The following is a 57,671-nucleotide window of genomic DNA, read 5'->3' on the forward strand; positions in this document are numbered from 1 at the left end:
GATAAAAGTCAAACTATGATGTAAAACCCTTTGCTTACCATCCAGCCGACAAAATTCCCCCATACAGTAAGTGCCATAAGTATTGGCCACATTCTGCATAGGAATTAATTCTGAATTGCCCTCCATAAAGCTTAATCGAGAGAAGCAATTATAGATAAATATCGATTCTGGAGAGCGCTGAATAAGCTTCTGAGAATAAATTTGTATTTTATCCAAGGAAAGGGATGGATGATTATAACAAAACCGTACTTTCGCCCCCTCTGGGATTTCTTTATCAAATAATATCCCTTCACTCCCCATATTTTTTATTGGGGCGTAAACATCTTGATTTTGTTCTTCACCGATAATAAATGGAAAATTTTTGATAAGCTCAAATGGAAATTCATCATTATCACCAAGATATCGATCATAAAGCTCTCTCACAGGTAAATTATCAATCTTTTCGACAACACAACCATCCGTCTTCGTCACAACAAACGATTCACCTAATGGATACCATTCAGTAAATCCACCTACATCGACATATAATTCGCTACCATGAAACGCAACTGCTACAAATGCGCTTTGATAAAGCTTTTCACCCAACAGTACCCACTGACCGTGTTCGGTATTACAGGATGCCCCACCGGCTATCGGGAAATCGATAGGGAGGTCAAACATAGATTGAATATCGTGAGGTTCAGCATGTTCAAAGCGATCGGCAAAACAAACTGCTGCTTTGGTATCTGGAGTGATGTTTAATGATTCAAGCTGTGTGACGTTTGCCTGGATAGGACTTGCAGTATAAGGAACGACAACGCTACTTAACTGTGTTTGTGAAAAAGCAGTAATCACTATCAGAGAATGATGCTCAACGATGTCACCATGTTCAATCAATTGCTCGCTGCTCATACCAATTAATGTGGCATGGGGAAACGATCGCAAAAGGATCTTTGCAAGTGCGCCAACGAGATCCTGTTCGCTATCCGAGAACAATTGGATCAATACACTTGCCCCCTCAAACTTATCTAGAGATTGAAGCTTAAGTTCCAACGACTCGCAATTTTCAACGATAAATGATTGAGTTTCCATAATTTCCAGTTTGATACTTCAACTAACGTATCAAGTGCCTAACACTGACGAGAAAAAAACATATGAGATTATTATTCTACAACTCTAGACTAAAGTTATGAGATCCGCCAACTGATCAATTTCTAAATCAGGTAAGGTTTTGAATTTTATAGAATGGCGTATGGTTAGGGATTTATCATTAAACCAACAGGAAGAAAAACCATTATCCCAAGCCCCATATACATCGGTTATCGGATGATCACCAATATGCAAAATAGAGCTGGCTGGTATGTTTAGTTTCGCTTGTGCGGCTTGAAACATATCTGAGTTAGGCTTTGCACGTCCATCGGGACCTGCTTTTAAGACCATTTGAAAATAGTCCGATAATCCAATTCGGCTTGGATCCACATTGCCATTCGTAATCGCAATTAATGGAATATGTTGAGATAAAATAGAGAGCACTCGGTAAGTTTCATGTGGAACATCGATACAATTACGCAAGCGCAAGACCTCGATAATAGTGTGGTCGGCAGCATGTTTAGCTTTAGGATCATCGTAACCCAAAAGCACTAAGCCTAGTCGAATCTGCTCACGCCGCCATTCTGTTACATCGTGTTTCAAGTTGGGATTCTGAGCGATAACTCTCTGCTTTATCTCAAACCACCATTGACGAGAACACTCCTGTGTTATTGGATAATTTTGCCTCATCCACTGCAAGACCTTCTCCTCTAAGTTCGCGATGACTGGATGATTATCATACAAGGTATCATCGAGATCGAAGGTCATAGCTTTGATAGTCGGCAACGAACGATAACAGCGCATTACTTTTCCTTACGACGTTTTTTCGCTCGTGGATGCGATTGGTCGTACACTTGAGCTAAGTGTTGAAAATCAAGATGCGTATATATCTGTGTGGTCGATATATTTTCATGCCCCAACAACTCTTGCACAGCTCTTAGGTTATTACTTGATTCGAGAATATGAGTAGCGAAAGAATGACGCAGTTTATGTGGGCTGACATGACTTGCGATCGCTTGCTTCTGCCCCCATTGCTCCATCCGTTTTTGAACATTTCGATGTGAGATTCGAGTACCACGTTGTGAAACAAAAAGAGCGACTTCATCGGTATTCGCCAACTCACCGCGCACATGTAACCATTTACTCACCCAATCTTTCGCCTGACCCGAAAATGGCACTTTACGCTCTTTCGAGCCTTTACCGATAACACGTAACTCTCCTGAGCGTAAGTCGATATCTTTAACATTAATATCCACTAACTCTGCCAGGCGCAATCCAGCACCGTATAGCATCTCCATTATAGCTCGATCCCGAATAGATAAAGGGTCTGAGTCATTCATTTCGAGCAACTGATTCAATTCATCGACTTCGATATTTTTCGGTAGAGGTCGCTGTTTTTTCGGTGCTGATACGCCTTTAGCAGGATTTGCGCTCAATATTCCACGCAAGATAAGGAAATCAAAGAAACTTCGTAGTGAAGACAAGCGAGTCGCTAAACTACTTGCTTTCATACCCTCTCTCATGCCTTTACTTACGAGTTGGCGAACCCAAGCTGCATCAACTTTTTGCCATGAATCTACGCCCATCGAGTCTAAATGTATGGCCATCGTAGTTAATTGCTGACAGTAGTTTTTTTGAGTATGAGCACTTAACCCTTTCTCATGGCAAAGATAATCGAGAAAGGATTGAAGTGGTTGAGTTAATGAGTCAGGTAAGTCAAAGAGAGTGGATTCCTCCATAACTACTCATCCCAGGGTAAGGTTTCTATCAAGTAAGAAAAAATACTGACAAGGTGACGCAGAAACAAGATATCCATGCAAGGCTGAAAATGACCACCATCCTCACTTGAATAGGCTAAAAACCCTTCGACTAAACCGCTTTTAATCGGCAATACAACATAGGAACCCATTTCAGGCATCAGAGAATTTTCTCCAAATAGGCCATGACGGTCAGCTTGACGCATTCTGCCTAAATACGCTTGTTTTCCGTTTAAGTGGTTAGTCTTAAAACGTTGCCAATACTCTTTATCAAGTAAGTACTTACTTTCTTTAGATTCCATGAAGCGTATATGAGCTTTCAAGTTTAAACTTAATGCTTTCTCTTCAATGGCTTTAATAACTTGATAAAGCGAACGACACTTGAACATCTGTTGCTGCAGTTCCACAAATTCATGGAAAGTACGATCGTTATTCGCACCAAGAGACATTAGTGCAGTGATCTCTTCTTCAAGTTCTTCTATTTTTTGGCGCTGACGAGTTAACTGGATTTGTACCAAAGATACGGTTCCAGCTTGGTGGTGAGGTAATTGAATTCTCTCTACCAATTCAGGATGAGTTAAAAAGAAATTCGGATTATCCCTCAGATAATCGGCAACCAATTCAGCGGTTAATTCATTTACTTCGGTACTTTGCACGAGATCCCTTTTTAACAAGATATTTGTCCATCAAAAACATGCGTTGCTGGCCCTGTCATATACAGTGGTTTACCCGGTCCTTTCCATTGTATTTTCAATGAACCGCCATGTAGGTCAACATTTACACTTTCATCGAGTAAACCTTGAATAATACCCACTGCAACAGCCGCACATGCACCACTGCCACAAGCTTGAGTTTCGCCAGCCCCACGTTCGTAAACACGAAGTTTAACGTGCTTGCGACTCTTCACTTGCATAAAGCCGGCATTGACTCGCTCAGGAAAGCGCTCATGAGATTCAAGTAATGGGCCTAATGTTTCCACATCGGCAGTTTCTGTATTATCCACCACCGTCACAACATGCGGATTTCCCATGCTAACTGCGCCACAAAATAACGTACTATCCCCCACTCGCAAAATATACGTTTTCTCGGTTTGCTTCGCTTTGAAAGGAATTTTGTTTGGCTCAAGTTCAGGTACGCCCATATTGACGGTAATTTGATCATCATTTTCAATTTTCAGCACCATTTTGCCTTTCTTGGTACTGACGCCAATACTGTATTTATTGGTCAAGCCTTTCATTCGAACAAAACGAGCAAAACAGCGTGCGCCATTGCCACACTGCTCGACTTCGCTGCCATCTGAATTAAATATACGATAATGGAAATCACTATCGGGATCATAAGGCGCTTCAACCACAAGAAGCTGATCAAAACCCACTCCGGTATGACGATTCGCCAAGCGACGAATTAACTCGGGAGAAAAAAATATATTTTGGGTAATGCAATCAACAACCATAAAGTCATTACCCAACCCGTGCATTTTAGAAAAATGGAAATGCATAAACGTCATTTACTCCGGTAATACGTTTTCAAGAGCCCATAGGCTAGAGAGTTCTTCGCGCTTGCGTACAAGATGAACGGTATCACCATCAACCATAATCTCTGCTGCACGAGCTCGAGTATTATAGTTTGACGACATAGCAAACCCATATGCGCCAGCAGATCGAACCGCGAGTAAATCACCTTCTTCCAATACGAGAGAACGATCTTTACCGATGAAGTCTCCAGTTTCACAAATTGGACCGACTAAATCGTATACCATAGCCTCACCTTCACGAGGTACTACCGGTATAATATTCTGCCATGCTTGATAAAGTGAGGGACGCATCAGATCATTCATTGCGGCATCAATAATGGCAAAGTTCTTATGCTCAGTAGGTTTAAGAAACTCAACTTTTGTCAGTAAGATCCCAGCATTAGCTGCAATGGCTCGCCCTGGCTCAAACACCAATTCTAAATGCTTATGGTTATCTAAACGAGAGAGTAGTGCTTTGGCATATTCTGCAGGCTCTGGAGGCTGTTCATTATCGTAAACCACGCCTAAGCCACCACCAACATCAAGGTGTTTAATTTGAATGCCCTGCTCGCCTAAATCATCAATCAACTTTAGAAGGCGGTCTGTTGCATCAATAAACGGTTCAATGTTGGTCAATTGAGAACCGATATGACAATCAATACCGTGAACCTCTAAGTGCTCTAAAGAATTGGCAAATTGATATACCTCTGGAGCACGATCAAACGCAATGCCAAATTTATTATCTCGCAACCCAGTCGAAATATAAGGGTGCGTTTGTGCATCAACATCAGGGTTAATTCGTAGAGATATTGGTGCTTTCACGCCCATCTCTTGCGCAACTTTATTTAGACGCAACAATTCCGGCTCAGATTCTACATTGAAGCATTTAATCTTCAAACTTAGTGCTCGTTGCATTTCTTGCTCGGTTTTACCGACACCAGAAAATACGATTTTTGACGGATTACCACCCGCCGCAATAACACGTTCAAGTTCACCTGCAGATACAATATCAAACCCTGAACCTAAACGAGCTAGGGCGCTTAACACGCCTAAATTGGAGTTCGCTTTAACGGCATAACACACTAAATGAGGATGCTCACCAACGGCATTATCAAACGCTTTCCAGTGACGTTCTATTGTCGCTCGAGAATACACGTAAAGTGGTGTACCAAATTGACTCGCCAATTGCGTTAGGTTGACATCTTCAGCCCAAAGTTGGCCATCATCTTGATAATTGAAGTAATCCAAAACCTTTTCCTTAAAAATCTTTAATATTTATTGTTGTTCTTCATGTTGCGGTGCGGACTCTTGAGGTATAGTCAATGGACCGCTTTGACCACACCCAGTTAGCCCTAATAGGCTCAATAAAAAACATGCTGCGATGGCTTTTTTCATTTTCCAATTCGTGATTATTGATTCAATGCCCCCTATAATCGCACCACAAGCCAGAAAAGCAATAGGACAATGAAATGAACGATACTGAATTTCATCAACTCGTAGATGTTGAATTAGAAAAAATTGAAGAATTAATCGATGATTCAGGTGCTGATATCGATTATGAAAGCCTTGGGAATGTAATGAATCTCGAGTTTGAAGATCGAAGCCAAATCGTTATTAATCGCCAAGAGCCTATGCACGAAATTTGGCTAGCTTCTCGATCGGGTGGCTTTCACTTTAAGCGCATTGATGAGCAGTGGATTTGCTCTAAAACCGGCGCTGAATTAATTGAATTTGTTAAAGGTGAATGTGAAAAACATGCAGGTGAATCAATAGACTGGTGTTAACTCTAGGAAATAAACATGAAAAAGGAGCGTAGAGCATCGCTCCTTTTTTCTATGGTATGTTCTGCACTCAAAAATTAAGAGCCATTTACCACCGAACTAAGGCGAGATGTGGGAAGCATATTGCTGCGGTAAGGTAGAATATAGCTTGGTTCACTTTCAGGATGAATGATTTGGTAATACTGAGGTAAATTAAAATTAATAAATTTTGAGGATACTTTATTATCATCTTTTAAAGACGTATAAAATCCATTCACACTATGGATCATTTCATCTTTCGTCCCACTATATTGGTGGTATACCTCTACTCGGTTACTCTCATCCAAAACATAAATATTAAAGCCAGTATCGGTATCTTCAAAGAAGAACTGAACCAACCCTTCACTCGCAAACCCATCAATGACGTCAGGTAACGGATATTCTTGATCACTGTCTAGCATCAGCAATGGAGAGCCTTTAAGCTTACTCGTAGAAATACTGCTGTAAAAGTCGATCGAATTTTCTAATTTCTTAACAGACACACCACGGCGCTCAAAAAAGAGACCATGCATCTGGTCACCAATTCTCACAGCTTTAAATCGACGTCGCTTTTCTGGCTCCATTGGTCGCAAGCGCAAATCAATACACTCAGCCAATAACTGATATACCGCATTTCGCATCACACCACGTAGATTTTTACTGTAGCAAAACACATCAACCGAATCGGGTGGTAATGCATCTTGGTGCATCTTACTCAACACTGTTTTCAATGCCTCAAGCATTGCAGTTTCACCTTTAAAGTGAAGTGAGCGTACTTCTTGCCAAGAGTTACGATAAACGAGATCAATGCTTGTCACTAAGCACTGTTTTTCTTCGCCATAACTTAGGATATCAATATTTTTCAAATCAACTTTTAGTGACCGACCTGACAGCTCAATCGTAGGGTCGGTTTCAAAATTGATAAACATCGCAAGCTGATTAATCTCACATGGACTGGCCAATGCTTGCATCGTTGGGCGGTGTTTATGTAATGAAAAGGTATTACGTAAATCCCCTACCATTTGGTAAAACTTATCGATATCTAATTGTGCATCCCGAACAACAGAATGCAAACGGGTCGATTCTGTGATCAACCCATTAAAAAAGGCCCAAGCAACGAGCTTACTCAAATATTCGTTATGTTCTAAATAGCGCTGACCAAACATCCGTTCGGCTGAAATGGGCTGCTTATAAAGATACCACCCATGAGGGTTAGTTCGCCCAGGACGTACTTCGATAAAGGTTAGATCAGGTTCATGTAAATCGGGGGAGATTTGAGGATTGAGCAATGTGACTTTACTCGGGAGAACTTCAAATGCGGCATATAACTTTCTGGCCAATACTGAAATATCTTCTGGACTGATCGATGACGTAATCTGGTTCCGGCGCGCAAAGTGAATCAGATTACGATAACTCAGCATTAATGCATCAAGTAAACCACTATGCATAACCTTCACTTGGCCAACCTTCCAATTACGGCGGTTATCCAATTCTTCGACAATGTCGCTTTTCCATTGCCATTGACCAACTAAACTCTCAAGCACTCTACGACGCCATGCTACAGAGCCCAATCCAGGTTGACGAGACAACTTTTCATGTGTTTTAAGATAAAAGCAACGACGTACTAATTCGAGACGAGAATGATCGCCAATAGATTCGAGATAATTCGTCACTTTTTCTAACATTAGAGAATACGCATCCATCCCCGTAAGGTCGGAGTCATGCATAAAGAAACGACGCTTTGTTTCAATGCTTAGAAGCTGAGTATTGGGGTACTCCCAAGTATAAGCTTCAAGTAAGATTGCCTTTAGCACTGATTTATAAGGCGCATCGATACTCTTATATAGCTGCCATAAATTGGCACCAAAATACTCTTCTGCAGGAATATGATTTAAACGACCAAAATCAATCCAATCATCACAATTAATAAATGACTCTTGGCATAGACGAGAGACATATTCGTCATAACAATCCTCCATCTCTGGAGGAACGATTTGCCATAATAATCGCTTACCAGCAAGTAAAACTGCTGAACGATAGAACTCGTCTAATAAGAGTAGGTGCAATGATGAACCACAGTTATCACCCGACAGTTCATCTGAACAATTTGAACGAAAGCGCTTCTCATCCATCACAAAAAAGTTAGCTTCAACGCCGAGACTTTTTGCCCAATCTGTAACCTTTTGGCATTTATAACCTAATTGTTCACGTTCTTTTTCACTCATTAAGGATGAAACACAGACCCAAACATCGATATCACTCGACGTGCTTTGACCAATCGAAGAGGTACTTCCCATGGTATAAAGTGCGAGTATCTGAGGTTCTGTGATTTTCGGGAGCTTCTTCCCTAACGTGATCTCAGTATTATGAATAAACTTAAGTTGTGACCCATTTGGTTCGAAACCCCATACACCTGAAGGCGTACTGTCGTTGTGGTAACCAGGAATCAATGGGTGATTAAATTGAAAAAGGACGGGGATAAGATGAAAGACATGTTGGCTTTGTAAATCCATTAGAGCTAGCGCACGTTGAGTGCGTTGCTCATTGAGATTATCCAGTCTCTGAATTAATAGATTCGTGTAAGCCAGCAAGCGATATTTCCCAGAATTAACTTAACTCAACATCAATGATCTAGAGCATGGCCAACTCGGCCTAAAAACGTGATCAATGTAACACTTTTAGCTCGATTGGTAAAGTTCATACCTAACCAACATTCCTACATATTAGGATTTAATTAACAATAAATAATGACGCCAGTATAGTGTCATAAATCCCTTAGCTTAATAATCATAAGCCTAGTATATAAATACGATCTATTTCACATAATTTTAAATAGACCCGTTACATTTATCTCATTAAGCGAGAGGTTGCACGTCAAACTTCTGCTTTGTTGTTCAAGAATGTTAGGATGACACATATCATTTATTCAGCTGTAGGCCCTTATGACAATTAATAAACCAATTCGCATCGCTACTCGTAAAAGTCCACTCGCATTATGGCAAGCTCATTTTGTAAAAGATGCGCTTGAAGAAGCTCACCCAGGGCTTGAAGTCGAACTGGTTACATTTGTCACGAAAGGTGACATTATTCTCGATACTCCACTCGCGAAAGTAGGTGGTAAAGGGTTATTCGTAAAAGAACTCGAAACTGCAATGCTTGAAGATAAAGCAGACCTAGCCGTTCATTCAATGAAAGACGTACCAGTAGAATTTCCAGAAGGGTTAGGTTTAACGACAATCTGTGAGCGCGAAGACCCTCGAGATGCTTTTGTTTCGAATAAGTACATATCGTTAGAGCAACTTCCTCAAGGAGCGATAGTAGGAACGTGTAGTCTACGTCGTCAATGTCAAATAAAAGCCGATCGCCCAGATATCATTATAAAAGATTTGCGAGGCAATGTTGGGACACGCTTAGGTAAACTCGACGCAGGCAACTACGATGCCATTATCCTTGCAGCAGCGGGCCTTAAACGCCTTGAACTAGAGCATCGTATTGCAAGCTTTATCGAACCAGAGCAATCACTTCCAGCAGTTGGCCAAGGTGCCGTCGGAATAGAATGTCGTTTGGATGATGATCGTTTACATAAACTTTTAGCACCTTTACACCATCAAGATACTGCCGATAGAGTCTTTTGTGAAAGAGCAATGAATAATACCCTTCAAGGTGGTTGCCAGGTTCCAATTGGGAGTTATTCAGTGCTTCAAGGCGATCAAATATGGTTACGAGCACTCGTTGGTGAACCCGACGGTACAAAAATTGTGAGTAACGATATTATAGGACCACGCCAAGAAGCCGAAGCATTAGGTATTGAACTAGCGAATAAACTGCTTGATCAAGGAGCAAAAGAAATACTCGATCGCCTTTATAGTGATGAAGAAAAACACTAATTCAATGAATGTCTTAGTTATTCGTCCCGAAGAACAAGGTAAAGCACTATGTCAAAGCTTAAGCAAACATGGGATAAATTGTATTTTGCATCCCATGCTCGACTTAGTGGCGACAGAAATCAATCAGCCTTTGTTTCATCTTGAGCCAAATAACGATAAAGTCGATATTGTAATTGCTGTTAGTCAATATGCGGTTCAGTTTTGTGACCAATTGTTGAGAAAGAACAATCAAAGTTGGCCAATCGATACGCGATATTTCGCCATTGGTCAAAAAACAGCTCAACTGTTGAGCAAATTAAGTCAACAACAAGTAAACTATCCTCAAGTGAGTGATAGTGAACATTTACTTGAAGAAATCAGTCTTGCAGCAGTATCAGGGTTAAATATTGCAATCCTTCGCGGGAATGGAGGCAGAGAGTTACTCGCAGAAACACTACGTGATCGCGGTGCCAATGTCATTTATCGCGAAGTATATCAAAGAGTACCTCGTGCTTTTTATGCAAAATCCAATGTTACATTGTGGCAAGATAGACAAATAGACAGTATTATCGTTACCAGTTATGAACAACTTGAGTTATTAGTATCTCAACTTCCAGTTTGTTATCACCACTGGTTGTTCTCTCTCTCAATTTATGTGCCTAGCGGACGTATCGCTCGTTTAGCTCAAAGCACGGGATTTAGGAATACGATTGCTGTCGGAAGCGCCAGTAATTCAGATTTAGTGGCTGCACTCCAGCCAAGAAATGACAGGAAGACCCAATGACCAGTAAAAATAATAAACCTGAAGTTGAAACGGAAGATAACCAGAAAAAGGTCGACGTGAGCTCCAAGCCAACTGAGTCTAAATCAGCCCAGCCGTCATCCAAAAAAACCGCAGAACCAGTAAAGCCTGCTAACGATAAAGCGCAAGATTTTGCCGCTCTTGAAAAGCAAGCTAAACGTGGTGCTAAGTACGGCACTGTTGCTATCATTATTGCTATCATACTTAGTGGTGGTGCGGCAGGTTACGCCTATAAAATGACCCAAGATTATCAGGCAACAATGGGATCGGTGAATAATACCGTTAAATCTCTAGAAGCCAAACTCAGCCAATCCAACTCTCAATTAAGCTCATCGCAAGATAAAGCTGAAGAGGCTGAAAAGAAAGCGCTAGCCGCTGAAAAGAAAGCCGCTGATGTCGAACGCCGCTCAGAAGTCGAGCTTGCACAACATCAAAAGAGCTTAGAAAGTTTACAGCGCGCTTTTGCTGAATTAAAAGGTCGTCGTACTAACGATTGGCTCCTTGCCGAAGCCGACTATTTAGTTAAGCTGACCGGACGTAAACTATTCTTAGAGCGTGATGTCGTAACCGCAACACACTTAATGGAAAGTGCCGATCAACGCATCGCTGCACTGAATGACCCAAGTCTAGTCCCTTTGCGTAAAGCTATGGCAAACGACATTACCACATTAAAAGCGGTTCCTCTTGTCGATACAGCGGGATTAGTACTTCGCTTGACCACTCTTCAAGATAAAGTCGACAGTCTTCCATTGGCAAATGCAATTTTACCAAATGCACCCGATGCAGAAAAAGCCGAAGTATCTAACGATATAAACAATTGGAAAGACAACCTACTCACTTCACTGAAAAGTTTCTCTGATAACTTCATCACATTCCGTTCTCGAGATGGCAATGTCACTCCTCTTCTCACTCCAGAGCAACATTTCTATTTACGTGAAAATGTGAAATCACAGCTATCTTCAGCGATTAAAGCGGTATACGACGAGCAACAAGAGCTTTACGTAACTGCGCTAAAAACAACGCTAACTTGGTCCAAAGACTATTTCAGCGTCGAAAGCAAAGATGTTACTGACTTTGATCAAATGATTACTGAACTATCAGAGCAAACAATCCAAGTTGATTACCCAGTTAAGCTTGAAACTCAATCCCTCCTTTCAGACGTAATTAATGAGCGATTACGCCGTGAAGTCACAAGCTTAATCAAGGAGGACAACTGATGCTAAAACTGATGATACTTTTTGTTCTTCTTGGATTGGGGCTGTATGTCGGTACCCAATTCACAGGGCAACAAGGTTATGTCCTCATTTCTATCGCAAATAAAACGTTAGAGATGAGCGTCACCACAATGGTGGTCTTTATCGCTGCATTTTTTGCTGCATTTTTTGTTATCGAGATAATTCTCAAGAAAATTTTCAGTATCACGTCCAATACTTGGAATTGGTTTACCGTTCGTAAACTTAGACGCTCTCGTCGCTTTACTAATGAAGGGATAATCAAGTTAGTAGAAGGTGATTGGAAATTAGCTGAGAAAAAAGTTACTCGTTGGGCGAATCATCACGATATGCCTCTACTTTGCTACCTTGTTGCTTCTGAAGCTGCTGAAGAAATGGGTGATAGAGAAAAACGAGATCACTACCTGAAACTTGCATCTGAGCAAAGTAACTCTATGTTGGCAGTTGAGCTGACTAAGGCTAAGCAACAGATCCATGAAGGGGCATTTGACAATGCTGTAGCCATTTTAACCAAGCTCTCTCAGCCATACCCAAATAACCCTCGCTTGCTTAATATGCTCAAGCAATGTTATCTACAGTTAGGGCAATGGGCTCCTCTGATGGAGTTATTACCACGCTTAAAGCGCAACAAACTGCTCTCTCTTAGCCAATTTGAAAAGCTAATGGAACAAGCTCAAATCGGCTTTATGCAGCAGGCTGCTGAAACCAAAGAACGCGACGTAATACTTGATCGCTGGAGTCAATTACCGAAAGCTGCGAAAAACAACAGCAAAATTATTGTCGTGTTTATACAGGCATTAATTGGGGCAAATGCAGATACTGATGCCTTCACGTTCTTGAAAGAAAAACTCAAGAAGAACCCATCAGCCGATCTTTATAGTTTAGTGACTGAGCTAGATTTACCGGACATGCACCCTGCTGTTGTCTTACTCGAAACTGCAGTAAATAAAAATAGTAACAACGCAGAAGCCCATAGTGCTCTTGCAAGACTCTATATGAAAAAGGATATGCTTCCTGAAGCTCAGAAGCATTTTGAGGCTGCGTTAGCTATGCGTAGTAATGTTGCTGATTATAGTTATCTTGCAGAAGTATTGGAAAAACAAGATATGGCATTAGCTGCAAGTGATGTTAGCCGCAAAGCGTTGGCGTTAATAAGCCCATCAGAGTAGTCTACTTCCATTAGCCTTAACCAAAAAACCAGCGTAATCGCTGGTTTTTTATTATCTACTCAATTAGATATCGCTCTCTTAACTCCAACAGAAACCCTATATCACACGAGAAAACTGTTGATGCTTTGCCCTAGAACGTAAATAGCTATCAAAACACATAGCAATATTTCGAATCAACAAACGGCCTCTTGCCGTTACTTCAATTGACGAGCTATCGACTCGAACAAGATCATCGGCAACAAAACTCGTTAATAACTCCATATCTTGATTAAAATACTGGTTAAAATCGAGATTATATTTCGCTTCAATTTTCTGCTTATCTAACGAAAAGTTGCACATTAATTCTTTAATAACGTCTCGACGCACCAAGTCATCTTTATCTAGAGAAACCCCTTTCCAAAGAGCATGACGTTGCTCATTCACTTTAGCGTAATACGTTTTGAGATCTTTCTGGTTTTGCGCATATACATTTCCAACCATAGAAATGGCTGAAACACCAAACCCGATCAAATCACACTCTCCCTGAGTTGTATAACCTTGAAAGTTTCGATGCAACACGCCTTTTCGCTGAGCAACTGCTAATTCATCATTTGGCAACGCAAAATGATCCATACCAATAAACTGATATTTCGCCAACGTTAACATCTTGATGGTTGCCTGTAGGATCTCCATCTTCTCTTCTGCCTTTGGTAAATCAGCATCTTTAATCTTTCGCTGTGCAGAAAACAATTGTGGCATGTGGGCATAGTTAAATACCGAGAGACGCTCAGGTTGCATCTCGATGACTTTCTCTAAGGTATATTTAAATGAAGACAAGGTTTGTTTAGGCAAACCATAGATTAAATCTAAGTTGGTTGAGCGGTAACCGAGCTGTTTTGCGCGTTCCACCAAAGCAACAATAAAATCTTCGTCTTGCTCACGATTGACCAGTTGTTGTACTTCTTTATCAAAATCCTGAACACCAATACTTACACGATTAAATCCTTCACCTTTTAGGTGGTCAAGAATATCGAGCTCAATTTCTCGTGGGTCTATCTCTATACTAATTTCTGCTTCCGACTCAAATGTAAACTCGTCACGAAGCAAGGTCATTAAACGACTAAGTTGAGATTTAGAAAGGAAAGTTGGCGTCCCTCCTCCAAAATGCAACTGACTCACACGTCTTCCTTGCATTAAAGAAGCTCGTTGTTGGATCTCTACCTCTAGAATATCGAGATATTCATCGGCTTTATGCAAATGCCGAGTGATAACTTTATTACAGCCACAGTAGTAACAAAGCTTATGGCAGAATGGAATATGAATATACAACGATAAAGGACGGTCCGGATACTTGGCACATGCCATATCAAATTCAGCAATAGTGAAGGCTTCATGAAATTCTATCGCAGTTGGATAAGAAGTATAACGGGGGCCCGAATAGTTATACTTATCCAACATCTGCTGATCCCAAACAATTTGCTGACGATTGGCCTCAGATCCATTCATTATAGTTTTATCCCTGTATACGGAGCACGAAGGTTATTTTGCCACAATCACGTGAGAATTCGATGAATGACAAAACACAAATGAGTAATAAATATAGTAAATTGCCACCAAGATCACTGATTGAAGTGCGACTTTATCCCCACACTGAATCAGTACTAATTTAGTTATTAGAAGATTGTACTTGCTGGTGAAGATCTTTTAGTTCTTCTATAATAGCAGCAGATAAGCGAGTTTCTGCTTTCATACGAACTAAATTTTGTTCCATGCGAGTCTTCTTTGGAAGCTTGCTACGCTCCTCACCTCGAGGCATGTCTTTTACAACATTATATAACTCGACAATGGAAGGATAAGCGTTCTCTAGCTTGATTCTCTGCGGGCCCTGTAGATACTCCATAATGCAGTATACCCGAATACAAATCTCCGACAAATCACACTGACCTTGAATACCAACCAAGGACAAAGTAGAAACATGTTCAAAAATATTCGCATTCCGTTTTTCTATCGCTTGTTCGTGCAGTTTCTGCTGTTCTTCTTTTTGCTTTTTGAGCTGTAAAAGAAGGTAACCTGCATAGCACGCAAGGCAAATTACAATACAGCCTCCAACAATAACCAACAGAGAAAGACTCATATCCAATTACCCTTTCCATTCATCCAAGTTGGTGTCTTCAAAATCAGATAACAGATCATCATCATCACGTTTCAAAGATTTACTCCGCTCTTTAGCAACAATTGGAGCTTCCATTTGTTCATCTTCATCTTCAAGCTGAACCTCTTCATCCATATCAATACCCAATATTTTCATTAAGGCTTCAATACGGTCTAGGCGCTGGTCGACATAAGTTTGCAAACCTACACCTAACTTCTCGCCATTATCTAGACGAGCAAGTAACACATTAAATTGAGCATCACTCTCAATTTGAGCCAACTCCTGTTCTGCTAAAACTAAACGCTCGGCTTTAGTGGGCTTTTTCTTTGGCTCAACAATCAAAGGAATTTTCTTTTTACTGCCTAGCCTAGGATCGCGATTCCCGCTCTTCGATGCTTTTCCCAAGTTATCATCCGTTAAGGAATGTCTGGCACCAGACTTTAATCCCTTACGTTTTTTAGATTTTTTTCGCAAGCGTCCTTCAACATCACTTTCTGAACGCTGACGAATCACAATAACATCATCAATTCCGGTGGATCTTACTTTTTTATTTCGACTCATTACTGGAGTTTCCTCAGTAAAACTACATCATTTCCCACAAATTCAATGGCTAAATTATCTCGCTTAGCTAAGTAGTTGAACGTACTTCGACTAAAAAAACTAACGTGCGTGAGATCATTCTTATAATGCCAATGAACAAAGGCGTCTTTATCTATAACTTGCTTGGTCATTACACCAAGCCAACCACCCACCTTAAGCATAGACAGCCATTGCTGCCATACTTTATCAGGGTGATGTAAATGTTCTATCACTTCAGTTGCCATTACAAAGTCATACTGATCTTGCAATACCGCTTCGTCAGGATAATAGAATATATCGTACAATGCGACGTTATGACCATGCTCTTCCATCATTCCTGATAGTGTTGGGCCAGGACCACAACCAAAGTCAATCCCATAACTGTTTGCCGAAAGTTTCTCTAACATTGGGGTTGCAAAGCGAGATAGAAACCGGCGATATCCCTCATCAGCAGGATTATTCTCATGCAAATCATACATCGCTTTTTCTGCTTCTGCATCCAAGCGGTCGTTGACATCTACCCAAACCAAACTGCATGTAGGACACTGTAAGTATTGTCGCCGTTTGTCTCGGTGGTAAACTTCACCTAGAGATTGGTGGCACAACGAACATCGCTGCATAATCATCTCCTGATAATAGGGATGCGCAAGATACCAGAAACAGCCACTAGAGTGGAGAACAAAAGTACTATTTTACCCAAAATTTAGCCACAAAAATGGCCCGAGCATTCCACCCGAGCCATTTTAATATCAATAAACAACAGTAGATTTAACTAGTGAAGCCCACCAACGTATTTAGACAGAATTTCAATGTCTTCATCAGTTAACTTTTTAGCGATATCTCCCATCATTCCATTCAAATCATTTGTCCGCGTGCCATCACGAAACTTCTGTAATTGAAGTTTAACATAATCAGCTTGCTGACCAGCAATTTTAGGAAAACCTGACAATTCTGTACCAAAGCCACGTGGGCCATGACACGCAATACACGCAGTCAAGCCTCGATCTGAGTCCCCAGCAGAATATAAAGCCTTACCTTTATCGACTACATCTTCAGGTGTCGCGTTTTCTGACATCGGTAATGATGCATAATACGCCGCTAGATCTGCCATATCTTGATCGCTTAAAGGCAATGCCATCGCGCTCATTACAGGATCTAAACGACCTTGTGCCCCATTGCTACTCATACCGAGTTTTAGATCTTCTAATTGTTTCTTAAGATAGGCTTCGTGCTGACCAGCCAACTTGGGGTAGTTAGTTATCGTACTGTTGCCATCGGCACCATGACAGGCAATACACGTTTGTGATTTGGCCTTACCAGCTTCTACGCTACCTTGAGACCAAGCAGAGCAACTGGCTAAAAGACCTAAGATGAGTACTAATTTCTTCATGACATTCCGTTATAATTATCAAGCTTCCAGAACTCTCGTGGTATAATTTATTCCTTACAACGAGCACGGTAATTTTACACTAATTAAACAAAAAGTAATCATTTGACAACTAAAAGTCTAGATGGAGTTAACATTGAGCGCAAAAATTCACTACCAAAACACGCATTTCATCACGAGTGCACCTGATATTCGCCATCTTCCCGATGATGACGGAATTGAAATTGCGTTCGCTGGGCGTTCTAATGCCGGTAAATCAAGTTCATTAAATAGACTGACTAACCAAAAATCTTTAGCTAAAACAAGTAAGACTCCGGGTAGAACGCAACTTATTAATCTATTTAAAGTAACGGATAAGTGTCACATCGTCGACCTTCCAGGGTACGGTTTTGCACAAGTCCCGCTCGAAATGAAAAAGAAGTGGCAAAAGTCACTTGGAGAATACTTACAAAAGCGTGAATCTTTAAAAGGCTTAGTGGTTCTAATGGATATTCGCCATCCAATGAAAGAGTTAGACCAACAATTAGTTATCTGGGCCGTTGAGTGTAATATCCCAGTGCAAGTGTTGTTAACCAAAGCTGATAAACTGAAAAGTGGCGCTCGAAAAGCTCAATTATTGAAAGTTCGTAACGACTCCAAAAGTTTTGGAGGAGATGTGAGAATCGATCTCTTTTCGTCACTTTCTGGTATAGGGGTAGATATCCTACGCCACAAGCTCGATGAATGGTTTGCCCCTGCACTGATTGAAGAGTCAAACGAAGAAACTGTCGATTTAGAATCACATAACGGCGATGAGCCGGAATAAAATGAACTGACTCCCTTCTTAATTTTTTAGCCGACGACACACTATCAGACTATTTGTAACTTAAATACTCCGTGCACAAAAAACCCCACCATCCTGGTGGGGTAACGGGAGAGATATACTTTTGTTTTACGTTATTATGCAGTCAGCATCCCTTAAACCTCAGAGACTTTCAATCTTCCACGTCACATTATTCGTAAAAACAAAATACCCAATAAGCTATTGATAAAGTTAAACATTAAAACAAATAGCCGCCCAAAAAGACTTACTTCACAAACAGAATTAATTGATAATGAGACATACAGCATATTACATAAATGTGATATTTAATCACTTTAATTAACACATAGGTTAATTCAATAACAGACGAGACTATTAGATTCCAAAAGCACAAAAGATGAGGTCAAACTCAAAATAAGAATAGATTTTAAAGATAAAAAACAATAAGTTACAACAATAAAAAACGCCCTGACCAAAAGTTGATCAGGGCGGCTGAATTAGCTTAATCCAATAACGTGAAACAAAAGGTCTGGAAGATAGAACATCTTACCTCTGTACCCTACGACTATTAATTTACAGTATTCTGATAAAAGATCAAACTTTATATGTAGTTAATTTTCATTTTTTTATGTAAAACTACATAAACATATGAATTATCATTTCTTTTTTTTCATTGAAAATAATCAATCAACAATAGGAAAACCTTAACTAACCCACCATATAGCTAGATTCCAACTAGTGAGCCTCATCCCAATTGACACCTCTTCCAACTTCAGCAATAAGCGGAACGTCTAATTCCACGGCAGATTCCATCAATTTCTGTACTTTACTTTCAATCTCTGACAAATGCTGGTCCTGAACCTCCAAAACCAACTCATCATGAACTTGCATTAACAACTTCACTCTTCCTTGACCTTCTTGTTGAATCCATTCATCAACGAGCAGCATTGCTTTTTTAATAATATCTGCCGCCGTTCCTTGCATTGGAGCGTTAATAGCAGCTCGTTCAGCTGCTTTACGCCTCATACCATTCGAAGACTTAATTTCCGGTAAATAGAGTCGACGCCCAAATATGGTTTCAACGTACCCTGTTTCACTCGCCTGTAAACGGGTATCTTCCATATATTGCATCACGCCAGGGTAGCGCTCAAAGTAAGTGTCCATGTAATGCTGAGCTTCACCTCGTGGAATCCCAAGTTGTTTAGCAAGTCCAAAGGCACTCATTCCATAGATCAACCCGAAGTTGACCGCTTTCGCCTGACGCCTCTGTTCACTGCTCACTTGATCTATAGAAATCCCCAAAATTTCAGCTGCGGTTGCACTATGGATGTCTTTACCTTGTTTGAAAGCATCGAGAAGCGCTTTATCTCCCGATAAATGAGCCATAATACGCAATTCAATCTGTGAGTAATCGATAGCCACCAATGTCCAATCAACCGGCGCTATAAACGCTTGTCGAATACGACGCCCTTCTTCGTTTCTGATTGGGATATTTTGTAAGTTTGGATCGGTTGATGATAAACGCCCAGTCGCGGTGACCGCTTGATGATAAGAAGTGTGCACCCTTCCAGTGTCTGGATTAATCATCTTAGGCAGCTTGTCAGTATAGGTAGATTTCAACTTAGCTAATCCACGATGTTCAATAATCAGTTTAGGAAGTGGATAATCCAGAGCGAGCTCTTGCAATACTTCTTCATTCGTTGACGGAGCGCCTGATGGCGTTTTTTTGATAATAGGCAAACCCATCTCTTCAAACAGGATACCTTGGAGCTGTTTAGGTGAACCTAAATTGAATTTTTTCCCCGCCATTTCATACGCTTTTTGCTCTAACTCATCAAGACGTATCGCAATCTCTCTTGATTGCGCATTTAGCTTCATGTCATCAATAAGCACACCAGTCCGCTCCATACGAGATAAAACAGGCACTAGGGGAACTTCGATAGTTTTATAGATATCATCCATTCCACTACTCTGCTCAAGGCGAGAATAAATCGCATGATGCAAGCCGAGCGTTACATCGGCATCTTCCGCTGCATAGACTCCAGCCTCATCAATATCAATTTGATTGAACGTAAGTTGGTTTTTGCCCTTCTTGCCAGCCACTTGTTCAAAAGAGACGCAACTATGTTGAAGAAAACGCAGTGCTAAGCTATCCATATCATGCTTACCACCAGTACTATCAAGCACATAAGAAGCAAGCATAGTATCGTGCTGAATGCCACGTAACTCGATGTCATAACGGGCTAATATGCTCATATCAAACTTAAGATTTTGTCCAACCTTAGCAAGTTGGTCATCTTCAAGCAGCGGTTTCAACTGAGCAATTACCCAATCACGTTCTAATTGGACCGGCGCATCTAAGTAATCATGAGCAACCGGAACATAAGCTGCTTCTCCTTCCGCCGTCGCAAATGACAAGCCAATGAGATTTGCTGTCATATAATCTAAACCATCGGTTTCGGTATCAAATGCAAACAGTGAGCTCTTCGACAGCTTATCAAGCCAAACTGCGAACTCTTCTTTTGAATACACAATCTGGTAACCACTACGATCAATTTTCGTTGCGGTTATTGGAGTAGAAACACTAGTGTTGTCTTTATTCGAAACCGTTATACGACCGGATTTTTCATTTGCTTGAACAACCCCGTCTCCGCCTTCTAAAAGATCATTAAGCCAAGATTTAAAGGCCATTTGACCGTATAGCTCAACAAGCTGGTCTTTATCTGGTTGGGATTTTGTTAGCGATTCTGGAGTGCAATCTAATGCGACATCCAGCTTGATTGTGGCTAGCTGGTAAGATAAATAGGCATTCTCTTTGTTATCTTCCAATTTCTTCGCCATATTTTTCGAACCACGAAAACCAAGTGGGGCTATTTTATCTAAGTTTTCATATAACTCATTTAGACTACCCACGCCTTGTAGCAGTGCCAATGCGGTCTTTTCTCCGACTCCAGGAACACCTGGAATGTTATCGACCTTATCACCCATTAACGCTAAGTAATCAATAATCAGTTCAGGTGGAATACCAAACTTATCAACAACACCTTCTCGATCCATCACAACATTAGTCATAGTATTAATCAATGTGACATTTTCATCGACCAGTTGCGCCATATCCTTATCTCCAGTACTAATGAGTACTGGAATACCCGCTTGTGATGCTTGACTAGCCAGTGTTCCAATCACATCATCCGCTTCAACGCCTTCGACACAAATAAGGGGTAATCCAAGCGCTTTAATAATTTTATGAAGAGGTTCAATTTGGCAACGAAGCTCATCGGGCATCGATGGTCTGTTCGCCTTATATTCAGGGTACATATCATCACGAAAAGTTTTACCTTTCGCATCAAAGATGACAGCAAAATGCTCTGTAGCAAACTGGCGCATTAAACTGCGGATCATATTAAGTACCCCATAAACCGCATTGGTCGGGATATCACCATTGCTCATCGTGCTTGGGTAAGCATGAAATGCACGGTACAAATAAGAAGAGCCATCGATCAAAATTAGAGGTTTATCTGGGATGCGAGCCATAGTCTATAGGTATCCAAAAAGCGTCATTAACGTTAGCGCACTAGGATGCCATGAGTCGCAAAGCGATTCCATGTTGAAGCTCGATTTTCATTCTCTATTACGAAAAAAGATCCATATTCATAAAAGCTACTCTGTGGATAACTCTGTTTATACTTTACATTGCATCACTTTGGAACAATAAATCAACAAGTATTTAAACAAATCAAACAATTGATTTAAAACGTTAAATATTAAAAATATGTAAATATAACCAGTTATTTTCTTGATAAATTTCTGTGGATAAATTCTTATTGTGCACTATTATTGAACACATTTTCTCACTAATAGAAATAAAAAAAGCGACATTCAATTAAGAATGTCGCCTAGCAAAACACAGAAAACGTTTTTATATTAACCAATTCTGATAAAGCTATAAATACACTGGAAGCAATGTGAGCAATGTCGTGTCAAGCGGTCTACAAGTCATCAATCAAAGCTAATGATAAGTAGTGCGTTATCGTAACTTTTCTTGAATCCCTTTTCCCTCAAGACACCTAAATAATAACCATTCTCATTTAAATGTCAACACTTAATGAGAATAAATATCATTAATATTTAAAAAGATGTATACACGTTCATATATACTCAATCACTAACTATGTATTTATTCACCTTTCTCTTTTAAATATTGGGCTGCTTTTGCGTTATCTTCTGCCATCCACTCGGCTACCTGTTTGGCAAAGTACGTTAATATGCCATCAGCCCCAGCGCGCTTAAAGCACAACAATGACTCTAAGACCGTTTCTTTTTCTTTCAACCATCCATTATCAATTGCGGCTTTATGCATCGAATATTCACCAGAGACCTGATAAGCAAACGTCGGTACTTGCAATTCCTGCTTCACTCGGCGTACGACATCGAGATATGGCATACCAGGTTTTACCATGACCATATCTGCACCTTCATTGATATCCATCGCGACTTCATGCAGTGCTTCATCTGAATTTGCAGGATCCATTTGATAGTTTTTCTTATCTGCTCCCTTGAGGTTTGAAGCCGAACCGACTGCATCTCTAAACGGACCATAGTAATTCGACGCATATTTAGCCGAATACGCCATAATCTGAGTATGAATAAACCCAGAGGTCTCCAATGCATCTCGTATCAAGCCAATACGTCCATCCATCATATCGGATGGAGCGACAATATCCGCACCAGCCTCTGCATGCGAAAGAGCCTGTTTTATCAGCACCTCGGTTGTTTCCTCATTGAGTACATAACCGGTGTCATCAATAATCCCATCTTGGCCATGAGTGGTAAAAGGGTCTAACGCAATATCCGTCATCACCCCCATTTCAGGCACTTTCTCTTTAAGCATACGAACCGCTCGCTGCAGTAACCCTTCAGGGTTGTATGCTTCTACAGCATCCAGGCTTTTGACTTCTTGACCAACAACGGGGAAAAGAGCGATGGTAGGAACACCAAGCTGAGCCAAATATTGCGCTTCTTCCAGCATTAAATCGATTGATAAACGTTCTATTCCAGGCATAGATTCGACTCTCTCTCGTCGATCTTTTCCCATCAAAATAAACATAGGGTAAATCAGATCGCTCACTGAAATTTGATTCTCCGAGACCAAACGACGGGTATATTCATGTTTACGTAACCGACGCATCCGGCGTTTGGGAAATTCACCTTGGATGGATACTGACACATTCTACTCCTTAGTTAACTTACCTTTGAAAGCTCAGTTTGGCTTTCAGGCTTGTAAAATTCTACAGAAATCATAACACTGTATGTTTCATACTCCAGCCGAGAACAACGAATAATTGAAAAAATGATCTCTATCTCACAATCCCTTATACTCAATTTCACCACATACTGCTTGGATACTGCATACAATGATTGACACCCATGCTCATGTTTACGCAAAAGAGTTTGATCAAGACCGTGAACAAGTGATTCAACGCGCTCTGGAGCAAGGTATTGATACTATTTTATTGCCCAATATAGACCTTGATTCAATTGAGCCAATGATCGCGACTGAACGCGCGTACCCAAATATTTGTCGCTCGATGATGGGATTACACCCATGTTATGTCGATAATCATATTGAGCAAACACTCGCGACTATAGAGTCTTGGTTTGACCAGCATAACTTTATTGCTGTTGGAGAGATTGGCATCGATCTTTATTGGGATAAGACCTTCCAGGCTGAGCAAGAATTTGCATTTACTCGTCAACTGGATTGGGCAAAGCAGCGTAATTTACCCGTTGTAATTCATACCCGAGACTCAATGCAAGAAACCATCAAATTACTTACACAACAACAAGATGGCAAACTTCGAGGCGTATTTCATTGTTTTGGTGGCAGTTTAGAGGAAGCAAAAGCGATCAACGAACTTGGCTTTCATTTGGGAATCGGTGGCGTATCTACATTCAAAAATGGAGGAATGGATAAAGTCATCCCTCATTTAAATATGGATTATCTCATTCTAGAAACGGATTGCCCCTATTTAGCACCAGTGCCTCACAGGGGAAAACGCAATGAACCAGCATATACACAACTGGTGGCTAAACGAGTTGCTGAACTAAAAGAGCTCAGTATCCAACAGGTTGACGCAATCACAACTCAAACAGCTCGGACCCTATTCCAACTGTAAAAGCTCACTAATTTTACTCAGTTTCGATACCATCGTCGTCATCGCGACGACGATAAAATCGCGCAAAAAAGACTCCGACTTCAAACAAAAAGCACATTGGAAGAGCCAATAGTGTTTGAGAAATAATATCTGGAGGCGTTAAAAACATTCCAACGATAAACGCCGCGACGACAATATAGGCACGTTTAGACACCAAATCTTCCGGCGTTGTCGCTCCTGTCCAACACAACAGAATAATCGCAACTGGAACTTCAAATGCAATACCGAAAGCCAAAAATAGCGCCAAGACAAAATCGAGATAGCTAGCAATGTCCGTCGCGAACTCTACGCCACCGAGTGCAATGGTCGTAAAAAACCCAAAAACAAGTGGAAAAACAACATAATAAGCAAACGCAACACCACAATAAAAGAGCAACGAACTCGAAAACAAAAGCGGCACGACCAGTCGGCGCTCATGCTTATACAAACCAGGTGCGATAAATGCCCACACCTGATATAGGATTAACGGCACCGCAACAAATACGGAAACGATCATCGTCAACTTTAATGGTGTAAAAAATGGCGAAGCAATATCGGTTGCAATCATCGTCGCGCCATTTGGCAGACGTTCAACTAAAGGTTGTGAGACAAACTCGTAGATCGAATCTGAAAAATAAACCAAACAAACAAAAATAACCAATACTGCAACGATGCTACGCAATAAGCGATTACGCAACTCCAGCAGGTGGCCAATTAAAGGAAGTCCTTGTTCTGAGGTGGACATGAGAGCCTCGTCGCTGTATCAATGAAACCAAAGTTACTCGGCGTTAGAAGTATCTTTCTTTGGCTGGGAAGTACTTTCTGCTTGTTCAGGAGATTTTGAATAAGGCCTCTGTACATCTTGTGCCGCCTTTTTTAGTGCTTCAACAGACTCGTGAAGTTCCGGGGAAAGATTCGCTAAATCCGTCTCTTCAGCCTTGCGCAAATTTTCGTGCAACTCTTGAATTTTAAGCTCATGAGCAAGCTCGTCTTTCACGCTATTGGCCATACGCTTGGCACCATTAATCGTTCTCGATACGGTACGAATCGCATGAGGTAGACGTTCTGGCCCTAATACGACAAGAGCGACCACCGAAATAAGCACTAACTCCCAAAAGCCTATATCAAACACAATAAAGTCTACTCTTTATCTTTTTTGTCGCTGAATTCAGCCGACTTAGCATTGTCTTCTAGGTTATTTTCGGCAAAGTCTGCGTCTTTCTCTTTGCTTTGAGGTTCATCAGCAATTGCTTTTTTGAATCCTTTCACAGCACCGCCAAGATCGCCGCCTAAACCACGAAGCTTTTTAGTACCAAATAACAGTACAACAATAACTGCAATAATAGCCAGTTGCCAAATACTCATACCCATAAAATCTACCTTTCCTCATATATTCGCTAAAATCGGATAATAACTTATAACACAAATTCTATTTGTAACAATAACTACGCCAACTAAATAACCAAGCTGCGATGCCCACGCCTCCCAATATGAGAGAAAAGTCAGAATATTTACCCTCTAATAAAATCACAGCACAGAGGATCAACGTCGCGCCGACACCAAAAAAGAAACGCCCTGTTGTTTGGTTGCGGCTCGTCTGAGTATAGCTTTGATAAATTTTATCAACTCGCTGACTCATCAATCGACTTTGTTGTAAGCTCTCATATACTAACTCCGGCAATTCCGGCAGCTTCTCAGCCCACAATGGCGCTTTATCTTTAATTGCATTAATCACGGCACTTGGCCCCATTTGATCCATCATCCATTTTTCCAAAAATGGTTTTGCCGTTGACCATAGGTCAAGTTGTGGATAAAGCTGACGCCCTAACCCTTCGACATACAACAGTGTTTTCTGCAATAAGATTAACTGTGGCTGAACTTCCATATTAAACCGACGTGCAGTTTTAAACAGGTTAAGTAATACATGACCAAATGAAATTTCACATAAGGGCTTTGCGAAAATAGGTTCACACACGACTCGAATCGCCGATTCAAACTCATCAATATTGGTATCATATGGTACCCAACCTGAGTCCACATGCAATTGCGCTACTCTGCGATAATCTCGATTGAAAAAAGCGAGAAGGTTCTCGGCCAAATAGCGTTTATCGTCTTTGTTTAAGGTCCCTACAATCCCACAATCTAAGCCGATCCACTGTGGGTTTTCTGGATGATTTGGGTTAACAAAAACATTTCCAGGGTGCATATCTGCATGAAAGAAGCTATCACGAAACACTTGAGTGAAAAATACACTAACGCCACGCTCCGCAAGCAACTTCATATCAGTTCCGTTATCATTTAACCCTTCAATATCGGAAACCTGAATGCCATATATTCGCTCAGAAACCATGACATTTTTATTACTAAGCTCAGAAATAACCTCAGGGACATAGAGTTCTTCACTATTAGTGAAGTTTCGACGCAGTTGAATCGCATTCGCCGCTTCTAAACGTAGGTCCAATTCATCCAATAACGTTTTCTCATATTCGCGAACAACTTCGACAGGCTTTAGGCGTCGAGCTTCAGGTAACGCTTTGGAGACAATACGAGCCATACGATACATCAAATTAATATCCGCGGTTATTACAGGGCGAATATCCGGACGAATCACCTTAATGACCACTTCTCGACCATTGGACTTCAACTTTGCAGTATGAACTTGAGCAATAGAAGCAGAGGCAAGAGGTTCAATATCAAAGTCGTCAAACCATGTTTCAACAGGGCCTCCCATCGACTCTTCTATTTGGGCTTTTGCTAGTTTTCCATCAAAAGGGGCAACCTTATCTTGGAGAAGAGCTAATTCATCAGCAATATGGGGAGGGAAAAGATCACGACGAGTCGACATCATTTGACCAAACTTAATCCAGACCGGACCAAGCTCTTGCAACGCGGCTTTGAGCCTCTCTCCTATTGGTTTTTCTGGATGCTGATTGTGCAACCAAAATAACATTTTGCGTGCCAGAAGAGGGGTTTTAAGCAACTGGTGATCGGGTAATAACTCATCAAGCCCATACTCAAGCTGTACTTTTACAATTCGATATAGTCTCTTCACTTCACTGAGATTCATACTTTATCCGTGATTGTTCGAAAACGTGACTCAATCCGTGCAAATTGACTCGCAACATCATCGACCTGATCGCAAAAGTGGGCGATCTCTAAAGGCGCTGGAGCAATACGCCATTCTTCTGTAATAGCCTGAGCCAAATGAGATTGATGCTTTTTCATCGACGATTTTAGCGTAGCATTCACCGATTTAACCCCTCGGCATAGTGTATGACTCACCACATCACCAGTTAACCTCGAAAGCCACTCTTCTAAATCCGGCTTACTGTCGCTCATTAATTGGGCAAACTTTTGAGCAAGCTGCATATCACCTTCAAGAATTAACTTATCTTGCTTAATCAATTGAGTGATATTGGCTTGTTCTTTTAGTTGAGGAAAAGTGGCTAGAGAAAGTGAAAGATAACAATCAAGATCCCCTTCATAGTCCGCTAGAACATCGATTTGCTGACTAAATACAAAAGTAAGCGTCATCGATAATTCTTTTAAATGAAGTTGAATGACTTTGCCTTTCATTCGAGCAAGTTGGCGCCCTAAAGCTGGATCATCTTGAATCAATCTATTTAATACGACTTCAATGGATGCAGTAATCAGCGGTGTCACCGGCATACAAGACCCCTTAAAATTTATAGCCACGGTGCAAGGCAACAATTCCGCCTGTCAGATTAAAATACATGGTGTTATCAAACCCAGCATTATCCATCATTCCTTTCAATGTTTCTTGATCAGGATGCATTCGAATCGATTCCGCCAAATAGCGATAACTGTCCGCATCATTCGCAATAACCTGTCCCATCTTGGGTAAAATGTGGAATGAATAATTATCATAAATCTTCGATAAAGGTTTAAGAATTGGTTTAGAGAACTCAAGGATTAACAAGCGCCCACCCGGCTTTAACACACGATACATCGATCGAATAGCCGCATCTTTATCGGTCACATTGCGTAAACAAAAACTAATGGTGATACAGTCAAAATAGTTATCTGGAAATGGCAGTGCTTCCGCATTAGCTTGTACATAGTGAACATTCCCGACAATACCACTATCGCGTAACTTATCCCTGCCAACGTTCAACATTGAATTGTTAATATCTGCCAAGATGACATGACCGGTTTCACCAACAATACGAGAAAACTTCGCTGTCAGATCACCAGTACCACCACCAAGATCAAGAATGCGTTGACCACGTCGCACGCCACTACAGTCAATGGTATAGCGCTTCCAGAGCCGATGTACTCCACCTGACATCAAGTCATTCATCATGTCGTACTTTGCAGCAACAGAATGAAAAACTTCGGCGACTTTCTGAACTTTCTCTTCTTTTGCTACCGTTTCAAAACCAAAATGCGTTGTTTCTTGGTCGTCTACTACTTTTTCTTGTTGCACTCGATACCTACCATTCAAATAGTACTGAACGTAGCATGGGTGGTTTTTTAAACAAAACCAGAAACCTACCTCATGCAGTTTTAATCTAGTTTACTTTATCCTCAGCTTCTTGTCTTTCCGTGATAGCGGCATTTTCAACTAAAGCATTTTGTTGAGAAGCATCAGCCCACTTAGAAGATATTGAGCGCTTAACTTCGACACCAAGTTCTTTAAAACTTTCTGCTTGTCCAATTACGTTCCCTCTTCCCGTCGTCAGCTTATTCATAGCCCCTTGATGATATTGGTTTGCTTTTTCTAAAGAAGCGCCAAGTTGCTCCATATCATCCACAAATAAACGTAATTTGTCATATAGCTTACTGGCTTTATTCGCTATCACCTTGGCATTATGATTTTGCTTGTCATTGCGCCATAGATTATCAATGGTACGAAGGGCTACTAGCAGTGTTGTTGGACTAACCAAAATAATATTATTTTCCATCGCCTCTTTGACCAAATTGGGCGCAGCTTGAATTGCTACCTGAAAAGCGGGTTCTACTGGAATAAACATCAGCACATAATTGAGGCTCGAAATACCTTTTAGCTTATGGTAATCCTTTAAACTAAGGCCTTTAATATGTGCTCTCAAAGCAAGTATATGATCATTCAACGCCTTTTCTTTTTGCTGATTTGTCTCTGCGTGAAAATACCGTTCGTACGCCAGTAGTGCCATTTTGGAATCAATAACGACTTGTTTATCGTGAGGTAAGTTGACGATAACGTCGGGTTGATAGCGCTTCCCAGCTTCATCTTGCAAGCTAACTTGCGTATGGTATTCATGGCCTTCTCTCAAACCAGATTCAGCTAAAACTCTCGCGAGGACGACTTCTCCCCAATTCCCTTGCTGTTTATTGTCACCTTTTAACGCCTGAGTTAAGTTGAGCGCTTCTTTTGACATCTGCTCATTCAGCCGTTGTAGGTTTTTTAATTCATGGACGAGGGTATGGCGCTCTTTGGCTTCATGGCTAAAATTATCATTTACTTGTTTCTTAAAGCCTTCAATTTGCTCTTTGAGTGGTGTTAATAGTCCATCAAGGCTCTGTTTGTTCTGTTGATCGACTTTTGCAGTTTTTACCTCAAACAGTTGGTTAGCCAAATGTTCAAATTGCTGCTTTAGCCTCTCTTCAGCGTTTTCCAAAAGCAGTAACTTTTCCTGGCTTGATTCCAATTGCAAATCAAAACGCGCTTGCTGCTCTCGATTTTTTGAGTCGAGCTTGGCGTTTTGCTCTCGCAGTAGAGCCAACTCTTCCATATACTCGTGACGTTCGCGTTTTACTTCCTCAAAATATCGCAATTTTTCCACAGTCGCAGCCCACTTGCCGTGGACCTGTTGCAGTTCAAATGCCGCTTTGTCACGCTCCTGATCCAACTCATTCAGTTCGCTTTGAGCTTGAGCCAACTCTCTGCTTAACTGATCAACGTGCTGTTGATTCAGTTGCTGAGTATTTTCAAGTTGCAACTCCCATTGCCGCTGTTGAAATCGAGCCTTCTGGCTAAGCCAAATAAAAACCACCCCACCCATAATGAAGCCGCTGCTTAAAATCGTAATCAAAAATTGCTGGTGCTCAACAATCCAACTCATCATAGATAAGGTTCCTAGGCTAAATGCATATCAAAATGGTATTCAGATACTGGATAAATGTCCAGTTTTTCACTTTTTACTGGCACTAAATAACTGAAATGTAGCACTAGACAAGCGAACTAGTTTCACGGCAACATAACGTATATTCAATTAAAACGATGTAAACTATGAATGAAAAGCGAGCGATGACCTTTGCTCTCGCAGCGGTATTATTATGGTCTACAGTAGCCACCGCCTTCAAACTGACTCTATCTCAATTCACGCCAATACAGATGCTAACCGTTGCATCTGGCGTTTCCACGTTGGCTTTGCTCATCATCTGCAAAGCGCAAGGAAAGCTTAGCCAAGTCATCCCTACGTTAATGAAAAGCCCCAAATACTTTTTTATTCTCGGCCTAATTAACCCGTTAGCTTACTACCTAATTTTATTTAAAGCTTATGCGCTACTTCCTGCTTCTCAAGCTCAAACCATTAATTACAGTTGGGCAATAACGCTAACCTTTATGGCGGCGCTAGTACTAGGACAACGTATTCGACCTCAAGACTATATAGCCGCTCTTCTTTGCTACTTTGGCGTCATCATTATTGCAACTCAAGGGCAATTACTCACACTGAAATTTGATAGCCCTCTCGGAGTTAGCCTAGCCTTACTTTCAACTCTACTTTGGGCGGGTTATTGGATTTTAAATACCAAAAATACCGCTGATCCTGTGATTAGCGTACTACTTGGGTTTTCAATTGCATTGCCATTTTGTGCAGGGCTTGCATGGTGGGAAGGAGAAAGTTGGAATCATATCGATAAATTTGGCTGGCTTAGTGTCACTTATGTTGGGTTGTTCGAAATGGGGATCACTTTCATTTTATGGTTGAGTGCCTTAAAACTAACGAACAATACTGCAAAAATCAGTAACCTCATTTTTATTTCGCCTTTTATCTCCCTGATCTTACTCAACAAGATTGTTGGAGAAGAAATCCCCCCAGCCACACCGATTGGACTATTCTTTATCATCGCTGGACTCATTATTCAGCAACGCAAACGTAAGAAAACGTAAAGTTAAAGGCTCGTAATAATTAAAACAACTAAACTTAACGATTAGTTCCAACCCTTTACGTGACAACAAAAATTTATAAATATGTATATTACGTGCTACAGCCTTAGTACGAAATTAACCGAGTCTTAACCCAACCTGATGTAATTTTTCTCAGCAATATCAACAAAGGAAAACATAATGGGTTCTTATTATTACCGACAGTCGACTTTTATCCTGGCAGCGATAGCTCTACTTTCAGGTTGTGCGAGTCAATCGGAACAAGATTATGTTGCGGTAGCGCAAAACTCAGTTAAGGAAATTCCTGAGTGGGCCGATCAGAGCACTGAAGCGACGGAACAAACCGAGCTGACGCAACTCATGAGTATTCCTGAATTAAATGCACTGATTGATCAAGCTATGGCATCGAATCCAAGTTTACAGCAAACGATTTTAGCTCTAAAAGTCGCATATGCTGAAAAAGGCATTACTGCCAGTGATAGATTACCGGATTTAAGCGCGGCGTCATCAGTTAACGATGATAATAAAAGTAGCGACTCTTACAGCAATGAGCTCTCCGTTAGTTGGGAAATTGACTTTTGGAATAAGATTGGCGATCAAGTCAATGCAGCAAACAAAGACATAGCCGCCAGTCGTGCGGATCTTCAGAATGCAAAAAATGCATTAGCCGCCAATATAATGCGCTCATGGCTACAAATTAGCTTACAAAAGCAGAAAATCGAGATAGAGAGTACTTATCTTGAATTGTTAGATGATATTGAAAGTTTGATCTTAGAAAGATATCGCTCCGGTTTAGGGGATCTTGAAGATCTTGATACAGCAAGAACCAACAGCGCCGTTACGCGCTCGACCTTAACTGAATACAATGAGTTATTGGCACAGTATCAAAGAGCATTGACGTTAACCTTAGGTCAGGTCAACAAGAACATCTCATACAATATTCCTGCTGAATTTTCTGAAGTAATGATACCGCTCGCTTCTCTTCCAGATCAAACCATTGCAAATCGACCTGATGTAAAAAGTGCAATGTATACCCTTGAGGCAGAAAAACTGAGAACCAGTGCAGCACATAAAGATCGCCTGCCCTCCTTAAATTTAAATCTGGCCGTAAGTGATTCCGCATACTCTTTTAGTGATGCACTATTTACCAATCCAATTTGGAGTTTATTAGGCCAACTTTCAGCTCCAATATTTGATGGTGGAAAACTGAAAAATGAAGCTAAACAAGCAGAATTAATCCAACAGACAGCATATTGGAACTATCAAGATACATTGTTAACAGCAGCAAATGAGGTGGATGATGCAATTGGTCAAGAACGATCATTAGGCTTGCAAGAGCAGCATTATACCGAAGCATTAGAAAGTGCATTACGCAGTTTTGAAAGCTACAAAGATAAATATCAACAAGGACTCGTAGACATCTACGATCTTGTTAGTATTCAAGAAAACACTTTTGATATTAAGTCTCAACTTGCTCAAGTTCAGTACGAAAGACTGACTAACCGAATTGATTTGGGCCTTGCGCTAGGCCTAGGAGTTAACCAATGAATATAAAACCTTTACCAATTGTTGTAACCTTATTATCGGTAGTATTTCTAGCGGGTGCCGTTGCCGTTACTGTTAAAGATATGCCAGAAGGTAAAGGAGGACGACCAGGTAATGGCACTCCACCAGCAGGGGCTTCACAGCAAGAATTACCCGCTCCTAATGACGCCTCAAAGAGCAACAGGGCAAAATCGCTACAAAATCAAGTTGCGATACCTAGTGTGGTAGTGGTTCATGCTGAGTCCAATTCCTATGAGGCTCTGATCACTGGCTATGGTGAAGCCTCCGCAAAATACAGTGTAGAATTCAGTGCAGAAGTCTCCGGGCGCATTACCTCAACAGCCTCTCAGTTTGAGTCAGGAAAAGTGGTGAAGAAAGGCGATATTTTCGCTCGAATCGAGAGTATTTCTTACCAGCAAGCAGTAGTACAAGCAAAATCCGATCTAGCTCAAGAAAAACAAGACTACTTGGAAGAAGAACGTCAAGGTAATCAAGCTCAAGTTGAATGGAAGCGCTCAGGGCTCAAAGGTGAACCGAGTTCCGCACTAGTGCTTCGCGAACCGCAATTAGCCGTAGCAAAAGCCGAACTTGAAAATGCCGAAATCAGTCTCAAAAAAGCGCAAAGTGATCTCAACAAAACAGTAATACGAGCGCCTTTTGATTCTCTGATCGTAAATACGAATATTCAACCGGGTAGCTATGTAACCGCGGGAACAACAGTGGCAACACTCTATAGTGTTGACCAAGCTGAGATAGAAATTCCACTTTCAGCCAACCAATGGAACAATCTCCCAGACATTTCTAACGCGACATTATCTAACAAAAACACACCTAAATGGCCAGTTCAATTATTGAGCTCTGAAGGCAATCAGCAATGGAATGGTTATGTCTCGCGTATCGAGCAACATATTGACTCTTCTACACGCCAGCGCTCTTTAATTGTGACAGTTGACACCCCATTAGATAGCGATGTTGGCTTGTATCCTGGTACGTTTGTTAAAGCGCTTATTTCAGGTAAAACATTAGATAATACATGGGAACTACCAGCATCAGCAATCTCACAAGATGGTGATATTTGGTTTATTACTTCAGAAGGTACGCTAGCCAAAGTTGCTGCTAACAAATTATTTGAAAAGTCTGGTTCTGTTTATGTATTACCCATTGAAGGCAAAACTTCTGCGGATGTCGTTAAACGTCCTTTAAGCAGTTATGTTCCGGGTATGCGTGTGTCACCTAAGCAGGAAGGTTAACTATGAGTGTTGGAAAAGCAAGTTCTGGTGACGGTATTATCGGTTGGTTTGCCCGCAATTCGGTAGCTGCAAACCTCTTACTATTGGGCACGATTATTATCGGCGTGATGTCTTTAAGTGATTTGCGAAAAGAGGCGTTCCCCAGTTTAGCCCCAGATAGAGTCACCGTTGGTGTTACCTATGATAGTGGTGATGCAGAGCAAGCCGAAGAAGGACTTGCGATAAAAATTGAAGAATCTTTAGAAAGTGTTGCTGGCATCGAGCGTATTACCTCAACGTCAACGGCCAGTGGTAGCATGGTCGTCATTGAAAAAACCAGCGATTACGATCTCGACACGCTATATGATGACATTAAGAGCAATGTTGATGCCATCAATAACTTTCCGTCTGAAGCTGAAAAACCAACCATAGAAAAAGCCACAAGAGAAGAACATGCAATTTGGGTTCAGTTCTATGGAGAAGCTGACCGTTCCACCTTTCAAGCGTTAGCTGAAACACTCAAGGCCGATCTACTTAGTAAGCCAGCAATACGTGAACTCGACATCAAAGGGACATTGGATCCTATGATCTCGGTTGAAGTTGATGAAGCGAAGCTACAAGGGTATGGGCTCACCTTAAGTGATGTTTCTGACGCGATTAATGCCGAGTCAACGAGTTCTGTTTCAACGAGCTTGCGTAACAAAGAGAAGGTCGTTCGTCTAAAGACCTCTCAACAAGCCTATCAGATGGAAGAGTTCTCAGCTATCCAACTCCTCACTCTTGAAGATGGAACCCAAATTTACCTTGGTGATGTCGCATCCGTTAAAGAAACATTCGAGGAAGACAGTTACGCACTCTCTCGCTACAACCAATTTCCGGGTATGGCAATCGAGATCGTCATGGATGAATATGGCGATGTAACCAAAATAGCAGAACAAGCTAATGAAGTTGTTGCTGATTGGCATGCTCGCAACTTACTGCCAAAGAATGTGGAACTAACAACATGGTATGACTCCAGCCTCTTGATTAAAGACCGACTCTCTCTGCTGGTAAAAAATGCGGTTTCTGGTATTGCGATGGTCTTTATCATTCTCGCTTTATTCTTGAATTTACGCGTTGCATTTTGGGTGGCCGTCGGGCTTCCATTTGTCTTTTTCGGCACTCTTTACTTTATGACCGATACATTTGTCGGCTTGACCATAAACCAAATGACCACCTTTGGTTTCATCATGGCGTTAGGAATCGTTGTCGATGATGCAGTTGTAGTCGGAGAAAGTATCTACTCCACGAGACGAAAAGAAGGAGATACACTCGAAAATACAGTACGGGGCACCTTAAAGGTTGCCGTGCCTACAATCTTCGGTGTACTAACAACCGTTGTGGCTTTTTTCGCTATTTCAAATGTCGAAGGTCGATTAGGTGAAATATACGCTCAGTTTGCGACAGTGGTGACGATTTGTTTGCTTTTATCATTAGTAGAATCGAAATTAATTCTGCCTTCGCACCTTGCTCACCTCAACACACACCGTAAACAAGGCAAAAACCTTTGGAATCGGATTCAACATGGTGCAGATAGTGGCTTACAGTGGTTTGATGATGTCATTTACACCCGTATGATCGGCTTAGCTCTAGAGTTTCGTTATGCCGTTTTGATACTGTTTATGTCAATGATGGTGATTGTGATAGGGCTTCCTTTGAGTGGTAAAGTTGGCGTTTCATTTTTCCCAAGTATTGAAGGAGATACTGTCTCAGCGTCTGTTGATATGTACGATGATGCCAGCTTTGGCCAGACGGAAGCCGCTATGTTGCTTTTGGAACAAAAAGTAATAGAAGCCGATGCGAACTTAGTCAAAAAATATGGCTCTGAAGACAGTGAAATATTAAGTTTACAAGTGCTTTCTGAAAGCGATAGTAGCGGTACAGTCACAGTGTCAATAAATAGTGATAGTGTGTATGGCTCAAGAGAGCTATCACAAGAGTGGCGTAAATTATCAGGCTTGCCAGAAGGCATCAATAAGCTAGATTTCATCTCTAGACGCCGAGTGATAGATGCATTTAAAGCCGAGATCAAAGCGTACGACACTGATACAGTTCTTGCTGCTGGCAGAGAGCTAAAAGCTAAATTAGCTCAAATAAAAGGTGTGAGCGGTATAGAAGACAACTTGACTCCAGCGGAACCTCAATATCGCTTCGAATTAACCGAACAGGGCCGAGCTATGGGGCTTGACACATCTAGTGTTGCGAGTCAGATATTGCGCGCATTTGGTGGCTCAACAGTTCAGAAGTTCCAACGCAATAAAGATGAAGTTCGAGTTCGGGTTCGATACCCACAAGAAAGCCGTCAAACGCTAGCAGATATTATGGAAGCTAGAATTAGAACGGATGATGGCAGTGTGGTTCCTCTTAGCTCTGTTGTTAAAGTGCACTCAGAATACCAACAAACCAGTATCACTCGTATCGATAGCCTGAGAGCGGTATATGTTAGCTCTGCTGTTGATAAGGATGTTATTGCGGCAAACGAACTGGTCAATCGAGTCAAAAGCGAGATTGTTCCCGATCTATTAGAAAAATACCCTAGTTTAATCATTGAGTTCGCAGGGGAAGCAGAGCAACAAGCGGAGACAACAAACTCGATGAAGAATGTGTTTGTACTCGCGCTTATCGGCATCTACGCACTAATTGCAATACCATTACGCTCTTATATCCAACCATTGCTAATCATGACTGCAATTCCGTTTGGTATTGTCGGGGCGATTTTGGGGCATTATGCGAGCGGTTTAACCATAAGCATTCTTTCATTAAATGGCGTACTAGCGTTGAGCGGTGTGGTAGTAAACGACAGTTTACTGCTGGTATCTCGTTACAACGAGCTTGTGCGTGAGAGAGGAATGGAAGTAAAACAGGCGATTGTTGAGGCTTGTACTAGCCGTTTAAGAGCGGTCTTTCTAACATCGATTACCACCTTTGCCGGTTTGATGCCTTTGTTAGCTGAGACTTCCGTTCAAGCGCAATTCTTGAAACCAGCCGCAGCCTCTCTGGCATACGGAATTTTGTTTGCAACTATAATCACCCTAATATTAGTTCCATCTTTACTATTGATACATCATGAAAGCGAACAATTGGTTAAGAAATTATCTTCATTGTTTAGTAAAGATGAAAAGCCAGTAGAAGACTCAATGTAGCCCACAAAAGTTCAAGAAATATCTCGGCTCTCTTTTGACCCTAAAAAGTCAATAGAGAGCCACTCTAGGGGCTACAACGATAAAAAGGGCCATATCTTAATACCCATCACTAGTTGGATATCAATCAAATAATGCCTTCATACCTTTAAGCATATCGTCTGCGATAGTGTAATGATCGGCTTCCCAAAGTTGATCATTTAAAAATTCACCAGAGTAGAACCCGTCATAACCAGTACTTCTAATTGCATCAACCCACTCTTTCAATGGAATATTTCCTTCACCAACGATAACACCACGTAATTCTTTTTCATCAACCCATGGTTGCCCTTCATCTGGACGAGAACCATCAGCTATATGTACGTTGTAAATTAACTCTTTATCGATTTTGGCCATATCTTCAGGTGTAGCACCTCGACAAGCCCAAAAGTGCCAGGTGTCCAAAATAAACCCGAAATTGTCACGACCAACTGCATCATGTAAACGATAATAATCATCTAGTGATGATATTGGGCACCAAGCCGCACCTTCATACTGAAAACGAATACCGTATTCGGCGCCAATATCCGCCATATGTCTGATATTTTGTGCCGTAAGGCGGATGTTATCTTCTTTAGAAAAACCATTAAGTGCTTCAAAGGCATTTAACTGAATCGTAGGACAACCAATTTCTTTAGCAAACTTAGACAAAGTTTCTACTTCTCCAAAGACTTGCTTTTGCATTGCTTTATCTGGAGCTTCACAATGTCCAATAATATCGATTGCAGAAGGAATCATACCTACAGCATCCATTTGAGCCTTAAAATCTTTCGCGGTAAATCCAGCATTAATATAACGCCACAATTTTTCGGTATGAATTTCGAGTCCCGTATAACCGGTTTCTTTTGCTAATCGAATATCACTAATGATATTTCCGTGAAGAGAACACATACCATGTAATGCAAATTTCATATTGGTTTCCTTTCAATTCAATCATTTCATTTCGTTTGAAAAGTAGCATACACTCCAATGAAAAAAATTTTCTGCTTGATGTCTCAATTTTCAATAAAACAAAACCAGACTTAGAAAAGCTATTGGTATATTACCTCCAACACCATTGATAAAACTCGACTGTGGCAACGACTATAAATTGAAAAATAATTTTCATTATTTTATGATATTGCTACCATCACTATCACTGTTACTATTTAACTGAGGATCTGTAATGTTTAATATTGCACTATTTGGTACAGGCCGAATTGGTAAAGTTCATGCGGAAATTATTAATAATCACCCAGAACTAAACTTGTATTCTGTGATTGACCCTTACCTCGCTGGAGCAGAAAGTATTTCCAACAAATACCAAGCTGTTATTCAGTCGATTGAAGAAGCAATGAACGATGAAAATGTCCATGCTGTCTGTATTGCTTCGGCTACAGATACGCATGCCGATCTTGTTGAGCAAGCAGCGAAGAAAGGTAAAGCAATTTTCTGCGAAAAGCCGATTGATCTATCTTTAGCGAGAATTCAAGAGTGCCTTGCCGTTGTAAATGACTACAAGGTTCCATTTTTAGTTGGCTTTAATCGACGTTTTGATCCCAACTTTCGCTATGTAAATGATCAATTCAATGCAGGTAGAATCGGTAAAGTAGAATCTCTTGTAATTACGTCTCGCGATCCATTACCACCACCAGCAGAATACTGCAAAGTATCGGGTGGTATGTTTAGAGACATGAGTGTACATGACCTAGACATGGCTAGATTTATGATTGGTGAAGAGCCAAATTCAATCACCGTCCATGCATCATGCGTAGTTGATTCTGCAATTGGTGATGCAGGTGATGTAGATACCGCAACGATTATTCTTGGTTTCCCATCTGGTGTGAGTGCAACAATCATCAACAGTCGTCGTTCCGGTTATGGCTACGACCAACGTCTGGAACTTCATGGTGAAAAAGGCCTGCTTAAAGTTGAAAATCAAACTGAAAACCTGGTTCAATGTTGGAATGAACACGGTTGTACAGGAACCAATCCTGAATTCTTTTTCCTAGAACGTTACAACAATGCCTACATTGCAGAGTGGGGACACTTTGCTGATGTTTTAGCCGGAAGAACAGAACCTTGTTGTAGCGGTATCGATGGGCAGATCGCTTTGGAGCTAGCAGAAGCAGCTGGTGAATCTGCTCGTTCTCAAAAAACGATACACCTAAACTTATCAACCAAATAAAGACGTTAAATGCCCCATAGAACATCAATCGGAAAATTGATGTTCTATGGGGCATATGCCTACATTATAAAAATGAACATTATCTAATATCTTAATTTGTTTTAACTCAACACCTATTTATCAACCATGTGTTGAGGTTAGAAACCGAATATCAGTGGAAAAGCCAATGATATTTATACTGTATAGCGGAGCTAATTGAATTATGAGTACATTCCACCTAACGACCTCGCAAGCTTTGGTTAAATTCCTAAACCAACAATATATCGAAGTAGACGGCAAAGAAGATAAATTTGTCCATGGTGTATTTACAATCTTTGGTCACGGCAATGTCGTTGGCCTAGGACAAGCACTTGAACAAGATGCTGGCGATCTCATTGTGCATCAAGGTTGTAATGAGCAAGGTATGGCTCAAATTGCGGTTGGGTACGCTAAACAGCAAAAGCGTAAGAAAATTTATGCCGTAAGCTCATCTATCGGACCTGGTGCAGCCAATATGGTAACCGCTGCCGCAACCGCAACCGCAAACCGCATTCCAGTATTATTATTGCCAGGTGATGTATTTGCAACGCGCCAGCCTGACCCTGTTATTCAACAAGTAGAACAATTTCATGATTATTCAGTAACAACAAATGATTGCTTCAAACCCGTCTCCAAGTTCTTTGATCGAATCTTACGACCAGAGCAACTAATGACTGCGATGATTCATGCAATGCGAGTTCTTACCGATCCAGCTGACACAGGTGCCGTCACCATTTCGCTGCCACAAGACGTACAAGGTGAAGCATATGACTACCCAGCAAGCTTCTTCGCTAAACGTGTGCATAGAATTGAACGTCGCCCTGCAACCAATGCAATGATTCAAGATGCCGTCAACGTTCTAAAAAACAAAAAGAAACCTCTGCTTGTTTGTGGTGGTGGAGTGCGGTATTCAGAAGCTCATAAAGCATTTTCTGCTTTTGCAGAAAAGTTCAATATCCCTTTTGGTGAAACACAAGCAGGTAAGTCAGCGATTGTTTTCGATCATCAACTGAACTGTGGTGGTATTGGTGCGACAGGAGCACTGGCTGCGAACCTCCTAGCAAAAGAAGCGGACGTCATTATTGGTGTCGGAACAAGAATGACCGATTTTACCACCGCATCAAAATCTCAATACCAAAATAAAGACGTAGAGTTTATCAATATTAACGTCGCGTCTTATGATGCATACAAGCTTGACGGCACACGCATTGTTGCCGATGCACAAGAAGGGCTAAATGCCTTGTCTGAAGCACTTGAAAAAATTGGCTACCAGTCGGCTTATACCAACGAAATTAGTAACGCAAGACAACTGTGGGAAACAGAGCTAGAGCGTATTGACCATGCTACTTATAATAGAGACGATTTCATACCTGAAATTTCTGGTCATGTTGAGAATAGTCTGCTGGATGAATACGCTGAAATATTAAAGTCCACGCTATTACAAACTCGAGTCTTAGGTATTTTAAATAAAGAGCTTGAAGAGGATGCGATTGTCGTTGGTGCTGCCGGCTCACTACCTGCAGACCTACAACGCGTGTGGCGCCCAAAACAACCTGATACCTATCATATGGAGTTTGGGTATTCTTGTATGGGTTATGAGATTGCAGCGGCAGTCGGAGCTAAAATCGCAAGACCTGACCAGCCAGTGTATTCCTTATTAGGCGATGGCTCATACATGATGTTGCACTCTGAAATTCAAACCTCTATTCAGGAAGGGATTAAAATCAATATCGTTCTCCTTGATAATATGAGCTTTGGTTGTATTAATAACCTACAAATGAGCCAAGGTATGGGCAGCTTTGGTACTGAAAATCGACGTCGTGATCCTAAAACTGGCAAGCTGACCGGTGCTCCTGTACCTGTCGACTTTGCTAAAAATGCAGAAAGTTATGGTTGTGTCACCTATACAGTTAGGACTGAAGAAGAGCTAGTAGCAGCTCTAGCGGATGTTAAGAAGCAGACTGTATCTACGTTAATTGACGTTAAAATTCTACCGAAGACAATGACACATGGATATGAATCATGGTGGCGTGCGGGTACCGCTCAAGTTGCTGATAAACCAGAAATTGAAGCAGCGGCGGCTGATATTAAAGAAGTATTGAAGACAATTGCTAGACAATATTAACTTGATTTTTAGGTTACTAATTTATTAATTTCCCCTACTTTGAACAGCCCCCAATAGTTGGACGCCAATTATTGGGGGTCTTTTTATATATACACTTTTTTTAAATAAATAATTACTCGTCAGTCGCATTTTGGCACATCAAACTGACTGCCAAACTCTGGGCTAAATAAATAGAAGAACTCAGTGAACGAAATCCCATTAAATTCCCCTCCTCTACCACAAAGCACACATCAGTATTTTTGCCAATTTCGGTAATTTGAGAATCACTTATTACAATTGATGGAACATCTTTATCTCTGGCAATGTCGATAATCTTAGTCGTTTCTGGCGCATACGGAGTAAAGGTAACTGAAAATAATACATCGTTACTGTTCATTGTACGCGTCAACGGCTTCAACATACCGCCTGCATCATCTAACAAAACTGCTTTTTTGTTAGATTTCATCAGAGCATACCAAAAGTAGAACGCAACCGGATAAGCACGGCGTGTTCCATGTATATATACAGTCTCGGCATTGTTTAATAAGGCTAATGCTCTATTCAATTTATCAGGAGATACTGAATGCTGTAAATTTCTCATGGCCTCCAAATTTGCGTCACCAAAACTTTGGAATATATCTAGAGAACTTTTGTTCGAGAGATCGTTGTGTATTTGAGCTTGTTTGATCCGCTTATCATACTCAACAGGCATATTGAAAAAGTGATCTTTAAACAGCACCTGCATTTCACTAAAACCAGAAAAGCCCATGCTGTTAGAAAATCGACTCAATGTCGTTAAAGGAACATTCGCTCTTTGCGCAATAACATTCATCTTTTCGATAGCAATAACCATGGGCTCAGAGATAATAAAATCTGCCGTTTGCTGTAACCGAGTACTTAAACTGTCATACCTTTTAACAATCAACTCTTTTAAAGAATCTAAATCCTGTGGTTGCTTATTTTTCTCCATTATTGCCTTTCCTACTTCTTTCACTCAATGCTGCATGTGATAAATTTTTATCGCTATTACTATAGATTGTATCACATGTGGTAACCGTTTGGGTTTTAAGGGAAAGTAAGTTGTTAAGCCTCTAAAAATGAAAAGAAATATCTCCAACGCGACACTAAAATATATCCTAAATAGAAAATTACTTTCAAAAAAATACTTGCACCAAAATGAAAAGCACGTCGCTATAAAATAAAAATAAGTTATCGAGGGTATAGAAACGAGAAGGGATAATACTGAAGTGGATTAAAACGATTATTTTCAAAAATCCCCTCAGCTGCCATCTCTCATTAATAGAGCAATAACAACTAAAGGGAACCGAATAAGAATAGGTAAACCATTTTACATGGTATTACGCTTCTGCTGTCATACCTTTCGCACGCATTTCGTCCATCATGCCAGAATATGTTTTGTCTAATTTATATCTCCACATAAAGATAGCAATAACACCCCAAGAGAAAATTATTCCCCAAATATACATGTTATTGGTCATTTGTACCGCACTGTCAATCTCTACTTCCAGACCAGTAAAACCAGAACTCGACATTAACCAACCAATGATAGCAGAAGAGAGCCCGCCTCCAACTTTTTGCCCAATAGTAAATGCCGAGAATACAACCGCTTGAATTCGTACACCTGTCTTCCAATGACCATAGTTAACAACATCAGCCATCATGGTAAACATAAGACCAAATAATGGCGCTTGACCCACACCTCGAATAGCCGCAATCACACAGGCTGTTGTTGGGTTTGGATCCGTAACTAAAAAGGTTAGCTGCGCTAGAACAATAAGAATTGCACCTGCTAAGACTAAATTTCTTTTACTAATTTCATATTTAACAATTAAAGGCGTTATCGCAATGATCCCTATGATTTTAGGTATCGTTTCAGCAATGGCTAAAGTACCAAAGTGTTCCGTACTCCCCAGGATATATTGGGCGTAATAAGTAGCACCAGTGCCACTGAAGTTTTGATAAAAGCCGAGAGCAATGGATGCAAGCGTCAGGTTGAAAAAATATTTATTCTGAAGTAATAGTTTGAACTTCTGTTTGATTGGCAACTTTTCAGCTTCTGCTGCCGCAACCATGTTCACACGTTCTTTTGTACCTAAGAAACACCAAGCTAAACAAACAAGAGCGATGCCCGAGTATATAGTAATCGCTTGAATCCAAGCTGTCTGTCCGCCGCCAAGCCAGTTAATTAGAGGGAAAGAGCAAGCCGATACAATCATAAAGGCAATCGGTGACATCGACATTCTGAAGATATTGATGGTCGCGATATCTTTTTCATTGGTTGTCATCAACGGAGCCATAAGGCCATAAGGTAGGTTCAAAGCGGTATAGACTACGGTTGTACAGAGGTTATAGGTAATAAAGATATATATTCCCTGTACCAAGGTTGTGGCCTCTGCCGGAATTGAAAATAAGAGTATCGCTGAGGCGGCATAGGGAATGGCCATCCATAGCACCCAAGCTCTCGCTCGCCCATGCTTAGAATGTATTTTATCGACAAGGAAACCAATAGCAATATCGGTAAAACCATCGAAAAATTTCGAACACATGATGATGGTACCAACCATCATCGCCGAAATCCCCATCACATTCGTGTAAAAATAAACAACGAGTCCTGATGTCAATGCAAAAACAACATTACATGCAACATCCCCCATTCCATAAGAAACCTTCTCAGAAATCGATGTTTTAATATCCGATTTACTCGAGCTAACAACGGTATTATCCATAACCACACCTTTTTTAATTTAATAACATCACTACATCAGCTAATTCATTACAAATAAGTGAACGAGTAAATAAAAAATATTTTTCACTTTTTTGTTGTAGTGCATCTTAAAGCGTGCATTTATTGAGCGCCATACCTGTTTTGTTTTTTGTTTCCATAATGATAAGCTCATCACGATTAATCTTATTTAAAGTTCAAACAAGAAACAAAATTAACCACTAAGTTATTGTTATTGAAGATAATAACATTAAAATTTGACTTGGATCTCCTTTTTTAAATCTATTGAATTAGTTTAACATTGAAATAATCAGACATATTTTAAGCAAAAAAATACAATGAAAAATATTTTCTATTTATCCATTTATTATGTATATTGGAGTAAGTTTAATAAATTAACTTTCTGAATTTGGAGTATTTCAAAATGAGTAACGTTGAATTTGGTATTAGCCCTCTTACGTGGACTAATGACGACATGCCAGAACTGGGGGGCGAAATCTCCCTTGATACTTGTTTAAGTGAGATGGCACAGGCTGGATTTACAGGTACAGAGCTTGGAACTAAATACCCTCGCGAGCCGGAAGTATTGCTTCCACTCCTACAAAGTTACGGATTAAATCTTGCTTCAGGCTGGTTTAGCGGAAACCTAATGACAAATACTCCTGAGCAAGAAATTGCAGGAATGCAAGAGCATATCAAGCTATTGAAAGCCGCTAACTGTAAAGCAATGGTATACGGGGAAGTAAGTAATTCGGTCCATAGTGATATCAATAAACCACTATCTGAACGTATTATTTTAACCAAAGATGAGTGGAAGACTTATGGTGAAAAGCTCACAGCCGTTGCTGATTACTTATTGAATGAACATGGCATCAAGCTATCATTTCATCATCATGTTGGCACCATCATCGAAACTGAAGGTGACATCAATCAGTTGATGGAAGTAACAGGCCCGTCTGTATTTTTAACACTCGATACCGGCCATATTACCTATGGTGGCGGGAATCCAGTCGCTATGATTGAGCGTTGGGGACACCGTATTGGTCATATGCATTTCAAAGACTTACGCCTAAGCATCATGGAAAAAGCTCGCTCAGCCGATAAATCATTCTTGAATGCCGTTTTAGATGGTGTATTCACCGTACCAGGTACTGGTGATGTAAATTATGACGATGTATTTAAGGCATTAAAAGAACGTAACTATAAAGGCTGGCTTCTAGTAGAAGCTGAACAGGATCCGGCAAAAGCAAACCCACTAGAGTACGCAACAATCGCATACGAGAATATCAAAGGATATGCGGTAAAATATGAACTCTAATTCTGAAGTTAAATCTGCCCACTCATTAGTGTGAGTGGCCGATAACTAACGTTTGTGCAGAATTAAGGATAGAAAATGACAAAAATAATTCTTCAAGAAAATAAAAAATTTGATGCCATCGTTCTTGGTCGCTCAGGTGTAGATCTCTATGCTAACGAGGCCAACACTGACTTCGCTGATGTCACTAGTTTCAACAAATTCGTTGGTGGTTCTGCCGCAAATATTGCTGTCGCGATCAACCGACTAGGCGCGAGTGTTGGCTTTATCGGTTGTGTTGCTGATGACTCATTCGGCCGTTATGTACAAGACTATATGAAAGAACAGGGAATCAACCTTGACGGGATGATGGTTGATAGCTCTGGGTCACGTACATCAGTGGCTTTTACAGAGATGAAACCATCAAATTGTGATGTCCTTATTTACCGAAATAAAGCATCCGACCTCACCCTAAAAACCGAACAAGTTAGTGAGAGTTATATTGCTAGCAGTAAGATCCTCATCGTTACTGGTACCGCTTTATCTGAGAGCCCCAGTCGAGAAGCAACCCTACTCGCAATGCAATATGCTAGAAAAAACAATGTATTAGTCGTTCTTGATGTCGATTATCGTCCCTATTCATGGCGTACGAATGTCGATGCGTCAATTTACTACGGTATTGCCGCAAGCCTTTCAGATATTGTAATCGGAAACCGTGAAGAATTTGACATGATGGAAACGGTTGTGGCTCCTAACAATAAAAACGACGATCAAACAGCAGAACGTTTCCTTGGTGGAAATACTCAAGTCGTTATCATTAAAGCAGGAGAGTTAGGTTCAAAAGTCTATGGAACCGACGGAACTCGATTCACTCAAGGTATATTCCAAGTAGAAGCGAAGAAACCCTTTGGCTCTGGTGACTCTTTTGCTGGTGGTCTCATTTGGACCCTGATTAACGGCGGAACATTGAAGAAAGGCGTATCTAATGGATCAGCTGCTGCAGCTATCAACGTGAGTGGAACAAGCTGTACAGAAGCAATGCCAACAAAGAGTCAACTAGAAGACTTCTTGGCGACATTTACGCAAATGAATCGAGACGATTAAACTTAAATTTAGATAGGTAGGATTTATAAATGGGTAAGCACATAGCTCCTTTTGACAACAAAAATACGCCAATCATCGATGCAAATGATGACACAGCACCTCTTTGTTACTTTAACCCAGTAAAGCTCACCCAAGGACAAAGCTTTACTCACCAGATTGAAGGATATGAGAGTGTTATCGTTCTAGCGGGTGGGACATGCTCTGTTACCGTCAATGGTGAAACATTTGAAAATATAGGCAAACGTTCAAGCATTTGGGAAGGTGACCCTGAATCTGTATATGTCCCCGTTGGTATGAAAGCAATCATTAACTGTGTTAGTGATTCTGCAGACATCATGATAGCTGGTGGCAAATATGATGAAGTATTAGCACCGTTTGCTGTCGTTCAGGGTGATGTTGACAAAATTCAATATGGCTCAGACGATACTAAGACACACCGCAAGATTAAGCATGTATTGGGTCAAGCAAATTCAGATAAACGCGGGCGTCTACTGGTTAGCGAACTCTTTACTGTTGGTGCTGGTGGTTGGTCAGGGTTCCCAGCTCACAAGCATGACAGTGAACGCCCACCTATGGAAACAAATTATCAAGAAGTTTATCAATTTCAATTTAACCCAGGACAAGGCTTTGGTGCACAATTCTTATACGAGCATGAAGATGATTGCGGCCCCGTTTATCACGTTAAATCCGGCAGCGTTATTGCAATAGATAAAGGCTACCACCCTAGTGTTGCAGCCCCTGGCTATGAAATGTACTACTTCACTATCATTGTGGGTGAAACATCCAAATCACTGATCCAATATTTTGATCCTCATCATGAATACCAAGTTCATACAATTCCAGGTATCAAAGATATGGTTAATAAATTTAAATAGTATTAAATCAAGGATATTTAAATGTTAGTTAATTTGAATGAGCTTTTACCCAACGCAGCGGAAGCTAGCTATGCAATACCTTGTTTTAATGTTTTTGGATATGAAGATGCTAAAGCAGTTGTAGAAGCAGCAGAAGAAAGTAAGAAGCCTGTAATTCTAGCGTGCAATAAAGATGTCATTGATTTCTATGGCCCTCGAGATGCCGTGAACCTATTTAGAGGACTAGCAGAAAGTAGCTCTCAAAAAATAGTACTGCACTTAGATCATACTTATGAAGAGGAAATCATCTATCAAGCAATAACTGCAGGGTTTAGCTCTGTGATGTTTGATGGTTCACAACTTCCTTTGGAAGAAAACATTAGAAGAACAAAAAATGTCGCACAAGTTGCTCACGCTTGTAATGTTTCTGTTGAAGGAGAAATAGGCTCAGTGCCCTATACAGAGGGTCGGGACCATATTAAATCCATATTGACTGATGCAAATGAAGCTCAGAGATATGCAGAGGAAAGTGATCTAGATTGTATGGCGCTATCTGTGGGTAACATCCACCGCCTAACTGAACCAACAAGCGTAATCGATTTTGGTTTATTAGATAAGGTGGAGTCATTGGTTACTAAGCCTTTAGTTATTCACGGCACGAGTGGAATCAAAGTTGAGGATATCCTTACCTTAAAGAAAACCCGTGTATCTAAGTTCAACATTGGTACTTGTTTAAGACAAGCTTTAGGTAATAACTTAAGAAAATACATGAATGAAGAAGCGAGTAAGTTCGATCGCTTATACTTTATGAAAAAAGCAATGCCACACGTAAGAGAAGAAGCATTAAGAAATATCGAATTGCTTTCTTAATTTTTTAAATCACATTATGACTATACACAGTAAAGAAATGGCAGGACGTCATTTCTTTATTTTTATATGCGTTATGTTCGTCCAATAGGTTCATGTATGGAAACTAACTCAAAAAAAATAATTGCGTTACTATCTTCCGTATTCATGGCATGGGGAATCATTACTTCAGCCAACGCTGTGTTAGTCCCATATTTTAAAGAAATGTTTACGTTAAATTATCAACAATCGATGATGATTCAAGTTGTATTTTATCTTGCGCCTTTTATTTCCTGCATTCCAACATCTATGTTAATGAGTTCAAAAGGTTACAAAAAAACACTGCTTTGCTCTTTAGGAATCACGATTGTTGGCTTAACAATGTTTTATTTAATGATCCAGACACATTCATATATAGGCGTTTTGCTTTCAATTTTCTTTATTGCTATCGGTGTCGCGTCAATGCAAGTCGTCGCTTCCCCGTACGTAATTAAATTAACGTCTGACATTCCATCGGTTAAAATTTTTTCGTTCACTTCCTCAATTAACTCGCTAGGTACTGTTATCGCACCAATTTGTATTGGTGCAACCATAGCAATAGTTGGGGTTTCAAATATCTATCTCATATTTGCAATGCTGATTTCAATATTATTATTTTGTATATATAGAGCCAATATCCCTAATTTTAAAAATGAAGAAACGTCTTCTATCATTATCCAACTCAAATCAATACGTCAGCACCGAGAGTTCCTTGCTGGAGCAATCGCGATATTTACTTATGTAGGAACTGAAGTAGCGATTGGTACCATTACGGTTAGCTATCTTCATCATCCCGATATTGGTAACGTTTCAATGATAAAGGCTACGTCTTTAATTGGTCTATATTGGGCGTGCGCTATGGTAGGTCGCTTTCTGTATAGCATTATTGCTGACAAAATTAACCCTGTAATATCCCTGATCTACAGTGCTCTTATCGCTATTAGCTTATTATTGTTTGCAATCTATACAAAAAATTTCTATGGAGGTATTGCTCTTATTTGTATCGGATTATGTAACTCTTTTCTGTATCCCGTCATTTTTGCGAGTTCGATAAAACGATTAGGCTCTTTAACTGGCTTAGGGTCCGCAATACTTATAATGTGTGGGATTGGAGGAGGAATAGTGCCATTAATACAAGCCGCTACTATTGATATGTTTGATATTGCAACGAGTTACTATGTACCTCTTCTTGGATACATAGTGATAGTAAGTTACGCAGCTATATACTCCGCACACTTCTCAAAACAACACCAAGCCATTCCTTAAACTAAATAACACATTTAAACCCACTGCCCCGCAACCCAACCACTAGACCAACACCACTGGAAATTATAGCCTCCAAGCCAGCCGGTAACGTCTAGCACTTCACCTACAAAATAGAGTCCAGGGACGTGTTTACACTCCATGGTTTTTGATGAAATTGCATCGGTATCAACCCCACCTAGTGTAACTTCAGCGGTACGATAGCCCTCAGTACCATTAGGAGCAATAATCCATTGTTCTAATTGCGTAACAACCTCGGAAAATTCTTTAGCATTAAACTGCTTTAACGGTTTATCCACCAGCTCATTTCGATTGATTAACACGTCGAGTAAACGTTTCGGTAAAACCTTGGATAAAGTATTTTTCAACGACTGATTTGGGTGTGCTTCTAAGCTCTGATTTAATAGTTGCTCGATGTCATCATTAGGAACCAAGTTTATCGATAAAGGCTCTCCAGGAAGCCAATAAGAGGATATTTGGAGCACGACTGGCCCAGATATACCTCGATGGGTAAATAACAAAGCTTCATTAAAAACAGTTCCACTTTTGGAGGTTATTTCTGCTGGGATGGAAATACCAGAGAGTTCCACAAGTTGCTCTTTATCTTTCACATGCAGTGTAAAGGGAACGAGTGCTGCTTTTGTTGGGTTAACGTTCAACCCAAATTGCTCAGCAACTTTGTAGCCAAATGGTGTTGCGCCAAGCTTAGGCATGGATAAACCACCAGTAGCAACCACTAGTGACTGGCAGCTGACTTTACGGCCATTTACGGTGATATCAAATCCGGTTGGAGTCTTATTAATGGTTTGTACATCAACTTGATAACAAGCATCTACCGTCGGAATATCACATTCTTTCAGTAAAACATTGACGATGTCCTTGGCACTATCTAAACAGAACAATTGACCATGTTCGCGTTCTTCATAGGCAACCCCGTAATCAGAAACTAAACCAATAAAGTCCCAATTCGTATATTGGGAAAGCGCTGATTTAACGAAATGAGGGTTAGAGCTGAGGTAGTTATTTGATGACACATCATAGTTGGTGAAATTACAACGGCCACCACCTGAAATCAGAATCTTTCTACCTGGTTTTTTACCGTGATCAAGCATTAGAACATCACGGCCACGCTTACCGGCTTGTGCTGCGCACATTAACCCTGCAGCGCCAGCTCCTATAACGACCACATCTACTTGCTCTTTCATCGTCAACTCTCTTGAAATAAAAAAGGATGCGCTCGGGGCACATCCTTTATTGAATTGACGATCATTGTACTCACAAACCTATAGTTTGCCAATTAACCTAAGTTACTCAGAGAATAAATGCGCCAAACATAGTGACTCCGAAGAGCGACATAGATAGTACAAACAACTGTCTAACTCGTTCACATTTGCCAATAAACAGCTCATCATGATGATGAAGATACTCTTTGCTTTTCAAATAATGAAACAGACGTACCTGCTTTGTCATATTCCCATGTGTGGAAAAAAAACCACGGCCATCAACTTGTTGATACAGCAGCGGATGAGCTTCCCTCATGATATAAATAAGTGAACGAAGCGTCGTCAGATAACGTGCAAAATTAACTAACGTTACTAACATCAAAGTAAATAAAATCAAGTCTACACTGATCATATTTTCCCCCTTAACCTTCATGAGGTGTTCAGAGAAAAGACGAACCATGTATTGATCTCTTAGATTGTCTATTCTTCTGAAGCATCCATCACTGAAGATGAACCTTTAGTAGCCATAACAGCTAAGTCTTTATCAATGAAGAACAGCGCTTTGCCGTCTTCGCCAACAAGCTCAATTTTATCTAAAATACCTTTAAACAACTTCTCTTCCTCATGTTGTTCTGCAACGTACCATTGAAGAAAATTAAAGGTGGAGTAATCTTGTGTTGTAAACGCCGCATGAGCCAATTGATTAATTTTTTCTGTAATCATTTGCTCATGTTCATAAGTCTCGCGAAATACATCTCCCAAGCTTTCAAATTCATACTTTGGCGCTTCAATACTTCCTAGAATTGGCAACGATCCAGTTTCACTTACGTAAGTAAATAAACGCTGCATATGTTCCATTTCTTCGGCTGCATGTATACGCATAAAGGCTGCTGCGCCTTCGAAGCCTTTATCTTCACACCAAGCACTCATTTGTAAGTATAGATTGGATGAGAAGAATTCGAGATTTATTTGATCATTTAATTGATCAACCATCGTTGCTGATAGCATTTTAGCTCCTAGTTATCGCATTTTATGGTTAAACAATATAACACTGATCTTATCATTTCCACCACTAAAGCGTTAGCATGATGTTATCGAATTGTTAAGTTGAGCGCTGTATGAAACGAACCGCAATGACATAAATATTTCTATATCAAATAATTAGAATTTTGATACTAAATTAATGCAAGTCACCCTCTTGAAGTCACGAAATGATCTCGAGTCTTAAGGTAAAGTTTGATCCTCACAACAATTATTCTTGTTTCATAATGCTAGAGTAAAAAAGAGTTCTCAAATAGGAGTCGATACAATGAACTATGAACATATTTTAGTCGCGGTAGATCTTTCTGATGAAAGCAGTACTTTGGTTAAAAAAGCGACATTTCTTGCCAAAGCCTTAGACTCGAAAGTTTCATTTATTCATATTGATGTTCATTACAGCGATCTATATTCTGGACTTATCGATATCAATTTAATAGAAACTCAACACCAATCGGCTGAAGCGTCCAAACAGGCTCTCGCAGCACTCGCAAAAGAAGCCGATTACCCAATTGAAAGCACTTATGTTGGGAGTGGCGATTTAAGTAATGAAATATGCGAGTGTATAGAGGCTCACAATGTCGACTTGATCGTATGTGGACATCACCAAGATTTTTGGAGCAAACTTCTCTCCTCGACTAAGCTCTTAATAAACTGTTCTCCAGTAGATATGTTAATCGTCCCATTAAAAGACTGACGAATTTCCAAAACTTAGATAGACTGCCGCCATGATTCACTAACTACTGTAATTTCATGGCTTATCTTTCTGCTGTTACCCTCTTATGGGCATTCTCATTTAGTCTGATCGGTGTTTACCTCGCCGGTCAGGTTGATTCTTGGTTTTCGGTGCTTATGCGCGTCGCATTAGCCAGTCTAATCTTCTTTCCCTTCATTAAATTCAAACAAGTGCCAAAATCATTAGCTATAAAACTAATGGCTATTGGTGGAGTTCAGTTGGGATTAATGTACTGCTTCTATTACAAATCCTTCTTACTACTTTCCGTCCCAGAAGTCTTGCTCTTTACTGTTTTCACACCAATTTACGTAACATTGATTTACGATGCCTTGAGAAAAAGGTTTTCTCCATGGTACTTACTCACTGCCGCAATTGCGGTTATGGGTGCCATGTTCATAAAGAGAACGGATATTAACCAAGACTTCATCGTAGGATTTCTCGTCGTTCAGGCGGCTAACTTATGTTTCGCAATTGGTCAGGTGGCCTATAAACGAGTTATGGAGCAAGACAATACTCATCTACCACAGCACAGTGTGTTCGGTTTTTTCTACCTTGGAGCACTGGTTGTTGCCACGATCGCATTCATATTATTTGGCAGCTTGGAAAAACTCCCAACGACCTACGTTCAGTGGGGAATATTGACATACCTTGGTGTGATCGCTTCTGGTCTAGGATATTTCGTATGGAATAAAGGAGCTTGTATGGTCAACTCTGGGGCTCTTGCTATCATGAATAACGTTTTAGTTCCGGCAGGGCTAATCGTTAACATCGTCATTTGGAATCGAGACGTAGATCTTGTTAGTTTATCGATTGGCGGAGCAATCATTGTATTTTCGCTTTGGTTTAATCAAACTTGGGTTAAATCTCGAGTTGAACACAACCCCAAGTAAGCACTTACTACCAACAACACTATTTATAATAGTGGTTTAAACTAAAAGTACTATACGCGTCGTTAATCCCGATCTGATAGTACTTTTGGTAGCCCATCTATTCTCGATACAATTTAGACTAAGTCATAGCTGCATTGACGTAAACGTCAAATCGATTTTTCTTCGTTTCAATGGTCATAGAAGGTCGTAGATCATCTAACCAAGGAGCATAACTTGGGCGTTTAACCACAACTCTTTTTGTTGCAAGAGTTAACGCTGGGTTCAATAGCTTGTCTGCATCGCTATCCTCTCCGACCAAGGATTGAAATACGCGCATCTCTTTCTTAACTAATGCCTGCTTTTTTCTATTTTCTGGATGTGGGTACATAGGATCCAAATAAACAACATCTGGACGAGAATAAGTGGAATCATCGAGCAGTGATATAAGCGCATCATGACTAGAGCGGTGAATCATCGTCATTCTTTCACTGACCCATTCCCCGATCTCTCCATCATGCTTAGCACGCGACAAACCATCATCAAGAATGGCTGCTACTACCGGGTGACGTTCAATCATATCAACCTTACAGCCCATAGATGCCAACACAAACGCGTCCCTCCCTAAGCCAGCAGTTGCATCTAAAACCGAAGGTGTTACCCCCTTATTTAGACCTGTAGCTTTTGCAATTGCCTGCCCTTTTCCTCCTCCAAACTTCCGCCTATGCGCAACGGATCCACCAACAAAATCCACACATATTGCGCCAAGCTTACGCTCATCAAGTTTGCGCAATTCCAATTGGGTTTCCGTTAAAGCTAAAGCAAATAAGCTATCGCTATGATGCTCTAAGCCCCATTTCTCGGATAGCTGCTGGAGGTAAGCCTCTCCACCTAAACGTTCACAGACTAATTGAATGTGCACAATTTCTTCCTAACTCATTCTAGTGGTACAAGTAGAGCATTGCTCTATATATCGAAACAAGCCTATACCATAGGGTATTTGACGCCTGTTCTCACGCTTTATACTTAACAATTTTATTCGCTTTGTTACACTAGTCATTACATACTGTCATTTAACTCGAACATCAAGGAATAATGATGCATTCCAATACGACAGCGAAACTTGACGATCTCGATCGTGCTATTTTGAAGATATTGATGGACGATGCCCGTACACCTTATGCAGAAATGGCAAAGAAATTCAACGTTAGTCCAGCGACAATCCATGTTCGCATCGAGAAAATGAAATCTGCCGACATTATTCAAAAAACGGAAGTGGTCGTAAACACTAAAAAGCTTGGATACGACGTATGTTGCTTCATTGGAATTAACCTAAATGCTGCTCGAGATTATCATTCGGCTTTAGAAAAGTTAAATGCTTTAGATGAAGTGGTAGAAGCTTACTATACCACGGGGGCTTATAATATTTTTGCCAAGTTGATGTGCCGCTCAATTGAAGAACTGCAATATGTTTTAATTGATAAACTTCAGACAATTAATGAAGTTCAGTCTACCGAAACATTAATTAGCTTACAAAACCCTATCAATAGAAATGTAAACCCATAATGAACTATTAGATTGTGTCATACTATTCTATGAGACTGTTGTAGCCATTATTTATTGAGATAATTTAGCAATTCTTCTGCCGAGATTCCTTTGTCAGCGATCTCTTTAGCCAATGTGTCGATTTGCTCATTTTTTCTAGAGTCAATAACTTGATTAAACTGATAAACAAGATCACGTAGAACCGGAACTGGTACTTGTTTTGCAGCACTACGAACTCGCTCACTACTCTGATTACCAAGCTCAATCAGTACTTTTCCGAACATAACCTTCTCTGGAGATTCTTCCATTTGCTCTAGCAAACGAGCCATTTCATAGGTTGTCATTGACATGCTTTATCATTCCAAATATGGGTGGTTAGAATATTTGAGAGGTGAATTAACGATGCGCAATATACTTGGTATATTGCGATAATAAAAATAGTCTAACACCGTAAGTGAATCTCTCGTAATAATATTAGTCCGCTTTTTCAACAAAGTCTTTTTATATTCTTTTTTCATTTTTAAGCTTTGTTTTTGATTTGATAGCGTCCTTAAAAAAGCGTAGCTTATATTTTGCTGATTATCACATTTACCGCTTACTTTTTAATCTATGAGGAACAATGACTATGCACGAGCTTACCTTTGAAAGGATATCATCAATTCGCCAGTGGTTAGTTGAAAATGATCTCGACGCTTTTATTGTCCCACACGAAGATGAATACTTAGGTGAGTATATTCCAGCACACAATGAACGCCTTTATTGGGCAACCGGCTTTACCGGCTCAGCTGGAGTTGCGGTTATAACGCAAAAAAGAGCGGCAATCTTTGTTGATGGTCGTTATACCGTCCAAGTTACGAAACAAGTACCTGAATCGCTATTTGAATTCCATCACCTCATCGAAGATCCCTTTTTGACTTGGGTATGCTCTACTCTACCGAACTCTAGTAAAGTTGGGTTTGATCCTCGTATGCATCGTGCTCGTTGGCTTGAGAATGCTCAAACCTCTTTGAATGGCGCTTTAACTCTTATTCCAGTAGATCGGAACCCCATCGACGAACTTTGGCTCGATCGTCCACAAGCCATCTTATCCCCGGTACGCTTGATGCCACTAGACTTAACTGGCCAATCGAGTCAAGACAAGCGAACGATCATTGCCAGTAAACTAAAATCTTCGAACCTCGATTGCGCGATTTTAACTCAACTTGATTCCATCTGTTGGCTACTAAATATTCGTGGTCTTGATGTATCCCGACTGCCAGTTTTGCTTTCACATGCGATCATTCACAACGATTCAAGCGTCGACTTTTTTATATCGCAGGATCGCATTGTCGAAGGTTTTGATTTGCATGTTGGTCCCGACGTAAACGTAGTGGATCCTGTATTACTTCAGGACTATCTCAATAGGTTGTCAAACAAACGAGTGTTAGTTGATCCTGTGAATACCAATTCGTGGATAACATTAACCTTGCAAAATACTGATGCACATATCGTTAATCAGGACGATCCATGTTTAATGATCAAGGCTGAGAAAAATAGTATTGAAGTCAAAGGTATGAAGTCTTGTCACGTTAGAGATGGAGCAGCCATGGTCAAGTTTTTGACGTGGTTAGATCAACAAGTTTCGACTAAAAATTGGTTAAACGAGGCTCAACTTTCTGACCAATTAGAACTATTTCGTCGTGAAGACGACACTCTCGTTGATCTCAGCTTTGATACTATTTCAGCAGTGGGTAGCAACGCAGCGATGTGCCATTATAATCATGTCGATCAGGTTCAACCTGGTACATTAAGTGAAAACTCACTCTATCTCGTTGATTCTGGAGGCCAATACCTTGATGGTACAACGGATATTACGCGTACAATTGCGATTGGAACGCCTTCAGCTGAAATGAAACAACAGTTTACGCTTGTGTTAAAAGGGCATATCGCACTTGCTTCTGCTCGTTTTCCTAAAGGCACTACTGGCCATCAACTCGATATTTTGGCTAGACAACATTTATGGTCTTATGGTTATGATTACGACCACGGAACTGGCCACGGAGTTGGGCACTTTTTAAGTGTTCATGAAGGTCCACAACGCATCAGTAAAGCGCCGAATACCATAGCGATGTTACCTGGAATGGTCGTGTCAAACGAACCTGGATACTACCGAGAGAACTGTTTTGGTATCAGAATAGAAAACTTGGAACTGGTTGTTCAATTTGAAACTGATGGTGATATGAGTGTATTAGGGTTTGAGTCATTGACACGGTGCCCTATCGATAAACGCGTTATTGAATCAAGCCTACTACTGGATCATGAAATTCATTGGTTGAATCAGTACCATGAAAAAGTTTGGAACGAAGTGTCCCCTTTAGTTGAAGGAGACACACTTGCTTGGTTAAAATCTGCTACGGCTCCGCTTGACCATCAACAATAATTAATAT

At 40.6% G+C, this 57,671-nt stretch carries 53 protein-coding genes (1 of these 53 only partly in view); 22 read left to right on the forward strand and 31 right to left on the reverse strand.

Going from position 1 to position 57,671, the window contains the following annotated elements; all coding sequences use genetic code 11:
- The 7 genes from ACXJY6_RS16380 to lptM form a co-directional block, all read right to left on the reverse strand.
- Positions 1-1,071 carry the 5' portion of a bifunctional diguanylate cyclase/phosphodiesterase gene (locus ACXJY6_RS16380; RefSeq protein ID WP_458768985.1) on the reverse strand. Its footprint begins 1,425 nt before the window's first position, so the window shows 1,071 of its 2,496 coding nt (coding positions 1-1,071); its start codon is at positions 1,069-1,071; its stop codon lies off the left edge, out of view.
- A gap of 84 nt (positions 1,072-1,155) precedes the next feature.
- The gene (yigB, locus tag ACXJY6_RS16385) at positions 1,156-1,872 is read right to left on the reverse strand and encodes a 5-amino-6-(5-phospho-D-ribitylamino)uracil phosphatase YigB (RefSeq protein ID WP_456052222.1); all 717 of its coding nucleotides are present in this window, start codon (positions 1,870-1,872) and stop codon (positions 1,156-1,158) included.
- On the reverse strand, positions 1,872-2,807 hold the full coding sequence (gene xerC, locus ACXJY6_RS16390; protein WP_458768986.1) for a tyrosine recombinase XerC: 936 nt from the start codon (positions 2,805-2,807) through the stop codon (positions 1,872-1,874). Before xerC ends, yigB begins: the two co-directional genes overlap by 1 nt.
- A 2-nt stretch (positions 2,808-2,809) precedes the next feature.
- A complete protein-coding gene (locus tag ACXJY6_RS16395; RefSeq protein ID WP_456052220.1) occupies positions 2,810-3,481 on the reverse strand; it encodes a DUF484 family protein in 672 nt (223 codons plus the stop codon).
- A gap of 11 nt (positions 3,482-3,492) precedes the next feature.
- Entirely contained in the window at positions 3,493-4,323 is an 831-nt protein-coding gene (gene dapF, locus ACXJY6_RS16400; RefSeq protein WP_456052354.1) for a diaminopimelate epimerase, read from the reverse strand.
- A gap of 9 nt (positions 4,324-4,332) precedes the next feature.
- Positions 4,333-5,586, reverse strand: coding sequence for a diaminopimelate decarboxylase (gene lysA, locus ACXJY6_RS16405; protein ID WP_458768987.1), 1,254 nt, complete (start codon positions 5,584-5,586; stop codon positions 4,333-4,335).
- A gap of 27 nt (positions 5,587-5,613) precedes the next feature.
- Complete coding sequence (gene lptM, locus ACXJY6_RS16410) at positions 5,614-5,733, reverse strand: LPS translocon maturation chaperone LptM (RefSeq protein ID WP_456052218.1); 120 nt, start codon at positions 5,731-5,733, stop codon at positions 5,614-5,616.
- Positions 5,734-5,807: 74 nt separating this feature from the next.
- On the opposite strand from lptM, the gene cyaY reads away from it, so the two are divergent.
- Positions 5,808-6,122, forward strand: a complete 315-nt coding sequence (gene cyaY / locus ACXJY6_RS16415) for an iron donor protein CyaY (RefSeq protein ID WP_456052217.1) — start codon at positions 5,808-5,810, stop codon at positions 6,120-6,122.
- A 74-nt stretch (positions 6,123-6,196) separates the two neighbouring features.
- On the opposite strand, the gene ACXJY6_RS16420 is transcribed toward cyaY, so the two are convergent.
- Positions 6,197-8,728 carry a class I adenylate cyclase gene (locus ACXJY6_RS16420; protein WP_458768988.1) on the reverse strand — a complete coding sequence of 844 codons (2,532 nt, stop codon included), beginning with the start codon at positions 8,726-8,728 and terminating at the stop codon, positions 6,197-6,199.
- A gap of 351 nt (positions 8,729-9,079) precedes the next feature.
- Between ACXJY6_RS16420 and hemC the strand changes: the two genes are divergently transcribed.
- The 4 genes from hemC to ACXJY6_RS16440 are packed head-to-tail and all read left to right on the forward strand — an operon-like array spanning position 9,080 to position 13,206.
- Entirely contained in the window at positions 9,080-10,024 is a 945-nt protein-coding gene (gene hemC / locus ACXJY6_RS16425; protein ID WP_458768989.1) for a hydroxymethylbilane synthase, read from the forward strand.
- A 4-nt stretch (positions 10,025-10,028) separates the two neighbouring features.
- Positions 10,029-10,787 carry a uroporphyrinogen-III synthase gene (locus tag ACXJY6_RS16430; protein ID WP_456052214.1) on the forward strand — a complete coding sequence of 253 codons (759 nt, stop codon included), beginning with the start codon at positions 10,029-10,031 and terminating at the stop codon, positions 10,785-10,787.
- Entirely contained in the window at positions 10,784-12,022 is a 1,239-nt protein-coding gene (locus ACXJY6_RS16435) for a uroporphyrinogen-III C-methyltransferase (protein ID WP_458768990.1), read from the forward strand. Before ACXJY6_RS16430 ends, ACXJY6_RS16435 begins: the two co-directional genes overlap by 4 nt.
- Positions 12,022-13,206, forward strand: coding sequence for a heme biosynthesis HemY N-terminal domain-containing protein (locus ACXJY6_RS16440; RefSeq protein ID WP_456052212.1), 1,185 nt, complete (start codon positions 12,022-12,024; stop codon positions 13,204-13,206). The genes ACXJY6_RS16435 and ACXJY6_RS16440 overlap by 1 nt, the downstream gene beginning before the upstream one ends.
- Positions 13,207-13,302: 96 nt before the next feature.
- Here ACXJY6_RS16440 and hemN read toward each other — a convergent pair whose 3' ends face one another.
- The 5 genes from hemN to ACXJY6_RS16465 all read right to left on the reverse strand — a co-directional run bounded on the left by hemN (position 13,303) and on the right by ACXJY6_RS16465 (position 17,306).
- Positions 13,303-14,691: an oxygen-independent coproporphyrinogen III oxidase gene (gene hemN / locus ACXJY6_RS16445; protein ID WP_458768991.1), complete on the reverse strand. Its 1,389-nt coding sequence runs from the start codon at positions 14,689-14,691 to the stop codon at positions 13,303-13,305.
- A 160-nt stretch (positions 14,692-14,851) separates the two neighbouring features.
- Positions 14,852-15,319, reverse strand: a complete 468-nt coding sequence (locus ACXJY6_RS16450) for a DUF2489 domain-containing protein (RefSeq protein ID WP_456052210.1) — start codon at positions 15,317-15,319, stop codon at positions 14,852-14,854.
- A gap of 6 nt (positions 15,320-15,325) precedes the next feature.
- Positions 15,326-15,898, reverse strand: a complete 573-nt coding sequence (gene yihI / locus ACXJY6_RS16455) for a Der GTPase-activating protein YihI (protein WP_456052209.1) — start codon at positions 15,896-15,898, stop codon at positions 15,326-15,328.
- Positions 15,898-16,536, reverse strand: a complete 639-nt coding sequence (locus ACXJY6_RS16460) for a class I SAM-dependent methyltransferase (RefSeq protein ID WP_456052208.1) — start codon at positions 16,534-16,536, stop codon at positions 15,898-15,900. Before ACXJY6_RS16460 ends, yihI begins: the two co-directional genes overlap by 1 nt.
- Positions 16,537-16,688: 152 nt before the next feature.
- Positions 16,689-17,306, reverse strand: coding sequence for a c-type cytochrome (locus ACXJY6_RS16465; RefSeq protein WP_456052207.1), 618 nt, complete (start codon positions 17,304-17,306; stop codon positions 16,689-16,691).
- Positions 17,307-17,439: 133 nt separating this feature from the next.
- Between ACXJY6_RS16465 and yihA the strand changes: the two genes are divergently transcribed.
- Positions 17,440-18,108: a ribosome biogenesis GTP-binding protein YihA/YsxC gene (gene yihA / locus ACXJY6_RS16470; RefSeq protein WP_458768992.1), complete on the forward strand. Its 669-nt coding sequence runs from the start codon at positions 17,440-17,442 to the stop codon at positions 18,106-18,108.
- Positions 18,109-18,602: 494 nt separating this feature from the next.
- Here the strand turns inward: yihA and ACXJY6_RS16475 are convergent, their stop codons facing one another.
- The 3 genes from ACXJY6_RS16475 to hemB all read right to left on the reverse strand — a co-directional run bounded on the left by ACXJY6_RS16475 (position 18,603) and on the right by hemB (position 23,332).
- Positions 18,603-18,650 (reverse strand): small protein SpfP, encoded by a 48-nt coding sequence (locus ACXJY6_RS16475; protein ID WP_456052353.1) that lies wholly within the window; start codon positions 18,648-18,650, stop codon positions 18,603-18,605.
- Between the two features lie 190 nt (positions 18,651-18,840).
- Positions 18,841-21,639 (reverse strand): DNA polymerase I, encoded by a 2,799-nt coding sequence (gene polA / locus ACXJY6_RS16480; protein ID WP_458768993.1) that lies wholly within the window; start codon positions 21,637-21,639, stop codon positions 18,841-18,843.
- A 643-nt stretch (positions 21,640-22,282) separates the two neighbouring features.
- A complete protein-coding gene (gene hemB, locus ACXJY6_RS16485) occupies positions 22,283-23,332 on the reverse strand; it encodes a porphobilinogen synthase (protein WP_456052204.1) in 1,050 nt (349 codons plus the stop codon).
- A gap of 187 nt (positions 23,333-23,519) precedes the next feature.
- Here hemB and ACXJY6_RS16490 point away from each other — a divergent pair, with 187 nt between their 5' ends.
- Positions 23,520-24,281 carry a TatD family hydrolase gene (locus tag ACXJY6_RS16490; protein ID WP_458768994.1) on the forward strand — a complete coding sequence of 254 codons (762 nt, stop codon included), beginning with the start codon at positions 23,520-23,522 and terminating at the stop codon, positions 24,279-24,281.
- Positions 24,282-24,294: 13 nt separating this feature from the next.
- On the opposite strand, the gene tatC is transcribed toward ACXJY6_RS16490, so the two are convergent.
- The 7 genes from tatC to rmuC form a co-directional block, all read right to left on the reverse strand.
- Complete coding sequence (gene tatC, locus ACXJY6_RS16495) at positions 24,295-25,044, reverse strand: twin-arginine translocase subunit TatC (protein WP_458768995.1); 750 nt, start codon at positions 25,042-25,044, stop codon at positions 24,295-24,297.
- Positions 25,045-25,077: 33 nt separating this feature from the next.
- Positions 25,078-25,431 carry a Sec-independent protein translocase protein TatB gene (tatB, locus tag ACXJY6_RS16500; RefSeq protein ID WP_458768996.1) on the reverse strand — a complete coding sequence of 118 codons (354 nt, stop codon included), beginning with the start codon at positions 25,429-25,431 and terminating at the stop codon, positions 25,078-25,080.
- Between the two features lie 8 nt (positions 25,432-25,439).
- A complete protein-coding gene (gene tatA, locus ACXJY6_RS16505) occupies positions 25,440-25,670 on the reverse strand; it encodes a twin-arginine translocase TatA/TatE family subunit (RefSeq protein WP_456052200.1) in 231 nt (76 codons plus the stop codon).
- A 58-nt stretch (positions 25,671-25,728) separates the two neighbouring features.
- Complete coding sequence (gene ubiB, locus ACXJY6_RS16510) at positions 25,729-27,366, reverse strand: ubiquinone biosynthesis regulatory protein kinase UbiB (RefSeq protein WP_456052199.1); 1,638 nt, start codon at positions 27,364-27,366, stop codon at positions 25,729-25,731.
- Entirely contained in the window at positions 27,363-27,968 is a 606-nt protein-coding gene (locus tag ACXJY6_RS16515) for a ubiquinone biosynthesis accessory factor UbiJ (protein WP_458768997.1), read from the reverse strand. The genes ubiB and ACXJY6_RS16515 overlap by 4 nt, the downstream gene beginning before the upstream one ends.
- A 10-nt stretch (positions 27,969-27,978) precedes the next feature.
- Positions 27,979-28,746 (reverse strand): bifunctional demethylmenaquinone methyltransferase/2-methoxy-6-polyprenyl-1,4-benzoquinol methylase UbiE, encoded by a 768-nt coding sequence (gene ubiE, locus ACXJY6_RS16520; protein WP_458768998.1) that lies wholly within the window; start codon positions 28,744-28,746, stop codon positions 27,979-27,981.
- A gap of 85 nt (positions 28,747-28,831) precedes the next feature.
- A complete protein-coding gene (gene rmuC, locus ACXJY6_RS16525; RefSeq protein WP_456052352.1) occupies positions 28,832-30,364 on the reverse strand; it encodes a DNA recombination protein RmuC in 1,533 nt (510 codons plus the stop codon).
- Between the two features lie 167 nt (positions 30,365-30,531).
- Here rmuC and ACXJY6_RS16530 point away from each other — a divergent pair, with 167 nt between their 5' ends.
- From ACXJY6_RS16530 to ACXJY6_RS16545, 4 genes are all read left to right on the forward strand, one after another.
- Entirely contained in the window at positions 30,532-31,416 is an 885-nt protein-coding gene (locus tag ACXJY6_RS16530) for a DMT family transporter (protein WP_456052196.1), read from the forward strand.
- Positions 31,417-31,593: 177 nt separating this feature from the next.
- Positions 31,594-32,961 carry a TolC family protein gene (locus ACXJY6_RS16535; protein ID WP_456052195.1) on the forward strand — a complete coding sequence of 456 codons (1,368 nt, stop codon included), beginning with the start codon at positions 31,594-31,596 and terminating at the stop codon, positions 32,959-32,961.
- Entirely contained in the window at positions 32,958-34,208 is a 1,251-nt protein-coding gene (locus ACXJY6_RS16540) for an efflux RND transporter periplasmic adaptor subunit (RefSeq protein WP_458768999.1), read from the forward strand. The genes ACXJY6_RS16535 and ACXJY6_RS16540 overlap by 4 nt, the downstream gene beginning before the upstream one ends.
- A 2-nt stretch (positions 34,209-34,210) precedes the next feature.
- Positions 34,211-37,369 (forward strand): efflux RND transporter permease subunit, encoded by a 3,159-nt coding sequence (locus tag ACXJY6_RS16545; protein ID WP_458769000.1) that lies wholly within the window; start codon positions 34,211-34,213, stop codon positions 37,367-37,369.
- A gap of 120 nt (positions 37,370-37,489) precedes the next feature.
- Here the strand turns inward: ACXJY6_RS16545 and ACXJY6_RS16550 are convergent, their stop codons facing one another.
- Positions 37,490-38,317 carry a sugar phosphate isomerase/epimerase family protein gene (locus tag ACXJY6_RS16550; protein WP_458769001.1) on the reverse strand — a complete coding sequence of 276 codons (828 nt, stop codon included), beginning with the start codon at positions 38,315-38,317 and terminating at the stop codon, positions 37,490-37,492.
- Between the two features lie 253 nt (positions 38,318-38,570).
- On the opposite strand from ACXJY6_RS16550, the gene iolG reads away from it, so the two are divergent.
- Both iolG and iolD read left to right on the forward strand, forming a co-directional pair.
- Entirely contained in the window at positions 38,571-39,572 is a 1,002-nt protein-coding gene (iolG, locus tag ACXJY6_RS16555) for an inositol 2-dehydrogenase (protein WP_458769002.1), read from the forward strand.
- 202 nt (positions 39,573-39,774) lie between these two features.
- Complete coding sequence (iolD, locus tag ACXJY6_RS16560; protein ID WP_458769003.1) at positions 39,775-41,715, forward strand: 3D-(3,5/4)-trihydroxycyclohexane-1,2-dione acylhydrolase (decyclizing); 1,941 nt, start codon at positions 39,775-39,777, stop codon at positions 41,713-41,715.
- A 112-nt stretch (positions 41,716-41,827) separates the two neighbouring features.
- Here the strand turns inward: iolD and ACXJY6_RS16565 are convergent, their stop codons facing one another.
- Both ACXJY6_RS16565 and ACXJY6_RS16570 read right to left on the reverse strand, forming a co-directional pair.
- The gene (locus tag ACXJY6_RS16565; protein ID WP_458769004.1) at positions 41,828-42,688 is read right to left on the reverse strand and encodes a MurR/RpiR family transcriptional regulator; all 861 of its coding nucleotides are present in this window, start codon (positions 42,686-42,688) and stop codon (positions 41,828-41,830) included.
- A gap of 364 nt (positions 42,689-43,052) precedes the next feature.
- Positions 43,053-44,441: an MFS transporter gene (locus tag ACXJY6_RS16570; RefSeq protein ID WP_458769005.1), complete on the reverse strand. Its 1,389-nt coding sequence runs from the start codon at positions 44,439-44,441 to the stop codon at positions 43,053-43,055.
- A 420-nt stretch (positions 44,442-44,861) separates the two neighbouring features.
- Here ACXJY6_RS16570 and iolE point away from each other — a divergent pair, with 420 nt between their 5' ends.
- From iolE to ACXJY6_RS16595, 5 genes are all read left to right on the forward strand, one after another.
- The gene (iolE, locus tag ACXJY6_RS16575; protein WP_458769006.1) at positions 44,862-45,755 is read left to right on the forward strand and encodes a myo-inosose-2 dehydratase; all 894 of its coding nucleotides are present in this window, start codon (positions 44,862-44,864) and stop codon (positions 45,753-45,755) included.
- 75 nt (positions 45,756-45,830) lie between these two features.
- Positions 45,831-46,835, forward strand: a complete 1,005-nt coding sequence (gene iolC, locus ACXJY6_RS16580; protein WP_458769007.1) for a 5-dehydro-2-deoxygluconokinase — start codon at positions 45,831-45,833, stop codon at positions 46,833-46,835.
- A gap of 29 nt (positions 46,836-46,864) precedes the next feature.
- A complete protein-coding gene (locus ACXJY6_RS16585; protein WP_458769008.1) occupies positions 46,865-47,710 on the forward strand; it encodes a 5-deoxy-glucuronate isomerase in 846 nt (281 codons plus the stop codon).
- Between the two features lie 21 nt (positions 47,711-47,731).
- Entirely contained in the window at positions 47,732-48,559 is an 828-nt protein-coding gene (locus tag ACXJY6_RS16590) for a class II fructose-bisphosphate aldolase (RefSeq protein WP_458769009.1), read from the forward strand.
- 96 nt (positions 48,560-48,655) lie between these two features.
- Positions 48,656-49,840: an MFS transporter gene (locus ACXJY6_RS16595; protein ID WP_458769010.1), complete on the forward strand. Its 1,185-nt coding sequence runs from the start codon at positions 48,656-48,658 to the stop codon at positions 49,838-49,840.
- A gap of 14 nt (positions 49,841-49,854) precedes the next feature.
- Here the strand turns inward: ACXJY6_RS16595 and ACXJY6_RS16600 are convergent, their stop codons facing one another.
- The 3 genes from ACXJY6_RS16600 to ftnA form a co-directional block, all read right to left on the reverse strand.
- Entirely contained in the window at positions 49,855-51,042 is a 1,188-nt protein-coding gene (locus ACXJY6_RS16600; protein ID WP_458769011.1) for a BaiN/RdsA family NAD(P)/FAD-dependent oxidoreductase, read from the reverse strand.
- A gap of 106 nt (positions 51,043-51,148) precedes the next feature.
- Positions 51,149-51,472 carry a universal stress protein UspB gene (uspB, locus tag ACXJY6_RS16605; RefSeq protein ID WP_456052191.1) on the reverse strand — a complete coding sequence of 108 codons (324 nt, stop codon included), beginning with the start codon at positions 51,470-51,472 and terminating at the stop codon, positions 51,149-51,151.
- 68 nt (positions 51,473-51,540) lie between these two features.
- Positions 51,541-52,068 (reverse strand): non-heme ferritin, encoded by a 528-nt coding sequence (ftnA, locus tag ACXJY6_RS16610; protein ID WP_456052190.1) that lies wholly within the window; start codon positions 52,066-52,068, stop codon positions 51,541-51,543.
- 301 nt (positions 52,069-52,369) lie between these two features.
- Between ftnA and ACXJY6_RS16615 the strand changes: the two genes are divergently transcribed.
- The gene (locus ACXJY6_RS16615; protein ID WP_456052189.1) at positions 52,370-52,795 is read left to right on the forward strand and encodes a universal stress protein; all 426 of its coding nucleotides are present in this window, start codon (positions 52,370-52,372) and stop codon (positions 52,793-52,795) included.
- A 56-nt stretch (positions 52,796-52,851) separates the two neighbouring features.
- The gene (locus ACXJY6_RS16620; protein WP_458769012.1) at positions 52,852-53,724 is read left to right on the forward strand and encodes a carboxylate/amino acid/amine transporter; all 873 of its coding nucleotides are present in this window, start codon (positions 52,852-52,854) and stop codon (positions 53,722-53,724) included.
- 118 nt (positions 53,725-53,842) lie between these two features.
- On the opposite strand, the gene ACXJY6_RS16625 is transcribed toward ACXJY6_RS16620, so the two are convergent.
- On the reverse strand, positions 53,843-54,622 hold the full coding sequence (locus ACXJY6_RS16625) for a class I SAM-dependent methyltransferase (RefSeq protein WP_458769013.1): 780 nt from the start codon (positions 54,620-54,622) through the stop codon (positions 53,843-53,845).
- 176 nt (positions 54,623-54,798) lie between these two features.
- On the opposite strand from ACXJY6_RS16625, the gene asnC reads away from it, so the two are divergent.
- On the forward strand, positions 54,799-55,266 hold the full coding sequence (gene asnC / locus ACXJY6_RS16630) for a transcriptional regulator AsnC (RefSeq protein WP_456052186.1): 468 nt from the start codon (positions 54,799-54,801) through the stop codon (positions 55,264-55,266).
- 47 nt (positions 55,267-55,313) lie between these two features.
- On the opposite strand, the gene tsrA is transcribed toward asnC, so the two are convergent.
- A complete protein-coding gene (tsrA, locus tag ACXJY6_RS16635) occupies positions 55,314-55,595 on the reverse strand; it encodes an H-NS-like global regulator TsrA (protein ID WP_456052185.1) in 282 nt (93 codons plus the stop codon).
- Positions 55,596-55,870: 275 nt separating this feature from the next.
- On the opposite strand from tsrA, the gene ACXJY6_RS16640 reads away from it, so the two are divergent.
- Positions 55,871-57,664: an aminopeptidase P family protein gene (locus ACXJY6_RS16640; protein ID WP_458769014.1), complete on the forward strand. Its 1,794-nt coding sequence runs from the start codon at positions 55,871-55,873 to the stop codon at positions 57,662-57,664.
- Positions 57,665-57,671: the final 7 nt, after the last annotated feature.

The organism is Vibrio phycocola (genome assembly GCF_054404255.1).

Excerpts from the sequence above, each read along its gene's own strand:
- yigB (WP_456052222.1), bottom strand. The coding sequence starts at position 1,872 with ATGCGCTGTTATCGTTCGTTGCCGACTATCAAAGCTATGACCTTCGAT.
- xerC (WP_458768986.1), bottom strand. The coding sequence starts at position 2,807 with ATGGAGGAATCCACTCTCTTTGACTTACCTGACTCATTAACTCAACCA.
- dapF (WP_456052354.1), bottom strand. The coding sequence starts at position 4,323 with ATGCATTTCCATTTTTCTAAAATGCACGGGTTGGGTAATGACTTTATG.
- lptM (WP_456052218.1), bottom strand. The coding sequence starts at position 5,733 with ATGAAAAAAGCCATCGCAGCATGTTTTTTATTGAGCCTATTAGGGCTA.
- cyaY (WP_456052217.1), top strand. The coding sequence starts at position 5,808 with ATGAACGATACTGAATTTCATCAACTCGTAGATGTTGAATTAGAAAAA.
- hemC (WP_458768989.1), top strand. The coding sequence starts at position 9,080 with ATGACAATTAATAAACCAATTCGCATCGCTACTCGTAAAAGTCCACTC.
- ACXJY6_RS16430 (WP_456052214.1), top strand. The coding sequence starts at position 10,029 with ATGAATGTCTTAGTTATTCGTCCCGAAGAACAAGGTAAAGCACTATGT.
- ACXJY6_RS16435 (WP_458768990.1), top strand. The coding sequence starts at position 10,784 with ATGACCAGTAAAAATAATAAACCTGAAGTTGAAACGGAAGATAACCAG.
- ACXJY6_RS16440 (WP_456052212.1), top strand. The coding sequence starts at position 12,022 with ATGCTAAAACTGATGATACTTTTTGTTCTTCTTGGATTGGGGCTGTAT.
- hemN (WP_458768991.1), bottom strand. The coding sequence starts at position 14,691 with ATGAATGGATCTGAGGCCAATCGTCAGCAAATTGTTTGGGATCAGCAG.
- ACXJY6_RS16450 (WP_456052210.1), bottom strand. The coding sequence starts at position 15,319 with ATGAGTCTTTCTCTGTTGGTTATTGTTGGAGGCTGTATTGTAATTTGC.
- yihI (WP_456052209.1), bottom strand. The coding sequence starts at position 15,898 with ATGAGTCGAAATAAAAAAGTAAGATCCACCGGAATTGATGATGTTATT.
- ACXJY6_RS16460 (WP_456052208.1), bottom strand. The coding sequence starts at position 16,536 with ATGCAGCGATGTTCGTTGTGCCACCAATCTCTAGGTGAAGTTTACCAC.
- ACXJY6_RS16465 (WP_456052207.1), bottom strand. The coding sequence starts at position 17,306 with ATGAAGAAATTAGTACTCATCTTAGGTCTTTTAGCCAGTTGCTCTGCT.
- polA (WP_458768993.1), bottom strand. The coding sequence starts at position 21,639 with ATGGCTCGCATCCCAGATAAACCTCTAATTTTGATCGATGGCTCTTCT.
- ACXJY6_RS16490 (WP_458768994.1), top strand. The coding sequence starts at position 23,520 with ATGATTGACACCCATGCTCATGTTTACGCAAAAGAGTTTGATCAAGAC.
- tatC (WP_458768995.1), bottom strand. The coding sequence starts at position 25,044 with ATGTCCACCTCAGAACAAGGACTTCCTTTAATTGGCCACCTGCTGGAG.
- tatA (WP_456052200.1), bottom strand. The coding sequence starts at position 25,670 with ATGGGTATGAGTATTTGGCAACTGGCTATTATTGCAGTTATTGTTGTA.
- ubiB (WP_456052199.1), bottom strand. The coding sequence starts at position 27,366 with ATGAATCTCAGTGAAGTGAAGAGACTATATCGAATTGTAAAAGTACAG.
- ACXJY6_RS16515 (WP_458768997.1), bottom strand. The coding sequence starts at position 27,968 with ATGCCGGTGACACCGCTGATTACTGCATCCATTGAAGTCGTATTAAAT.
- rmuC (WP_456052352.1), bottom strand. The coding sequence starts at position 30,364 with ATGAGTTGGATTGTTGAGCACCAGCAATTTTTGATTACGATTTTAAGC.
- ACXJY6_RS16530 (WP_456052196.1), top strand. The coding sequence starts at position 30,532 with ATGAATGAAAAGCGAGCGATGACCTTTGCTCTCGCAGCGGTATTATTA.
- ACXJY6_RS16535 (WP_456052195.1), top strand. The coding sequence starts at position 31,594 with ATGGGTTCTTATTATTACCGACAGTCGACTTTTATCCTGGCAGCGATA.
- ACXJY6_RS16540 (WP_458768999.1), top strand. The coding sequence starts at position 32,958 with ATGAATATAAAACCTTTACCAATTGTTGTAACCTTATTATCGGTAGTA.
- ACXJY6_RS16545 (WP_458769000.1), top strand. The coding sequence starts at position 34,211 with ATGAGTGTTGGAAAAGCAAGTTCTGGTGACGGTATTATCGGTTGGTTT.
- ACXJY6_RS16550 (WP_458769001.1), bottom strand. The coding sequence starts at position 38,317 with ATGAAATTTGCATTACATGGTATGTGTTCTCTTCACGGAAATATCATT.
- iolG (WP_458769002.1), top strand. The coding sequence starts at position 38,571 with ATGTTTAATATTGCACTATTTGGTACAGGCCGAATTGGTAAAGTTCAT.
- iolD (WP_458769003.1), top strand. The coding sequence starts at position 39,775 with ATGAGTACATTCCACCTAACGACCTCGCAAGCTTTGGTTAAATTCCTA.
- ACXJY6_RS16570 (WP_458769005.1), bottom strand. The coding sequence starts at position 44,441 with ATGGATAATACCGTTGTTAGCTCGAGTAAATCGGATATTAAAACATCG.
- iolE (WP_458769006.1), top strand. The coding sequence starts at position 44,862 with ATGAGTAACGTTGAATTTGGTATTAGCCCTCTTACGTGGACTAATGAC.
- iolC (WP_458769007.1), top strand. The coding sequence starts at position 45,831 with ATGACAAAAATAATTCTTCAAGAAAATAAAAAATTTGATGCCATCGTT.
- ACXJY6_RS16585 (WP_458769008.1), top strand. The coding sequence starts at position 46,865 with ATGGGTAAGCACATAGCTCCTTTTGACAACAAAAATACGCCAATCATC.
- ACXJY6_RS16590 (WP_458769009.1), top strand. The coding sequence starts at position 47,732 with ATGTTAGTTAATTTGAATGAGCTTTTACCCAACGCAGCGGAAGCTAGC.
- ACXJY6_RS16595 (WP_458769010.1), top strand. The coding sequence starts at position 48,656 with ATGGAAACTAACTCAAAAAAAATAATTGCGTTACTATCTTCCGTATTC.
- ACXJY6_RS16600 (WP_458769011.1), bottom strand. The coding sequence starts at position 51,042 with ATGAAAGAGCAAGTAGATGTGGTCGTTATAGGAGCTGGCGCTGCAGGG.
- uspB (WP_456052191.1), bottom strand. The coding sequence starts at position 51,472 with ATGATCAGTGTAGACTTGATTTTATTTACTTTGATGTTAGTAACGTTA.
- ftnA (WP_456052190.1), bottom strand. The coding sequence starts at position 52,068 with ATGCTATCAGCAACGATGGTTGATCAATTAAATGATCAAATAAATCTC.
- ACXJY6_RS16615 (WP_456052189.1), top strand. The coding sequence starts at position 52,370 with ATGAACTATGAACATATTTTAGTCGCGGTAGATCTTTCTGATGAAAGC.
- ACXJY6_RS16620 (WP_458769012.1), top strand. The coding sequence starts at position 52,852 with ATGGCTTATCTTTCTGCTGTTACCCTCTTATGGGCATTCTCATTTAGT.
- asnC (WP_456052186.1), top strand. The coding sequence starts at position 54,799 with ATGCATTCCAATACGACAGCGAAACTTGACGATCTCGATCGTGCTATT.
- tsrA (WP_456052185.1), bottom strand. The coding sequence starts at position 55,595 with ATGTCAATGACAACCTATGAAATGGCTCGTTTGCTAGAGCAAATGGAA.
- ACXJY6_RS16640 (WP_458769014.1), top strand. The coding sequence starts at position 55,871 with ATGCACGAGCTTACCTTTGAAAGGATATCATCAATTCGCCAGTGGTTA.